General features: G+C 63.3%; 14 protein-coding genes. 4 read left to right on the top strand and 10 right to left on the bottom strand.

Annotation, left to right across the window (positions count from 1 at the left end):
- The coding region (locus KDH09_12865; protein ID MCB0220584.1) for a hypothetical protein at positions 1 to 196 on the bottom strand (196 nt) is incomplete at its 3' end.
- Positions 197 to 305: 109 nt separating this feature from the next.
- Here KDH09_12865 and KDH09_12860 point away from each other — a divergent pair.
- Entirely contained in the window at positions 306 to 1007 is a 702-nt protein-coding gene (locus KDH09_12860; GenBank protein MCB0220583.1) for a hypothetical protein, read from the top strand.
- Here KDH09_12860 and KDH09_12855 read toward each other — a convergent pair whose 3' ends face one another.
- From KDH09_12855 to KDH09_12820, 8 genes are all read right to left on the bottom strand, one after another.
- Positions 1008 to 2375 (bottom strand): wax ester/triacylglycerol synthase family O-acyltransferase, encoded by a 1368-nt coding sequence (locus KDH09_12855; GenBank protein MCB0220582.1) that lies wholly within the window; start codon positions 2373 to 2375, stop codon positions 1008 to 1010.
- 441 nt (positions 2376 to 2816) lie between these two features.
- Positions 2817 to 26855 carry a DUF11 domain-containing protein gene (locus KDH09_12850; protein MCB0220581.1) on the bottom strand — a complete coding sequence of 8013 codons (24039 nt, stop codon included), beginning with the start codon at positions 26853 to 26855 and terminating at the stop codon, positions 2817 to 2819.
- A 595-nt stretch (positions 26856 to 27450) separates the two neighbouring features.
- Complete coding sequence (locus KDH09_12845) at positions 27451 to 28188, bottom strand: M48 family metallopeptidase (protein ID MCB0220580.1); 738 nt, start codon at positions 28186 to 28188, stop codon at positions 27451 to 27453.
- A complete protein-coding gene (locus tag KDH09_12840) occupies positions 28188 to 32054 on the bottom strand; it encodes an HsdR family type I site-specific deoxyribonuclease (protein MCB0220579.1) in 3867 nt (1288 codons plus the stop codon). The genes KDH09_12845 and KDH09_12840 overlap by 1 nt, the downstream gene beginning before the upstream one ends.
- Positions 32051 to 32662: a transposase gene (locus tag KDH09_12835; protein ID MCB0220578.1), complete on the bottom strand. Its 612-nt coding sequence runs from the start codon at positions 32660 to 32662 to the stop codon at positions 32051 to 32053. Before KDH09_12835 ends, KDH09_12840 begins: the two co-directional genes overlap by 4 nt.
- The gene (locus tag KDH09_12830; GenBank protein MCB0220577.1) at positions 32659 to 33879 is read right to left on the bottom strand and encodes a restriction endonuclease subunit S; all 1221 of its coding nucleotides are present in this window, start codon (positions 33877 to 33879) and stop codon (positions 32659 to 32661) included. The genes KDH09_12835 and KDH09_12830 overlap by 4 nt, the downstream gene beginning before the upstream one ends.
- The gene (locus tag KDH09_12825; GenBank protein MCB0220576.1) at positions 33876 to 35381 is read right to left on the bottom strand and encodes an SAM-dependent DNA methyltransferase; all 1506 of its coding nucleotides are present in this window, start codon (positions 35379 to 35381) and stop codon (positions 33876 to 33878) included. The genes KDH09_12830 and KDH09_12825 overlap by 4 nt, the downstream gene beginning before the upstream one ends.
- Positions 35378 to 35905: a hypothetical protein gene (locus KDH09_12820; GenBank protein MCB0220575.1), complete on the bottom strand. Its 528-nt coding sequence runs from the start codon at positions 35903 to 35905 to the stop codon at positions 35378 to 35380. The genes KDH09_12825 and KDH09_12820 overlap by 4 nt, the downstream gene beginning before the upstream one ends.
- A gap of 162 nt (positions 35906 to 36067) precedes the next feature.
- Here KDH09_12820 and KDH09_12815 point away from each other — a divergent pair, with 162 nt between their 5' ends.
- Together KDH09_12815 and KDH09_12810 are read left to right on the top strand one after the other, a co-directional pair.
- Positions 36068 to 36442, top strand: a complete 375-nt coding sequence (locus KDH09_12815) for a hypothetical protein (protein MCB0220574.1) — start codon at positions 36068 to 36070, stop codon at positions 36440 to 36442.
- Positions 36443 to 36735: 293 nt separating this feature from the next.
- Entirely contained in the window at positions 36736 to 37464 is a 729-nt protein-coding gene (locus KDH09_12810) for a hypothetical protein (GenBank protein ID MCB0220573.1), read from the top strand.
- A 31-nt stretch (positions 37465 to 37495) separates the two neighbouring features.
- Here KDH09_12810 and KDH09_12805 read toward each other — a convergent pair whose 3' ends face one another.
- Positions 37496 to 38902: a hypothetical protein gene (locus KDH09_12805; protein MCB0220572.1), complete on the bottom strand. Its 1407-nt coding sequence runs from the start codon at positions 38900 to 38902 to the stop codon at positions 37496 to 37498.
- A 335-nt stretch (positions 38903 to 39237) separates the two neighbouring features.
- Here KDH09_12805 and KDH09_12800 point away from each other — a divergent pair.
- On the top strand, positions 39238 to 42818 hold a 3581-nt coding region (locus KDH09_12800; GenBank protein MCB0220571.1), incomplete at its 3' end, for a hypothetical protein.

Raw genomic sequence — 42818 nt, 5'->3', positions numbered from 1 at the left:
CCCGCAAGGCCGGCAACCCCATTCCCGTCAAGCGGCGTGCAAGCGAGAAGCCCGAGAGGATCGGGCCCGCATCGGACGACGCGAAGAAGCCAGCGAAAAAGAAGGTAAAGAAGTCTGCCAAGAAACCGGCGAAGCCGGCGCAGGCAGTGGCGAAGTAAGACGCATCACGAAAAGGGCGCGCGCCGTCGCCGATCATTGGGACATCCCTGCTTGAGGCGGTCCGCTCCGCCGGTCACGATCGGCGCATGCATCACGTATTCTCAGGCGTCCGCAAAGTTCTTACCCCGCTCCTGTTGTGCCTTTGCGTGCAGCTCCTCAGTTGCACAAGTGAGGGCGGTTCGCTCGCAACTGGATCTCTGGCCCGCAGCTATCTGAGCGATACCACCTTCACCAAACTCATCGTCGAGATTCAGGCCGTTGAGGGCAATCTGCCCCTGATGGCCAGCGTCGACAATCTCGAAGCCTTCCTCAATGCGCGTCTCAACAAGAGCGGCGGCATCACCGTGAGCGTCGACGACCCGATCCCCTCGCCGGGCAAGGCGACCCTCTCGGCATTTGAGGCCGCGCAACTCGCGCAGGAATACCGCACGGAAATGACTGCCGGAGATACGGTGGTAGCCCACATCCTCTTTGTGGATGCCGACTACGCCGCCAATGAAGGGGACTCCAAAGTCCTGGGGCTAGCTTACCAGGGCGACGCGGCGGTTCTCTTCAAGAAAACCATCGACGACAATGCCGGCGGCATCGGCCAACCCAGCCAGGAAGTGCTCGAGACCACCGTGCTGCTCCACGAATTCGGCCACCTGCTGGGTCTGGTGAACACCGGCACGCAGCCGGTCGACCCTGCCCATCACGACATCCCCCACGGCGCACACTGCAACGTGGAGGGCTGCCTGATGAACTACCAGGTGGAAACCACCGACATTCTGGCCAACCTGCTCGGCAGCGGCATTCCCGATCTCGATCCCAAGTGCATCGAGGACCTGCAGGCCAACGGCGGCAAGTAACTACATCCCCAGCGCCGCTTCGAGTTCCTCGAGCGCTTCGCCGGTGTAGACCGCGAGGCGCTGCATGCTCGGCAGGGTGTCGCGGCAGCCGGTGAAGCCGAAGTTCAAAGTGCCGTTGTAGCTCACGCAGGTGATGTTGAGCGCCTGGCCGTGGATGGGGATGCTCACCGGGTAGTTGGCCTCCAGCTTTGCGCCGCGGAAATAGAGCGGGTGATCGGGCCCCGGCACATTGGAAATGACCACATTGAAGGCCGGGCGGGTGCGCCCGCTCAGGCCCGTGACCTGCTGGAGCCCGAAGGGCAACATCGTCAGCGTCGTGTATTGCAGGATCGCGTCCTTGCTCATCCCCTGGAGCTGGGCCTTGGCGTGACAGCTCGAGTCGTGGATGGCCTGCAGGCGCTCTGCCGGATCGGCAATGTCCGTGGCAAGCGAAGCGAGAATCGCACCCACGGCATTGCCGCCGCCGGGGTCGTCCTTGGGCCGGACGTTGACGGGCATCATCACGATGAGCGGATCGCCCGGAAGCTCGCCCAGCTCCATCAGGAAGCGTCGCAAGCTGGCCGCGCTGAGCGCCATCACCACATCGTTGAGCGTGGTCTCGCTCTTCTTCGCAATAGCCTTCAGCCGATCGAGCCCGTACTGCTGCGTGGCGAATCGGCGGTTGCGGCCGATGCGGCCATTGAGAATGCACTTGGGTGCCTGGTAGGGCAGCACCAGGTCGGGGTCCTTGCCCTGCGCGACCTCCAATAGCTCGCTGCCCACCTGCCGGGCGGTCTCCCATTGCGCGCGAAGGACTTCGCGCCACCCGCCGCGCTGCTTGGCCTCGCCGGCAGGGCGCTCGGGCTCGGGAAGCATGAAGAAGACCGGCTTTTCCACGTCCTCGGGCGTCGTCGAGAGCGAACGCGCCAGGGTCTTGGAGCCGGTAAAGCCGTCCATGAGCGAGTGATGAATCTTGAAGAAGAGCGCGAAGCGATCGTTCTCGAGCCCCTCGATGAGGTGCACCTCCCAGGGCGGGCGGTGGAAGTCGATCGAATGGCCGTGCAGGCGCGAGACGAGAATGCCCAGCTCGCGCTCGTCGCCCGGTGAGGGGAGCGCCGAGCGGCGCACGTGGTAGTCGAGGTCGACCTCGTCCTGCTCCTCCCACACGTGGCGCGGGTTCATCAGGAAGTCGGGGGTCTTGAGTTTGAGATTCCACGGCGGCTGCACATCGCAGCAGTCGCGGATCTCATCGAGCACCTCCCGAAGATAATCGGGCGCCGCGTCCTCGGGCCTCGAAAAGATGAGCAACGAAGCCACGTGCATCATGGTTTCGCGGCTCTCCCCGTACAAAAACATTGCATCCGATGGTGTCAGAACCCGGCTTGCCATGCAGCAATCCCCTTTAAGTTCGCGCTGGTTCACCAACCAGTCTAGCGGATCGGGGCGCGATGCAAGGGAGCAAAATTTTCAGGGGTTTGAAAAGCTGGCTTGCCAGGCGAAGCGCCCGAGGCGCGAAGTCTGGAGCGGGAGACGGGGTTCGAACCCGCGACCCTCAGCTTGGGAAGACTATTCGCCGTTGCAGAACCAGATTTGCGCCATTCTCAGTAAAACCGCATCCAATGAAATCAATCACTTAGAACACCGATCCTGCGGCCCACTTTCTCTATTTTTTGAGCGACGACTCGAAAACCACCCGGCGTACACTCGCGCGGTCACGGGGCGGTCACAGAAAGGCACGCCTGGCGCTCAGCTTGAAGCCGCATACCAGCTACTGTGGTGCCACAATACCCGCGATCCAGCCTGTGACCAGAACTTCCTATCGGCCTCCGTTTATTGCTCCACTCCCTCCACCGGTTTTCCGTCGATGGCCAGGATGACGAACTCCACGCGGCGGTTCTGCTCGCGCCCGCTGGCGCTGTCGTTGTCGGCAATGGGCTGGGTCTCGCCGTAGCCCTTTGAGAGCAGGCGCGAGCTGTCGATTCCTGAGTTCACCAGATACTGGCGCACCGCGAAGGCGCGGTCCTCGGAGAGCTGGAGGTTGTAGGCGTCGCCGCCGCGGCTGTCGGTATGCCCCTCGATGCGCACCTTGGTGATGTAGGGGTTGGCCACCAGCTGCGAGACGATGTCGTCGAGAATCGGGTAGCTCTCCTTGCGAAGGGTGGCGCTGCCGGTCTCGAACTGGATCTTGTCCAGCGCAATCAGCTTCTTCGGGGCCGCCGCCAGGGGGCCGGGCTCGGGACAGCCGTCCTCGTCCTCGAAGCCGTCGAGATCCTCGGGCTGCATCGGGCACGAATCGGCGATATCGAGAATTCCGTCGTCGTCGTTGTCGGGATCGGGACAGCCGTTCTCATCCTGATAGCCGTCCATGTCTTCGGGCTCCATGGGGCAGCGGTCGACCACGTCGAGAATCGTGTCCTGATCATTGTCGGGATCGGGACAGCCATCGAGGTCTTCGAACTGGTCCATGTCCTCGGGATCCATCGGACAGGTGTCATTCACGTCAAGAATCGTGTCCTGATCGTTGTCGGGATCGGGGCATCCTTCCAGATCCTGAAAATTGTCGAAGTCTTCGGGATCAAGCGGGCATTCATCGTCGGGGTCGAAATACCCGTCCCCGTCGGTATCCACCGGGCCCCTCGCCTCTTCCACGGCAGGTTCGAAAGTAATGCCCCAGGTAATGCGCCAATCGGGAGCGCCTACGCCGTAATTGGGCACGCTGCTGAAGGCGAGCTGGGTCATCCAGTCGGGCTCGAAATCCCATCGCACCATGGCCATGAACTCCGTGGGATCATCACCCGAGGTATTGCCGCCCGAGAAGAAGTCCCCGAAGTCCACGTTGTCCTGAATCTGCTGATTTCCGAACAGCGTGACGCCGACGCGCCAGTCTTCGAGATGCTCGAAGCCGGTTGCGTTCTTGATCCAGTCGTAATCAAGGGGGGTTTCCATGCCGATGCCCCAGCGCCAGACATCGTTGCTCACGAAATTAAGTAAGGTGCGTTGCGGACGAATCTGCACGCCCAGGTTGATGGCAATGCTGGCCTTGTTGGCAAAGGTCCAGTCGGCAACCAGTCGCGGCTCGACGCGAAAGAACTGGTCGGATGCGAGGAAGTTCTTTTTCCCGATGGGGATGAAAAGCGGCATCAGAAATGCCATGCCGAAGCCCTCTCCATCATCAGGGGCGATCAGATTGACCTTGGGAACGATCCGAATATCGCCGAAGGCCGCCCCGTCGAGCTCGGTATTGGGCATCCCGATCAGGGTGAGCGGGTCGCCCGACTGGCGCCAAACCACGGGGATTGCAATGCCGATCTCCGCCCAGTCGAACACGCCGTAAGAAGCCAGCAGGTCGCTCTGCCACTTGTGGTGCATCGGCCGCTCGGTGATGGTGAACGGGTTGATGAAGGCCGCGAACTGCACCTGATCGTTCGCATAGTTCGAGACGATGCTCAGGGAGTAATTTCCCTCGGCAATCAGCTCGCTGCGCGAAATGTTGAGAATGTTGTGCTTCTGCGAGGGCAGCGGATCGAAGTGCTCGGCCTGGAATCCCAGGTCTGCCTGCGCGTGAGCATTGCCAGCCAGTGAAAGAGCGAACAACAGCGCAAGGCCCAGCAGCCCGGTTCCCCTACCCCGTTTTGAATCCACCGCAACCCCGCGCCGGCGCCGATCCCAGAAGAAGAGCATAAGCAGACTGAGCAGCGGCAGTAACGTCCACCCACCGGCCGGGGCCGAGGGATTGAGCGTGCAGTCACCGGTGCCCCCGCCGCCTGTCGCACCAATCAGGATCGCCTGCACGCTTATGCGCTGGGGCAGGCCGAGTGCTTCGCCGTCGTCGGCGACCAGCTCAAAACAATACTCCCCGTCCTCGGGCGGCGTGAAGGTGGGCGTGAAGGGGTTGTCATCGAGCACAACCGGCACGCCGCCACACTGGGACCAGCGAAGGCCAAGGCCGTTGACCACGCCCGTCACGCCGTCGGCATCAGCAGCCGAATCGCTGCTCAGCGTACCCGAGATCGTGACTGCAACATCCTTGCGCGTATAGGGCGGCCCGCTGGGCACTGCCGTGGGGATCAGATTACGAGTCTCCCCACCGGTGATTTCGACCTCCAGACACACCTCGTCGTGTGCCTGACTGCCACCAGGCGTGCGCACCGTCAGTTCGAAGCAGTAGTAGCCCGAGACGATGGGCGTCACGATCGGAAGCATTGCGCTGGCATCTTCGATGATCGCGGTGGGACCCTCGGTCTGTTGCCACAGGTATCCGAGATTTGCGTTCGTGAGCCCATCACTCCCGATGCTTTCCGCCCCATCGAGCATGAAGGGAACGATACCGCTGAGCGTCAGCTTGGTGTTCTCCTCGACCTCCGCCTTGGCAACCGCCAGGGCGGCATCGGTGCCGACCGGCAGCACATGGACCGGTAGGACCACGGGCACGCTGCTCGCCATGCCGTCGTTGACGGTCAGTTCGAATAGGTAAGTCCCCTCGACGAAGGGCATCATGGAGATTTCGGTCTCATTGAGCGTTGGGGAGAAGGAGTGGAAGCCCGGCGCATCGACTAGCCTCCAGTTCGCCGTGAGGGCATCACCATCAAGATCGGTGCTGTTAATCCCCGTAAGGGTGAAGACTTCACCCACATTGACCCGCCCATCGAGATTGTCGTCATCGACATCCACGAATTCCGGCACCGCCACCGGTGCGTAGTTCGCACCCGGATCGAAGGCCGTGATGGTCACGCAGTCTTCAATACTGGGCAGGTCATCGTCGAGCACATCGCGCACTTCCAGGCAGAAGGTAAACGCCCCCTGCGAGGGAATCACGAAGCTCGGCGAAATGGCCGCGGGGTTCGAAAGCGTGACCGGGGTGCCCAGTTCCTGGCGCCACGAGTATTCGAGTTCCGCTCCCTGCTGGCGCGAGTCGGGATCCAGGCTGGCGGTGCCGTTGAGCTGGTAAACGCTCGCAACGCCAGCGTACTGGTCCACACCAGCATCAGCCGCGGGCTCCACCACGGATCCAGCGAGATCCATCTCGTCGAAGTTGCGCACGTAGACGCGAAGGAGCCTGGGCTCGGAATCGGTGCCGTCAGAGCTGACAACAAGTTCGATCTCGTAGAGGCCCGGCACCGGTGCGCTGCTCACCAGCGGCGTGAACACCGGCGTCGGTGAAGACGGATCGTCGAGCACTTCGTTGATGTCCGCCCCGAAGGGTACTTCGTCTCCGAGCTGCCAGGTGAAGGAATCGATCGGCGTCAGATTATCGTCCGACGAGAGCAGACCCGAGAGCGGCAACGTCTCGCCGACATCCATCCCTGCCGATTCCATCGGCGGCGAGGCAACTCCCATGACGTTGCGCGAGATTCGCGCGATGGGCGGCACATCGGTGACAGTGATGGTCACTTCCTCGGAATCATATTCTCCCGTAACGATGGAAACCGTCAGACGGAAGACATAATTGCCGGGCTCAAGCGCTACAAAACTCGGGCGCGGCCCAGTCGATCCGGTGAGCGTAACCATGGGACCGCTCACCGGCTGCCAGTTGAAGTTGAGGGCCAGGTCGCCCAGCGCATGGCTGTTCGAACCGTCCAGGCGCAACAGGCCGGGCAGTTCCGTGCGGTCCTCGCCGGGATCGGCCACCAGATCGGCGTCCTCGACATGTACGTCCACATCGGCCGCGGGAGCACCGTCGAAGTTCGGATCCAGACTGCTCACCGTATGAGTAATCGTGGCGATCTCATCGCCCTCGATCATGGTATCGACCGCGCCCTGAATGTTGACCGTCTGCGGAATCGGTGCACCGACGCAGCCCAGAGAGGCAAAATTAAGGACCGCCGGGCTCACAAAAATGTCCGCATCCAGGGACAGGGCGATATTGACCGGCGAACTCGGGCAGTTGGTCAGCCGCACTTCATAGCTGTCCGCATACTCGGGTAGAGCACCTTCGAAGACGCGGGTTTCCCCGTCGGACTCTGTGATAAGCACACCCACCACTGTGATCGTGACGGTGCCGGTCGCCTGCGCCCCGTGGGGATCTGCGACCGTATAGTCGAAGGTATCGACGCCGGTGAAGCCGATGCTCGGTGTATAGGTGAGCGTCAATCCGCCCGGATCGATGCTCACGCTGCCACCTGCGGCGGCATCACCGGTCTCCACTGCGACAATATTCAGGGCCTCGGGCGGGACATTGCCGTCCAGGTCGTTGCCCAGCACGTCGATTTGCTGAGCGCGCTCCTGCTGCACCGTAGCCGCATCGTTCATGGTCGTGGGCGCAAAGTTTACTTCGGTAGTAACCGGGTTGGAGGCAATCGGTCCCACCCCATCACCGGTTACGCCGGCGGTGTTGGAAAGACTGGTCATGCCGCCCACGAGCGAGCCGTCCACGCGCACGGCAAAGACTGCACTGTCCATGGCCGAGGCTGCCAAGGCGCCCACGCTCAGCGTGCAGGCACTGCCGGCACTGGTATCGGGCACGCAGATCCAGCCCATCGTGCTGGAGGCCGTCTCAAAACTCGTATTGGCAGGAACGACTTCGGAGAGAGTGACGCTGGCCGCGTCCTGATCGCCGGTGTTCTGATAATTGAGCATGTAGCTGACCACCTCGCCCGGAAGCGGTGCGGCCGATCCATCGCTCTTGGAGAGCGAGAAATCAGGCGCGGCGTCCACCGGGGTCGTGATACCGGCCGCGTTGTCGGCAGGCATCTGGTCGGCGCCGTTTGCACCATCGTCGCCGAGGCTGACCGTGGTGGTCACCGACTCCAGCAGGGCCGGGACGGGGTTATCCACGTCCAGCACAATCGTGACAGACGCGGCGGGTGTGCCGGCCACGCTGAGAGCACCCAGTGCAAGGGTGCAACTCGCCTCGGCGTTGGCGTCGGGCATGCAGTTCCAGCCCATGGCGCTCAATCCAGCGTTGAACGTCGTTCCGGTGGGCACGGTGAAGTTCAACATGCCGCCGGTCGCGTCCTGGTCACCCGCGTTGTCCACAATGACGTCAATGGTGATCGCCCCACCGGCCGCCGCACTCATGGCGCCATCGTCAAGACTCAGTGAGAGATCGGGCGCGGCGTCGAGGGTGGTCTCCACCATCGCCATGTTGTCGGCGGGCGTCGGCTCGGCGCCGTTGCCGCCGTCGTCGGCCGCACTTGCCGTATTTGAGAGGCTATCCGCCCCTGCGGGCGCCACAGCGATCACGTCCACGGCGAAATCGGCGCTTCCCATCGCAGCCGAACCCAGAGCACCGATGTTCAATATACACGTATCGCCCGCCGCACCGGCGACCAGGCACATCCAGCCCCCTGTGCTCGCGCCGGCGTTGAAGGCGGTGTTGGCGGGCACGGTCTCGGTCAGCACGACGCCGGTGGCGTCCTGATCGCCGTTGTTGACGTAGTCGAGGGTGTAGACCACTGCGCCGCCGGGCATCACGGTTGCGACGTCCCCGCTCATGGACAGTGCCAGGTCGGGCTCGGCATCGATGGCGGTGTCGGTTTCGTTGAAGGAATTGTCGACCGGGTTCTCGTCGGGGCCATTGGCACCGTCATCGCCGATATCCAGCGTCAGGTCGATTATGTGCGCGCCGGCGGGCACCGGATCGAGCACGTCGAGGGCAATGGTGCGCGACTCAGCGGGATCACCCGCACCAACCGTTCCCACCGCGTAGGTGCAGGTGCTGCCGGCACTCGCATCGGGCAAGCACACCCAGCCGGGGCTCGCTCCGGTCTGGACACTTGTACCCGGTGGAACTGTGAAGGTGAGTTCCACGCCGGTGGCGTCCTGCGTGCCGACGTTGTCATAGGTGACGGAGTAGACGCGAGTATCACCGGGCTCGGCGCTGCCACCGGGGCCCGTGACTGTCACCCGCAGGTCGGGCGCAGCATCCAAGCTCACGCTGGCACTTGTATCGGTGTTGTCCGCAGCATTGGAGTCGGCACCATTGGCGCCGTCGTCGGCCACACTCACGCTCACTGTGAAATCATCGAGGCCCGAGACCAGCGGATCGGGCGCGCGCAACGCGAAGTCGCGCTGGTCGGTGGGATCGCTCACGTCAAAGGCTCCGAGGCTCAGCGTGCATGCGGGCCCGGTTGTCGCGCTGGGCGCACACGACCAGAGCGCGTCGCTTGCTCCGGCATCGAACTCAAGGCCCGCCGGAATCGTGGCGCTCAGCACCACGCCGGTCGCGTCCTGATTGCCGCCGTTGGCCGTGGCGATCTCGAAGAGCAGTGTACCACCGGCAGCCAGCGGACCGGCCGGGTTGTCAATGTCGATACCAAGGTCCGGCGCCGCGATGACCGGCGTCGCATCCTGCGCGGTGTTGTCTGCCGGGATGGTATCCGCGCCGTTGGCTGCGTCGTCGAAGACGCTTGCGCTCACAATGATCTCATCGACGCCCGCCGGCATGGGGTTGCTCCAGGTAAGCGCGAAGCTCGCCATACCCGAATCACCCGAAGCGACGGCTCCAATGGGCAGCGTGCACACACTCAACGGGTTCCCGTTGGGGAAGCAGTTCCAGGAGGGGTCACTCATCCCTGCGTTGAAGGTGGTGTTCAGCGGAATCGCGATGGTGGCACTCGCGCCGGTTGCACCCTGGGTACCGTTGTTCTGCCAGCTCACCGTGTAGGTCACCGTGTCGCCGGGCGCGGCGCTGGCGCCGCCATCGTCGAGACCGGCAACCAGGTCGGGCATGGCGCCGACCACAGTGTTCACCGTATCGGTGTTGTTCATGGCGTCGGAATCACTGCCGCCCATGCCGTCGTCGACAATGCTTGCAGTATTTACGATTTCATCGAGCCCCGCGGGCAAGGTCGCGTCGAGAACCACCGCGAAGCTCAGCGACGCGCTCGAGCCCGCATTCAGCGTCGCAATGGCAATGGTGCAGGTATCGCCGGCGCCGCCGCCACCCATGCATACCCAACCGGGCGTGCTCGCCCCGCCACTGAAGGTGCTGCTCGCCGGAACGGTCTCGGTGACGACCAGCCCCGTGGCATCCTGATCGCCGAGGTTCTCAAGATTGATGGTGTAGATCACACTGCCGCCGGCCACCGGAGAGGCTGTGCCGTCCGAGAGCATCAGCGAGAGATCGGGCGCGGCGTCGATACTGGTGCCACTGTCCGTATCGACATTGTCGGCAGGCGCGAGGTCGGGTCCGTTGTTGCCGTCATCGGCGATGAAACCGCCTACCGGAATGACCGGACCCACTCCGGCAACCACGATCGCAGGAACCGTGATGATGAAGGGAACCGCGGCGACCGGATCGCCCGCGCCCACGGCGCCAACGTTGTAGATGCACGTGGCACCGGCATTGAGATCGGGCGAACACGCCCACCCCGCCGGGCTCAGCGTCTGGTTGAAGACCATTCCTGCCGGGACGGTCATCGAAACGAACACGCCGGCGGCATCCTGGGTACCCACATTCTCATACTCAAGTGAGTAGATGATGTCCTCACCCGGTGACGCCGTCAGGCCCGGCCCCACCACATCAAAGCGCAGGTCCGGGGCGCCAGTAATGCTGGTCGTCGTCGAGGTATCGGTATTGTTGCCACCATCGACGTCCGCGCCATTCGCGCCGTCGTCGGCGATGCTCACGCTCAGGACGACGTTCTCGATTGCTGCTTCGACCGGATTGTCCACCCGTAGCACGAAGTCCGCGCTGCCGGAGGCCCCCAATGCGAGCGCGCCCAGGCTCAACGTGCAGGTGCTTCCCGCACTGCTACCGGGCACGCAAGCCCATGCTGCCACCGTGTCGGCATCGGAGAAACTCGTCCCGGCGGGGACCACCGCCGCAAGAGCCACGCCTGTCGCGGCCTGCGTTCCCATGCCGGCACTGTTGCCGTAGGAGATCGTGTAGGAGATCGCCCCGCCCGTCATTGCGGGCGCAAGGGTGACATTGCCGCCCGGATCGCTCACGTCCACATAGAGGTCGGGCGCAGCAAGCACCGGGGTCATCACGCTCGCGCTGTTGTCGGCGGGCGTGGGCTCGGGATCGGGCGAGACAGCATCAGTGCCGCTCACAGTGAGCGTGATATCGGCAACACCGGCTGCAATCGGATCGTCAAGATCGAGCACAATGGCGGCCATGCTCGAACCACCCGAGGCCAGCGCACCCACAATCAACTCGCACGCACTGCCTGCCGCCGCCGAGGGTATGCAGTTCCAGGAGGGATCGCTCATTGCGGCGTTGAAGGTCGTATTGGCCGGAACCATGAAAGACAGGCGCACGTCGCCGGCATCCTGATCGCCGTTGTTCGCGTAGCCGGCTATGTAGCTCACGCTCGCGCCGGGACCGGGCATTGCGCCACCATCGCTCAGGCTGAGCGCCACATCGGAGGCCGCGTCGATACTGGTGCCATCGTCGTTGTCACCATTGTTGCCACCACCGGTATCGGGCCCGTTGGCGCCATCGTCCATGACCGAGCCGCCCAGGTCGATGAGCTCGATTCCCGTGCCGATTGCGCCGAGCACGTCCACCGTGAAGGCCACGCCGACTGCCGGATCGCCGGCGCCCACGCCTCCGACCAGGAAGGTGCAGGTGCTGCCCGCGCTGCCGTCGGGGGCGCAGATCCAGCCGGGATTGCCGGTCGGATTGAACTGTGTACCCGCCGGAACGGTCATTTCGAGCGTGACACCCGTGGCATCCTGATTGCCCAGATTCTGATAGGTCACCGTGTAGACACGCGTGTCACCGGGCTGGGCGCTGCCGCCCGGACCGCTCACAGTGATCGCCATGTCGGGCGCGGCATCGACCACCGGCAAGACCGAGGAATCGGTATTGTCGGCCGCATTGGCGTCGGCGCCGTTGGCCACATCATCTGCAATGGAAAGGCTTGCACTCAAGTTGTCGATACCCGCTGCGATAGGATCGTCAATGTCGACGACGAGCGTCGTGCTCCCCGCCGGATCGGCGGCATCCACCGCGCCCACACTGAGCGAGCAGGAAAGTCCCGTGCAGTTCCAGCCCGGACTGCTCGCCCCGGCATTGAAACCCGCGCCCGCACCAAGGATCACATCAATCACCACGTTCACCGCGTCCTGATCGCCCACGTTGTCGTAGGCAATCACGTAGCTGACACTGTCGCCGGGCACGACGGGGCTTGCCGGGTCTGTTACCGAAACGCTCAGGTCGGGGAACGCACCCAGCGGCGTAGTGTCGCTCTGGCCGTTGTTGCCCAGATCGGGATCTACTCCGTTGGTACCGTCGTCGGCCACCGAACCCGAAGCACTGATCTGGGTCACACCACTGGGAACTGGGTCGTCAATATCCACGGCGAAGTTCACGCTGGTCATGGCGCCCGAGACGAGCGCTCCCACGTTGATGGTGCAGTTGCTGCTGGCCGAGTTGTCGGGCACACAGACCCAGCCCATGGTGCTGGCAGCAGGATTGAATACCGTGTTGTCGGGCACGGAACTCGCGACGATGATGCCGGTGGCTTCCTGGTTGCCCTGGTTCTCCACGGTAGCCGTGTAGGTCACCGTATCACCGGGCATGGCCCCCGCCCCGCCGTCACTGAAGGTGAGGGCCAGGTTGGGCTCGGCGTTGAGGTTTGTCGTATCGCTCGCGGCGTTGTCACCGGGCGTTGCGTCGGCGCCATTCATACCGTCATCGGCAATGCTCGCATTCTGAGTGATAAGAGTAACACCGGAGCCCACGCTCAGGGCGATATCTACCACGAAGGTGGCGCTGCCCGCGCCGCCGGCGGGAACGCCGCCCACACTGAAGGTGCAGGTGCTGCCCGCGCTGGAATCCGGCAGGCAGACCCAGCCCGCGGTGCTCGCCCCCAGGTTGAAGGTCGCGTCGGGAGGAACCGTGGCAGTCAGTGCGACACCGGTGGAGCCCTTGTCGCCGGTATTGGCGTAGCTGAGCAGGTAGCTCACCTGCCCGCCGGGCACGACGCTCGCGCCGCCGTCAAAGACGCTCAAGGTCAGATCGGGCTGAGCGTCGATGCTGCTTCCGGCATCGCTCGTCATGTCATTGCCACCGTCGAGATCGGCACCGTTGGCGCCGTCGTCGCCGACGGAGCCACCGAGCGTGATGGTCGCGGGCACGCCCGCCGCCACGGGGCTATCCACAATGACGACAAAGTTCACGCTGCCGGCAGGATCGCCGGCGCCCACATTGCCGACGCTGTAGGTGCAGGTGCTGCCCGCAAGAATGCTCGGCGTGCAGCTCCAACCCGCCGCGCTGGCGGAAGGATTGAAGCTCGTACCCTGCGGGATTGTCATGGTGAGCACCACACCGGTCGCGTCCTGCGTACCGATATTCTGGTAACCCACCATGTAGGCGACATTCTGTCCCGGCATGGCACTCAGGTTCGGGCCCGTTACGGTGATCAGCAGATCGGGAGCAGCATCAATGCTGACCGCGCCCGAAGTGCTCGTGTTGTCGGCGGGCGCCACGTCGGCGCCGTTCATGCCGTCATCGCCAATCGCACCGGAAATCGAGACGCTCGTAAATACGGCGGCCGCCGGGTTTTCCACCTGAAGAACGAAGTCCGCGCTACCACTGCCGTTGAGGGCCAGGGTCCCCACGCTGTGGGTGCAGGTGCTGCCCGCGCCGTTGCCGGGCAGGCAGGTCCACGTCGCGCTCGTATCGCCGGAACTGAAGAGCGTACCCGCCGGGACCGTGGTCGTCAGCGTCACTCCGGTCGCGCCCTGGCTACCGAGCGTATCGTCGTTGGCGTAGTTAAAGGCGTAGGCAATCGTGGGATTCGGGCCCGCCGCCACGAGGGCAACGCTGCCACCGGGCCCCACAATACTGAGCTGCAGATCGGGCGCTGCATCGATCGCGGTGTTCACTGCTGCGGTGTTGTCGGCCGGATTCTCGTCGGCTTCCATCGCTGCGGTGTCGGCGATGCTCGCGCTGAAGGCAACAACTTCAATGGCGCTGCCAAGGGGTGAGTCCACATCCAGCACTGCGGTGGTGCCGCCCATGGCGCCGCCGGCAAGGGCACCGATGTTCAAGCTGCATGTGTCGCCGGCTGCCCCTGCCACCAGGCAGGTCCAGCCCGCGCTCATGCCGAGGTTGAAGCTTGATCCCGTCGGCACCGTCACTGAGATCTGCGCGCCGGCAGCCGACTGGCCACCTGCGTTGCCATAATCCAATGCGTAGCTTACCGAGTCACCGGGCATGGGCGTGGCGCCGCCGTCATCGGCACTGATCGTGAGGTCCGGCGCCGCCGCAAGCGCGACATCGCCGCCACCGTCTGAAGCGCTCTCGGTATTGTCGAGCGGGTTCTCGTCAGCGCCGTTGGCGCCGTCATCCCCCAGGGTCACGCTGATGTCCGCGCCCTCAACGCCCGAATCGATTGGATCGAGCGCCATGAGGGTCAGGCCCACGCCCATCGCCGCGCCGCCCGAAGGCACGCTGCCGATGGCATAGGTGCAAGCACTGCCTGCACTGCCATCGGGAGCGCATACCCAACCGGGACTACCCAACGCATTGAGCTGCGTGCTCGGCGGAATCGTAAAGCTGAGCTCGACGCCCGTCGCAGCCTGGCTGCCGGTGTTCTGGTAGGTAATCGTGAAGCCGATCGGGTCGCCCGCGCCGACGCTGCCCCCGGGGCCTGCGACATCGATCACCAGGTCAGGCGCCGCCGTAACCGTCGGGGCATTTGAGGTGTCGGAGTTGTCGGTCCCGTTGGCATCACTGCCGTTTGCGCCGTCGTCGGCGATGCTCACGCTGAAGGAAAGCGAACCCAGCCCCGCCGCCGCCGGATCGTTGACGTCCACGGCAAAGTCCACATCCACGGGCGCCACGCCCGCGGCGAGCGCGCCGACGCTCAAGGTGCAGCTCACTCCCGCGCACATCCAGAGCGGGTTGCTCGCACCGGCATTGAAGGTCGTACCGCTGGGCACGGTGGCACTCAGCACAACCCCGGTAGCGTCCTGACCGCCGGCATTCTCATAGCTCACCACCCAAGTCACCGTGTCTGCGGGAATAACCGGGCCGGCGGGCGTATTGAGACTCACCGAAAGATCGGGCACCGCGTCAAGCGGCGTGTCGAGCGTCACCGAGTTGTCCACGTTGTCGGCATCGCCGCCGTTGGTACCATCATCACCGATGGTGGTCGTGCCGGTGATCTGCGTTGTGCCTGAAGGAATTTCGGTGGCGACGCTGAAGACAGCACTCGTGGCCCCCATGGCGCCACTGGCCACTGCGCCCACGGCAAAGGTACAGGTGCTGCCCGCGCTGGTATCGGGCGCGCAAACCCAGCCCATCGGGCTCGCACCGGCATTGAAGCTCGTGTTCACGGGAACTGTGATTTCCAGATAAACGCCGGTGGCACTCTGCGTGCCGTTGTTTTCGTAATCGATCGAATAGGTCAGCAGATCGCCGGGCATGAGGGTGCCGCCGCCGTCGCTTACCATGATCGAGAGATCGGGTTCGGCGTCGATGGGAGTTGTGTCCATCGCAGCGTTGTCGCCGGGCGTGGGATCGGCACCGTTGGCCCCGTCGTCAGCAATGCTGGCACTGAAGCTCACATCGTCGGCGCCGGCAGCAATCATGGCTGCCGCGTCCAGGACAAATAGGGCACTTCCGGCGGCGCCGCCGCCCCCGAGGTTGCCGATGCTCAGCGTGCACATACTGCCCGCGCCGCTATCGGGCGCGCACATCCAGCCTGCCGTGCTTGCCGCCGCGTTGAAGCTCGTGTTGGCAGGAACGGTGGCGGTCAGTGTTACGCCTGTGGCGTCCTGGTCGCCAGCATTGGCGTAGCCCAGGGTGTAGGTCACCTGGCCACCCGGGTTGACGCTCACGCCGCCGTCGCTGGCTGCGAGAGTGAGATCGGGCGCGGCGCTCAGCGTCGTCCCACTGTCGGTGTCCATGTTGTCGCCACCGGTAAGGTCCGCTCCGTTGGCGCCGTCGTCACCGATCATGCCGCTCATGCCGATGCTCGGACCCGCGCCCGCGGGTGCGGGGTTGAGCAGGGTGACCACGAAGTTCTTGCTGCCGGCCGGATCACCGGCTCCGACGCTACCAAGGTCAAAGGTGCAGGTACTGCCCGCGCTGTTGTCGGGCGCGCATACCCAGCCCGCGCTGCTGGCGCCCGGGTTGAAGCTCGACCCTGTGGGGACGGTCATCGTGAGCGTCACGCCCCCAGCGTCCTGGGTGCCCACGTTCTCATAGCCCACCATGTAAGCGACATTGTTGCCCGGCGTGGCCGAGAGGCCCGGGCCGGTGACGTCGATTACGAGATCGGGCGCACCATCGAGGGTCGTGCTGGTCGAGGTGCTCGTATTGTCGGCGGCGTTGGCATCGGAGCCGTTCATCCCGTCGTCGGAGATGTCGGCGGTGATCGCCACGCCTGTCAGTCCCGCTGCCAGCGGGTTGTCCACGGCGAGAACGAAGTCGGCGCTGCCGCTGCCCGCGATGGCCAGTGCCCCCACCGAGAGCGTGCAGGTGCTGCCCGCGCTCGTGTCGGGGAGGCAGGCCCAGGCCGCCGTGGTAGCCGGGTCGTCAAAGCTGGTGCCCGCCGGCACAGTGATGGCGATCTCTACGCCGCTGGCCGCCTGCATGCCCAGCGTATTGTCGTTGGCGTAGTTGATCGTATAGCTGAGGTTCGGGTTCGGCCCTGCCGGGACGAGCACCAGCGTCCCGCCTGGCCCCGTCGCGCTCACATACAGATCGGGCGAGGCATCGATGGGCGTCGTCTCAGTCGCGGTGTTATCTGGAGCATTGGCATCGGCTTCCATCGAAGCGGTATCGGAGATGGTCGCACTGAAGGCGATCTCCTCTATCGCCCCACCGATGGGCGAGTCCACGTCGAGCACCAGCGTGCTCATGCCGCTGCCGCCGTTTCCGGCGAGCGCCCCGATATTCAGCGTGCAGGTATCGCCCGCCGCACCAGCCACCATGCAGCTCCAGCCCGCACTCATGCCCAGGTTGAAGCTCGTTCCGGCGGGAACGATGAGCGCAATCTGCGCGCCGGCCACGGACTGGTCGCCCGCATTGGCATAGCTGAGCGTGTAGCTGATCTGGTCGCCAGGGTTCACGCTCACCCCGCCATCATCGGCGCCGAGGGTGAGGTCCGGCGTGGCACTCACGCCCGAATCACCCGCGGTATCGGAAGCGCTACCACCGTTATCACCCGGGTCCTCGTCGGGACCGTTGCCGCCGTCGTCTCCGACGCTCGCGCCGGGATCGAGGGTCTCCACCCCGGGCGTCATTGGATCGAGCAGCTTGACCGTGATGCCCACGCCCACGGGCGGGTTGCCCGCGGGAACGCCGCCTACGTTGTAGGTGCAGGTGCTGCCCGCACTGCCATCGGGCAGGCAGGTCCAACCTGGGCTTCCCGCGCTCTGGAACATGGTACCCGGCGGGACTGTAAAGGTAAGGAACACGCCAGTGGCGCCCTGGCTGCCGGTGTTCTCATAGATGATCGTGTAGGAAGCCGAGTCTCCGGGGGAGACATTGCCTCCCGGACCTTCGACCGTGACGTTCAGGTTCGGTGCCGCGGTGATCGCGGGCTGCGCCGAGGCGTCGGTGTTGTCGGCAGGCGTCAGATCGGCACCGTTGGCACCGTCGTCGGCGACGCTCACGCTCAGCGAGAGGCCATCCACGCCCGCGGCAATCGGATCATCGACGCTCACCACAAAGTTCACCATCACGGCCGGATCTGCCGCCGCGACGGTTCCGGCGACGGTGAAGGTGCAGGTCGCGCCTGCGATGCCGCCGGCGGTGCAGGCCCAGCCGGCCGGGCTGAGCGCGCCGTTGAAAGTGCTGCCCGTGGGGACGGTGGTGACCAGCGTGACGCCGGCCGCATCCTGCGTGCCAATGTTGTCGTAGGTGATCGCCCAGGCCACATCGTCGCCGGGCACCACGGGACCAGCCGGGTCGGCAACGCTCACGCTCAAGTCGGGCGCCGCGCTCACGGTGGTGGTATCCGAAGCGCTGTTGTCAGCCGGGGTGAGATCAGCACCGTTGGCACCATCATCGCTGATCTGCGCGTTGGTGGTGATCTCGGTAGTACCCCCGGGCACGCTAACAACGACGTCCAGCACCACGTCGATCATGACCGAGGCGCCCGCCGCTACGGCGCCGATAGCGCTCGTGCAGATCGAACCTGGACTCGCATCAGGCACGCAGACCCAGGCGCCGGTGCTGGCACCGGAATTGAAACTCGTATTCGTGGGAACGGTCACGGCAATGCTCACGCCGGCTGCGTTCTGCGTGCCGTTGTTCTCATAGGTCGTCGTATAGGTAATCGGGTTGCCGGGCACGACACTGGCTCCGCCGTCGTCGAGGCTCAGCGAGAGATCGGGGGCCGCATCCACGGGGGTCACGTGGCTCGCGCTGTTGTCACCGGGCGTGAGGTCCGCTCCGCCGCTGCCGTCGTCGGCCACGCTGGCACTGTTGGTGATAGAAGCCACTCCTGCAGTCAGCGTCGCGGGGATGTCGAAGGCGATGGTGCGCGTGCGGCTGCCACCGGCAGCGACTGCTCCCACCGAGAGCGTGCAGGCGGGCGCACAAGCCCAGCCCGCACTGCTGGCGCCGGCGTTAAAGCTCACGCCGACCGGTACCGGGTTGGTCAGCACGACGCCGATGGCATCCTGGGTGCCCACGTTTTCGACAACCAGGGTGTAGACCACCGTATCCCCGGGATCGGCCGCGCTGATCGAATCATCAACGCTCAGGGTAAGATCTGGACCGGCATTGATGGTCGTTCCCATGGCCGTGTCGGAATTGTTCAGCGGATCGGAATCGGCACCGTTGGCACCGTCGTCGCTGACGCTGACCGTAGTGCTCAGTGTCCCAGGCGTGCCCGAGGGAACGGGATTTACCACGGTGAGGGTAAAGGCGACATTGCCCGCCGGGTCGCTCGGATCGACCGTGCCCGATACCGCGAAGGTGCAGGCGCTGCCTGCACTGGAGGTGGGCGTGCAGGCCCAGCCCGCGGCGCTGGCACTGAAGTTGAAGAAGGTTCCCGCCGGGACAGTGAGCGAGAGCGTCACGCCGGTTGCTCCCTGGTCACCCAGGTTGTCGTAGGTTGCCGTGTAGGGGACGTTGTCACCGGGGTTGGCGGTGAGGCCCGGCCCCATCAGGCTCATCGCAAGATCCGGGGCGGCATCGATGGAAACCGCCGCGGCCGAGTCCATGTTGTTGAGCAGGTCGGGATCGGCGCCGTTGGTACCATCGTCGGCGATGGCCACGTCAAGGACCACCTGCTCCAGAGCCGTGGCCACCGAAGCGTTCACCGCGAGCACGAAATCCGCGCTGCCCATGGCACCGGCAGCCAATCCGCCCACCGACAGCGTACAAGTGCTGCCTGCGCTGTCATCGGGCGCGCAAGCCCAGGCCGCAGTCGTGGCCGGATCGTCGAAGCTCGTCCCGGCCGGCACGATGAGGGTGATCTCCACCCCGGTCGCCCCTTGGCTGGCACCCGGACCGTTGTTGTCGTAGCTCACGCTGTAGAGAATCTGCCCGCCGGGGCTGACCGGACCAGCGGGATCATCGACATCGATGGTGAGATCGGGAACCGCGCTCACCGGGGTGTTCTCGCTTGCCGAATTGTCGCCGGGTACATCGTCGGCGCCGCTGGCACCATCGTCGGCAATGGCGATGCTCGTCATCACCTCGGTAACCCCGGCCGGGACCGGATCGTCCACAGTGAGCACGAAGCTCGACATGGCCGCGCCCGAGGCCGCCGGGACGCCGCCGATCATGTTGGAGCAAGTGTCACCGGCTGCACCCGCCACAAGACAGGTCCAGCCCGCACTCATGCCAAGGTTGAAGGTCGTGCCGGTGGGCACCACGAGGCTCAGCGTGACGCCCGTGGCGGCTACGTTGCCCACGTTCTCATAGGTCGCCGTGTAAGTGACGTCGTCGCCGGGATTAGCCGTAACCGCACCATCGTCGAGCAAGACCGTCAGATCGACCGCGCCCACTTCAATCGTGTGCATGTCGCTGGGGTTCTGGCGCCGCGTCGCGCCTGCCACGTAGGTGGGCGCGCTGTCGGCCTGCAGGCTCGCGGTGTTGGTGATCATGGTGCCCAGGGCAACGCCGGCATTCACACCCGCCTGGTAGGTGAAGGTCAGTGTTTCTCCGAGCTGCAGGTCACCCAGATTCACGGTCACCGAGTCGTCGCCGCCGGTGTTTCCTTCGGCAACGCTCATTCCCAGTGCGCTGGTCTCGGTGACGCTCCCAACGACGAGAGCCAGATCGGGGTCGAGCAGGTCGTCGATCCGCAGCGCATAGGCGGGCGCGCTCGAACCGTTGCCCGAGGGGTTTTCCACTGTGACGGTGTAGGTGACCGCCGCGCCGCCCGCCTGCGCAGTCCCCGGCGGCAGGCTGCCGGTCTTGGTGATAACCAGCACCGGCTCGACAATGTCCACATCCAGCATCTGCGACTGGGAGCCGCCCGAGTAGGTAAGCGTCGCGGTGTTGGTGAGCGTATCGCCGCCGGCGTTCACCGGCAGATCGGCCACGCGGCCGGTAATGCTGAAGGTAATCTGGTCCAGGCCGTTGAGGGCCTGGTCGGCGGTATTGAGGACGTTCCCCAGCGTCCAGGTCACACGATCATCGATCCCATCGCCGTTGGTGTCGGAGGGTGCGCCCGCCTGTCCCACGGTAGGCAGCCCGGCGCCCGAGAGCTGGGCCCCCACGCCCAGCACGCTCGATGCAGTCACTTCGAGCGCGCCCGTCCCCTTGGGCAGGTCGAAGCTGAAACTCGAATTCTTGGTGGTTCCTTCGATGAAGGTCACCGTCACGCTGAAGGTCACACTCTCACCGATGTTCAGGTCGGCCAGGACGGGATTGCCCTGCCCGGTTCCGGTATTGCCATCGGTGGTGCTGAGGATGGAGACGCTCCCCACCGCGTTGTCGTCGATGTCCGTACTCTCGGTCGCCGGGCGAACCGAGCGCCGGGTGATACCGGCACTGAAGGGCGAGACGCTGTTCCAGTGGACCGTCGCCTCGGTATCGGCAGTGTCCGTCGGCTGCACGCTGTTCTGGAGAACGGCGTCATAGTCCACCGTGAGCGGGCCGCCCGCAAGCGCCAGTGAGGGGAAGACCACCGTGACGGTATCGTCGCCGGGGTTGTCACCGCTGATGACCGTGCCGCCCGGAGCAACGATCGTGCCGGGCGTCAGGATCAGATCCGGCCCCGCGAGCACGTGCGTGTAGATGACATCCTGTGCCGGTCCGGTCGAAGCGCCGTTGTGCGTGATCGTGCCCGTGTAGCTGATTGTATCGCCCGCGTCGGCGCTGCCGGGAGTTCCCGCCAGCGTCAGATCAAGAACGGGCTCCACGATCTCAGTCTGCACGTCGGCACTGCCGCTGGCGGCAATTCCGTACGTGAATTCAGCCGTATGTGTGGCCAGATCCGCCGCTGCATTGCTCGCGCGGTCGATGGGACGTGCGACGATCTCGGCGCGGATGCGATCGTCGTCGGTCTGCATACCGTCGGGATTGTTGAGCACATTGCCCAACGTCCAGGTGACTTGATCGTTGGCGAGGTCGGCGTTCGAATCGCTGGCCACGCCGGAGTCACCTACCATGAGTCCGCTACCGATGGTGAGCTGGCCGCCGATATGGGTGATCTCGCTGCTGACGACCTCGTAGACACCAACGGTCTTGTCCAGGAGCTCACTGAGTGCAGCGTTCGAGGTGGTGCCCTCGGGCAGGGTGATCTCGATCTCCATGGTCACCTGCTCGCCGATGAGCAGGTCGGTCACGGCAGGATTATATTGCGCCGAGGTAGAAGCGACTTCCGAGGTCGCCGTGATGACGTGACCCACCACGATGGGCAGGATGGTCAGGGTGTTGCCCTCGCTTGCGTTGTAGGCGCGCTGATCAGCAGCGCCACTGGGCGGGTCCGCCGGATAGCTGTCGAAGTCGATGGTCGCAGTGGTGGAGATCATATCCATCGGTGCGACCGCCGTGGAGATACTTGCGGTGTAAGTGAATTCAAGTGTTTCACCCAGCAGCAGCGCCGGCAGGGTTACCTGCACGGTCGTATCACCACCGGTGTTCCCGCTCACGACGGCAAAGCCGCCCAAGGCACTCACCTGCGTAACCGATCCCACGTTAAGGCTCAGGTCCGGGTCGAGTAGATCCTCGATCACCAGGTCGAAAGCCGGCGCGTCGGAGTTGAAGGGCGCACCGCCGTCATTGCTAACGGTCACAGTAAACTGCACCAGATTGCCCGCGTCACCGGTTGGGCTGTCGGAAGCCATCTGGATATCGAGCACCGGCTCTGCCACGTCGAGAGTCACATTGGCCGTCTTGTCAGCCCCATTGTCATGCTGCAGGCGCGCGACGTTGACGGGCGAGTCGCCGTCGACATTGGTATCGGGCGCGTCGTCGACCAGTACCGCCACCACTTCGAAGACGATCTGATCGTCCCCATCGACGTTGTTTGCGTAGCCAGGACCGGGCCCATTATCACCCGCGTTCACGATGTCATTGAGGATCCACTCGGCACTGGTGGCGGTCACATTTGTTGCCGTCGAGGCGACGACCGGGAGGCTCGCACCCGAGAGGTTGGCGCCCACGGAGACGACCTGGGTGCTCACCACCTCCAGTCGCTCGCCGACGGTGTCGAGCTCTTCACGCACGACAATGCCCTGATTGGTTCCTTCGGCAAAGGTCACGGTCATATAATGCGTGACCGACTCGCCGATGGCCAGATCTTCCACGCCGCCCACATGCCGGGCACTGCCGGTCTGGGCGACGTCGGTCGCGAAGATACTGTGCGCGATCGTGGGTTCATCGATGTTGATGCTTGCGCCATCGCCGTCGCTGTGGCTGCGGGTTTCCACGCCGGGCACTGCGCCCTGGCTGTCCCAGCCCAGCGTACCCGAGACCGGGACCGTCAGCCCCGCGACAGAGGGGTCCTCGAGCTGCACCTGGTAGGTGAGAGTCAGCGTGCCCGCACCGAGCGCCTGCGTCGGGTAAGTCACGACCACGGTCGTGTCGCCACCGCCGTTACCGGCAACAACCACGCCACCGGGGGCGCTTACAGTAGTGGGAATAAGACTAACACCGGCGCTGGCCAGCAGGTCCGTATAGACGAGCGAGAACGCGTCAGCCTGGGAGGTGGGCGAGTTCTGGTCGATCTCGGCTGTTACGGTGATGACGTCCTTCGAATCCACCGCGGCCCCCGGAACCGACAGGTTCAGCGTCAGGTCCGGTTCGACGACGTCGAGGTCCACGTCGGCGCTCATGGCAAGGCCGGCACCGTAATTGAGTGTCGCAGTGTTATCGAGCAGGTCGCCGTTGGCATTCGCCGGATTGTCGATGACCTGCGCAACAATCTGGAAGGTCATCATGTCGGCGGCGGATATTCCAGCACTGGCGCCGGAATTGGTCACATCCCCCAGATTCCAGGTAACGCGATCGAAGAATGTATCGAGATCGTTGTCACTGGCCGTGCCCGCAAGCCCGACCATGATGCCCGGCGCGGTGAAACTCAGGTCGGCGCCGATCGCCGTGATCTGGCTGCTCAGCACCTTGAGAATACCATCTGCGTTTTCGAGCTGCTCCACCACCGAAACGCCGCTTGCGGTTGCCTCCGCGAAGGTGACATTGACCTCGAAGGTCACCTGCTCGCCAATGGTCAGGTCGATGTTGGGCGTCGCTCCGTTGACCGACCCGGTGCTGGGTTCGTTCGTCGCGGCAATAGTGTGAGTAATGCTCGGCGAGTTCACCGTGAAGTTGCGGTTGCGGGTGATGTTGTATTGCGCTTCCTCGGGATCACCTGTCGTGGGAAGCGAATCGGCGTCCAACTCGCCGGTAGTCGTGATGGTCGTCTGAGTCATCGCCATGGAATTGACGGTAACCGTATACTGGATCCTCAAATTCTCACCGAGCAGCATCACCGGGGCGGAAACCTGCACGCTGGTATCGCCGCCGGTGTTGCCGATGTCCACAGTGGCTCCAATCAGCGGTGCCAACTCCGTCACCGAACCCACGTTGAGCGTGTAGGCCGAATCGAGCAGGTCGGTGAGCACCAGGTCGTAGGCGGGCGCCCGCGAGCTACCCGCGTGTGAGGCCGTCAGCGTAAAGGTCACGCCGGTACCGGCATCGCCGGAACTCGGAGAGATCGCATACGTCAGATTCAGGACGGGCTTCACGATGTCGATCGGCGCCCCGTCGGACGCCGTCCCACCCGTGTAGGTGAGATCCGCCATCGGAGTCCTCGTAACCCCGTTGCCGATGCTCGTCGCAGCCGGAAGCTGGAGCGTGAGATCGATGACGATCTGGTCGTCGCCGTTACTCAGCCCGTCCGGCGTATTGCTCACAATGCCGAAGTCAAGACTCGTGCCCGAGGGCGGCATCATCATTGGAGTCAGGTTCGCGCCTGCCATCCAGCTACTGGAGACAAAGTTGAGTCCCGCGGGGATCACGTTGTCGACCACGATGTCGGAGCGGCCTTCCGGCACGGTCACCACAATCTGGAAGGTAACGTTCTCACCCAGGGTCACGTCCGTATTGGAAGCATTTACCTGGCTGGAACCCGTTTCAGGCACGTCGGTGCTGAGCACGCTCATGGAAATATCGGGCGCGGCCATGGTGATGGTGGCGTCATCGGTCACGGGGTCAAAGAGCGTCGCGCCAGGACTGTGGGCGAAGAACACGGTGACATCGTCGGTGATGACGTCGTCGGGTTCCGTGGTGCTTGAAAGATCGCAGGTATAGGTGACGAGGATCTCGTCCTTGCCCAGCGCCGCCCCCATTTCTTCAATCGGGTTGACGAGCGTGATGCCCCCGGCAAACAGGTTGCCCGTGTAATCGGCGGGGTTTGATAGCGGCGTGCCGATCCCGTCGGCAACCGAGATCAGCGCGCAGCCGGTCAGGCCCACTGCCGGCGTGTCGACGATCTGAACATCATAGGCATTCGCGCCGGCGATGTTCTGCACAGTGGTGACGAAGGTGATTGTGTCGCCACCGTCGCTCTGGCTGATATCGCCGTCCACCGGCGTCATGGCCGGTGCGGGCGTGATGGTGGAATCGGCGACGGCGTTGGAGCTGGCCGAAATACCCTTGGTCACCATGAGTTCGGCGCCGCGCACCTCAAGCATGGTATTGGCGGCCGAGCTGATTGCCGTTCCGGGAGAGTTCGCCGTGCTGCCCTGCGCCAGGTTGGTCAGGAAGGGCTGGGGCGCAAAGGGTTCGCTCGTCACGGTGGTGAGGATGTCTACCGCGATGGTCTGCGTCGTGGTCGGCATGCCGCTGCTCACGGCCGGGAACTCCAGCCGGATCTTGTTGGTGGCACTGTCGATGGTGACGCTTGTGGGATCCATTCCCACATTGTCGCTGGGTGCGAACTCTACATCGGGCATCGCAGCGATGGTTGGCGCGCCCGTCAGGTCCAGATCGTCGACATCGAAGATGGGCAAGGGTAGATAGTCTTCGAGCACGAAGGCCTGGCTGTCGCCGGATTCGATCGAGACCTCGAGACGAAAACGCACCACGTCGCCGGGCACATAGAAGAGCGAGCCGGTGGCGTCCTGCTTGGTCACGTTGATTTTTTTGACCGTCACCCCCGCTGAGGAAGCATCGCTACACAGGCTGCCGCCTGCGGTCAGGTCGAAGTCATTGACCACACCCATGGAGAGCGGATCACTCTGCAGGACGTTTGCGACCGGATTCTGATACTGCTGACGCACCGTGCCGGTATAGCTGATGGTTCCCGTCGTTCCGGGCGCAAGGTTTCCCGTCACGGCCGTCACGTCGTACTGGATGCTGGTAATACCCAGAGCCGTCATGGTCGTCGGGGCGATCGCGATGGGTCCGCCACCGACCGTCGCCGCAACATGTGAAGTAAAATCCATCCCGTCGGGAAGCGCGTCGTTGATGATGAGCCGGTTTGCCGTCGCGTAGTCGCTCACCTGGAAGTTGAGCGTGTAGGTCACCACGTCATCGGGCACGACCGTGCCGGGCCCGGCGCCCTTCTGGATGGGCAGGTGCTTGGCGCTCACGCCGCTGGAATCTGCAGCCGCAAGCGGATTCATCATGGCGTCCTCGGCGCTCATGCTGATTGCATTACTCAGTCCCTGCGTGCCGCAGCCGGTCTCGGCAAGCGTATCGATGATGTAGGCCTGATAGCTGATCGTCAGTTCGCTGCCGGCAAGCGTGCCGGCAATGCTGGTGCAGGTGACGTTCAGTGTTCCTCCAGGCACCACCATCGAGGGGGCACTGACGGCCATGCATCCGGCACCCCCGACAATGCTCAGTCCGCCCGCGTACTGCAGGTCGGCGTCGAGCACATCATCAATATCGATGTTTGAAATCGTTTGGGCGTTCGCCACGTCGACGCTGGTCGTATAAGTGATGGAAAAATCGGGTCCCGGCGCGCGCTCGCCCTCGGGGGCGTTGTTGCTCGCGCTCATAGTGAAGAGCGTGGGCGTGACCTGCGTCGTCATCGCCATGCCCTCGATGGGCCCGTTGGCCCCGGTAGGCGTGTCGCCGAGTTCGAAAACCGGCTGCAGCGTCACGTCCAGGGGCGCGCCGACCGGTGCCATCGCGTCGAGAGCCAGGCAAATGTCCACGTCGATGTCGGGTCCTCCGTCCACCACGCTGCCAAGGGGAATGGTCAGCAGCGTGAGCGTCCCGCCGTCGGGGCCGGTGACCGCGCTCATGGACTTGGGATCAGTGAGCTGGTTGCCCGGCGAGGCCGGGAAAATCCCCACTGCCGTGGTGCTGAGCGGCGTGCTCAAGTAAGTCGAAGAACTGTAGGTAATTTCCGGTGGAAGCACCGCACGCAGATACGGGTTAAACCCGGGGCTGCCGGTGTTCGTCAGGGTAGTGGTGAAGCACAGCTGCTCGCCGGGGAAGGCGCTGCTGGGCGGCCCCCCACTGATCGATGGCGTCTGCGCTGTCGCGTTGGCGGCAGTGATGAGAAGAACAACTACAAATGATGCAAATCCGGCAACAAGACGTGAGCGCATGGCCCATCCCCCGCCCCGCCTTCACCGGTTTGGGAGTCAAAGAGAAGACGCCGGTCAGTTCGCTCGCCCCTGACCTGCGCCACCTGCCCGCCACAACCCACGTACACTGTGGCAGAACGCGGGGTTAGTAGCACTCAACCTGCTGCCATTCAATCTCCATTCGAAACTAAGTGTGGGCAGCCCGAACGCGAGGCAAGGTTGCGAGAGCCATCAGCAGCGTGAGCCAAGTCACACCCATCAGTGAAGACCAGATCCTTGTAGACTTCGAGAACGCCTTCGGTGCCATTGCGACTCCGAAAATGCCGAGATCGGCAATTACGACTACATAGAACGTCAGGTTTCGGTTCTAGTCTGCATGCCCGAAAAACGGATGTGTGCGGATATGGGGCGTTGGGGTATGAATCAACAAGTCCAATGACAGGCCTGTGTTGACTCATCTGTGACCGGAGTAGCTCAATACTGATTCTTAGGTGCCCCCGGAAGTGCCCACTATCCAGTTGCTGGGATGTTGCCCACTTCCGCGCAGACTCGTCCCCCCCCTCTCTCATGCCCTCCTGGAAGGAGACGTCCCTTTCGCCCAAGGTGACCTGGCGGGTCAGAGTATGAATCTCGGCCCCTCCAGGGCGAGTCGTTCCTTGCGGGTCTCGAAATCCGGAAGGAGCTGGCGCAGGGCGCGCCAGAAACGTACCGAGTGGTCGTGGTAGACAAGGTGGCAGAGTTCGTGAGCCACAACGTAATCCACGAGGGACAGGGGCGCCATCGCGATGCGCCAGTTAAAACGGAGGCACCCTCTCGAATCACAGCTCGCCCAGCGCCTGCGCTGGTCCCGGATCAGAACCTCGGGCGGTTCCAGTCCAAGCTTTGGGGCCAGAAGGTGCACGCGGCTTCGGAGTTTGTCCAAGGCGTGCGCGCGATACCAATCCACCAAGGCGCCGCGGATTTCTTCCGCTTGCCTGCGCTTGGGAATTCCCTTTCCAACCTCGACCAAAAAGCGACCGCCGACGAGCTTCACAGAAGTTTCCGAACGCCGACTGCGAATAACCTTGAGGCGATAATTTCGTCCCAAGTAAGAAAAGGACTCCCCGCTGACAAATTCCCTAGCCGCCTGGGCCACTGGAACGCCGGCGCTACGATCCATTCTGGAAACAATCCACCGGGCTTTGCGGCGAACGATCCGGTCCACTTCGACCACGGGAAGACCGTGAGGTGCTCGAACGAGAACCCCTTGTACCGGATCGATCGCAATGCCAACCGTCTTCTGCCGTTTTCCTCGGCGAAGCCGATAGTAAATCCGGGTATTGCCAAACTCGATAGCTCTGGATGCGGTGGCCATCAGCGTGCAAGGCGGACCCGCGCCAGGTCCATCATCTTCGTCGTAAGGTTTTCGAGCGGCATCCCGTCATACCCGGCGGCACGCAGGTGACGTTTGATCCGGCGGCGCATTTCGCGCTGCACGTCCTCCTTCTGCGTCCAATCGATCACGGCCAACAGTTCGAGGGAACCGAGGATTTCCTTCACCAGCTTCACCTGACCGTCCGGCCCAGACACTGCTCCATAGGCAGCCGGTTCTTCGGCGATCTCATCGCCGCCATCGCTCTCATCCCGTTCAGTGGTTTTCAGAAGATCGAGGAACGCCGCCGCGTCGGGAGAAAGCCCGGCTTTCCCTTCTCCTTTTTCACGCCCGCGCATTTTTTCGCGTATCGTCTCCAGGCGGCGCAATTCCTCAGCTGCCTTGAGGCGCCCTTCCCGCCGCTCGCGGATCAGCTCCTCCAGCCGGTCGGAAAGCCTCTGGTAGAAAATCGGATCCCGCTCAATTTGGACGTTGATTTCATGGCGGATCGCGTGCTCCATCCTGCTGGCCTTGGCGTCGGGCGAGCGGAGCTTGGCAACTTCCTCGTCAAAGCGCTTGGAGAAAATATCAACTGGTTCCAAGATCTGACTAATCCCCTCCGCCCGAAGGTACTCCTCGATGAGTTTTTTCACTTTGGCACCGCAACCGGTGAGATCCATGCGCGGATCGATGAACCGCGCCCTGGCAGCGGCCCGCAGCTTCGCAAGCCAATGGAGATCGGCCTTGTAGGCGAGTCCTTCGGGATCGGGCAGAACCATGTCGAGGCTCTGGACGAATTTGCGGAACTCCGCTTCGAATTCCGCACGGCGATCCTCCGGTTCGAGGGCGCGGATGCAGGATTCGAGATCGTCTTTTGGAACCTTCTCGAAGTAGCGCATCACGCGACGATGGCGTTGTTGCAGCCGCGGGAGTTCGTCGCGAATGTCCGTCAGCGTTCCCTGAATGTCCTTGGGATCGAAAATCGCCAGCGCATCCTGGAGTTCCTGGGAAATGCCCCAGTAATCGACCACAAGGCCGTAATCTTTCTCAACTCCGTCTTTGCCCTCGGCGCGGCGGTTCACGCGGGCGATGGCCTGCAACAGGCCGTGCTCTCGCAGCGGCGCGTCCAGGTACATCACCTGTTCCACCGGCGCATCGAAGCCTGTGAGCAGCATGTCGCAGACCACGAGGATCGAGAGGGGATCGTCACGGTTCTTGAACCGCTCGATGAGCACCTTCTGCTCGGTCTTTGTCTTCTTGTGGCGCGTCAGACGCTCGGGGTCGTTGTGGGACGACGACATGATGATCGCAGCCTGAGGCGCGCCGAGTTTCTCCAGCGCCTCCAGATACGTCACCGCCGCGTCGCGCGAGCAGGCCACCACCTGGGCCTTGAAACCGTTGGGATGAATGTGCTTCTCGAAGTGCTCGATCAGATCGAGACAGATGCGCTCGATGCGCTTGGGCGCGCCGGCAATAGCTTCCAAAGTCGCGAAGCGGCTCTTGATCGCCGCGCGCTCGTCTTCGTTCCGATCCTGAAAGATCCGCTCGAAAACCGCGTCCAGTGTCTCCCCTTCCACACGGAGTTCCGGCAGGCGGCTCTCGTAGTAGATCGGCACGGTGGCTCCATCCGCCACGGCCTGCTGGATCGGATAGGTATGGATGTAGGGCCCGAAGACCCGCGCCGTGGAGCGGTCGTTCTTGTCGATGGGCGTGCCGGTGAAGCCGAGAAAACAGGCGTTCGGAAGCGCCTTGCGCATGTTGGCGGCAAGCGACTTGTACTGGGTGCGGTGCGCCTCGTCCACCAGAACGAAAATGTTCGGTTCCTCCGAGAGCGATTCCCCTCGCCCACCTGAAACATCCTGAAATTTTTGAATCGTCGTCATCACAGTGAGACCCGATCCGCCGCGCAGAAGCTCCTGGAGATTCTTCACGCTCTTGGCTCTTTCGGGATTGGGAAAGCCGCACCGGTCGAAGGTCTCGTGAATCTGCGCATCAAGATCGGTCCGGTCCGTCACGATAACGAGCGTAGGATTCTGCAGCGCCTCGATGCGGCGCAGCTTCACCGCGAGCCAGAGCATCGTGAGCGACTTGCCCGAGCCTTGGGTATGCCAGACGATCCCGCCTCGCTTTTCCGGCTCTGGCGCGCCATGAATTCGCTCCAGTGCCTTGTTCACAGCGATGAATTGCTGGTAGCGCGCGAGCTTGCGGATGACTCGTCCGCCTTCGGGCTCGAAAACGGTGAAATTGGCGACGAGGTCCAGCAGCGCAGCGGGAGTAAAGGCGCTCGCCAGCAGGATGTCCTGGGGCGTGGCCTTGCGGCCGAGATCGTCTTCAATCTGATCGCGCGGGAGCGGCCAGGGCTCGCGCCACTCGCCAAAGTGGCGCCCGGGCGTGAGCACCGTGCCGAGCCGCGCGCCCGTTGGCCCCGCCACGGCCGCCAGTACCTGCACCGCCTCGAACGCGCGCGGCACACCCTGTCCGTACCAGGCATCGCCCGCCTCCTGGTAGCGGTCGAGCTGCGTGCTCGCCTGCTCAAACCATTTTTCGCCCAAACCGGCAGCCTTGCACTCGATCACGGCGAGCGGCAGGCCGTTCACAAAGCACACGAGGTCGAAGCGCACCAACTTGCGGGTGCCGATCACCTCGAACTGGCGCGTCACCACGAAGTCGTTGCTTTCGGGCTGCGCAAAGTCGATGAAGCGCACGTCCCGGCCGATGCGCCCTCGCCCGTCGCCGGTGTCCTGCTCCACCGAGAGCGTGTGGACGAGGTGGCGGTGGATCTTCTCATTCGCCTCGATGAGCCCCGTCGCCTGAACATGCGTCACGGCGCGTGCGGCCTTGCGCACGTTTTCCTCTGAAAGCCAGGGATTCAGGCGCCGCAGGGCGCGTTCGAGTCGCGCGTTCAGGATGAGGTCGCGCTCCCCCTCGCGCTCGCCGTCGAGTTCGGCGGCCGGCACGAAGGTCCAGCCCAGATTTTCGAGCAACTCCAGCGCCGGGAGTTCCGATTCCTTCTCTTCGGGCCAGAGCTTCTTCCCAAACCCATAGTCGCCGCGCCGGTATCCCCGCCCCGTCGCCGCAATCTCCCCCGTAGGGGCGGGTTTCAAACCCGCCCCTACGATCTCCGCCGGTTCCTCGCCCAATGCCGCAAGGGTTTCCTCCAGCGATTCGCGCACCGCGTTCGCGATGAATTCCTCGAAACGGGCGGTGCCCCTGGTATGCCCTTCTTCCAGCGCATCGTAGTAGAGCCCCCGGCGTTCGACTTTCAGATAGGCGGGCGGGCAACCCCCGCGCATGAGCAGCAGATTCATGAGGAGCCGCGCTGTGCGGCCGTTGCCGTCGGCGAAGGGGTGGATCGCCACGAGTTTGAAATGCGCCCGGGCCGCCACCAGCACCGGGTGGTCGTCCCAGGCACCGACGGCAGAAACGAATTCCTCCATCAGCGCCGGCACTTTCGCCGGATTGGGAAAGACGTGCTGCGATCCCGCCACGCGAACGCCGGTGCGGCGATAGCGCCCGGCGTCGTCGGCCTGGATGCCGGTGAGGATAAGCCGGTGCAGGTCCAGAATCTCCGCCTCGCTCACGGGCGTCTTCGATTCGGAAAAGCGGTAGAGAAGCCGCATGGCCTCGCGATGGTTCGTGACTTCGAGGATCTCCCGCAGGGGCTTGCCGCTGATCGTGATCCCGTCCAGCAGGACCGCCTTCGTCTCCCCCAGGGTGAGCGTGTTCCCCTCGATTGCGTTGGAATTGTAGGTATGCACCACCTCCCAGTGCGCGCGCAGCTGCGCGAGATCCCGCTCCGAAAGCGGAACCCGCGCCCGCCAGCGGGCGAGCAGCGCGTCGATGCGGGTGAGGGTGGTGGGGAGGGTCATGGCGCATCCTCGTCGGGAAAACGCTCCACCCGGCCGGCATTTGCCGGATTCTCCCGGTCGCCTCCCCACCCGATCGGATTGTTTGCGATGTATTCACGAATCCGAGCCAGATCGTCATCATCACGAACGATGTGTTCGTAGTAATTTCGTTGCCAGACCGGAACGCCCGGCGTGCCCCGCAGCGCGTTGATCCGACGGGCCGAGAACGTCTTGAACGCCCGCACGATTTCGGGCAACCCGTGATGTGTCCCCGTAGGGGCGGGTTTTAAACCCGCCCGGTCCATTTCCACCACGGCATTTTCGGTAGGGGCGGGTTTTAAACCCGCCCCTACGTCGGGATCCGACAAAACAATGATCCCGTGAACATGGTTGGGCATGACAACGAACGCATCCAGGTCCACATGCGGGTAATGCTCCGGCAGACCGTGCCACGCGGCTTCCACCGCGCGTCCGGAATCGCTCAGCCGAACCGTGCCCTCCGCCACCTCACCAAAGAGGCACTCACGCCCGCGCGCGCAGATCGTCAAGAAATACGCGCCGGCCCGCGTGTAATCGTACCCGCGCAACCGGATCGACCGCCGCTGCCGCCTCTGCGCGGACACGCTCATGCCGCACCTCCCAGGGCCCCGGCCAGAAGGGCATCGCGCATCCGGCTTTTCGTTGCGTCTAGACTCTCCCGCGTGCATTCGAGCGCTGGGGTTTGGTTTACACATGCTTCCAAGGTAGAAGCGATTTCTTGTTGTTCGCCTTTGGTGGGAATTGGGACAGGGAAATCTCGAATTAAGACGAGGCTGAGATTCTTCTGGCTTCCATCGTTACTCAATGCCCGGAACCTCAAGTAATTAGCCGCCAAGTAGTGATACAGGTAATCAGCATCAAGGTCCTCGGGTGCTTCAATAACCGCGCATGCTTGATTTGTAGCAGCGGGTTTCCCTAAGCGTGCCACCTTGCCACGCGTTTTGCCTTGTCCATACAACGCCATAAGAATAGCGCCTCGGGGAACAATCTTTGCCGCAGAGTTATCGAGCCCTGTCTGCGTAATCTTCTCTTCAGTGTCTTCAATGATATTGAAATCTATCTCTCCGGTCTTTACCCACAAAATTTTGCCGCCCCAATAAGAAGGATTACCACGGGCGGGCGTTCCGCCAGAAGATAAACCCGCCACATCCCCCAACCTCTTCACCTCCCACTCCGCCGGAATCTTCCCCAGCGGCGAGTCCTTGAACCGCGTGTGCCGGCCCGGAATGCCGCGGGTCAGGAGTTCGTGAGCCAGCGATTTCTTGAACGCGCGGGTGCATTCCAGGACTTCCTCATTGGCGCGGATGGCATCGTCCATCACGCGCAGGGCGTCGGCGATGCGCTTTTGATCAGACATTGGAGGGAGCGGAATGCGATAATCGAGTACGTCGCGGGAACGAATCGCCGCATAGTTGGTCGATCCAACGGCAAATACCTGCCGGTGCAACATCCCCTTGCGGATGCACGCGTCCAGATACCCCAGGTCGCACTTGGCTTGATCGACAGTAAATAGGTAGTAATGACTGCTGACGATGGCTCCTTCAGTCTCAGGTGGCGCAATCCCGAAGCCACCCATCTTGGCATCGATCTCGGCGACTACCAGATCACCCGCGCGCACGACACGTTGTTTTTTTGTCCGCAACTTGTGCCCATGCACCTCATCCCTCAACGCAATCCCCTGATTACGAAGGCGAAGTGTGATCCGTTTATAGACACGTTCATCCCAAACCGTGATGAACTCAGGGCGCTCTTGAACGACCTCACCAAGCCGCACGCGGCGCCAGCCTTTTGAAAGTTTGCGGCTCATCCCTCGAACCCCAGCTCCTTGAGCATCTTGTTCATTTTCTTCTCGGCCTCGTCGCGGCGCTTCTCGGCCTCGCGCAGGGCTTTGAGCGCCTCGCGAACGTCGGGGATTTCTTCTTCCTCGGTCAGGTCCACGTAGCGGGAAATATTGAGGTTGAACGCGTTCTGCGCGATCTCTTCGAGCGGCACGGCGCGGGCGAATTTTTCTTCGTCCTTGAACGCGCGAAAGGCCGCGACGATGCGCGCGATGTCCTGCTCGCGCAGCTTGTTCTGGTTGGGCGCGCTCTCGAATCCCTCGGTCGCGTGGATGAAGAGCACCTTGCCCTTGCGGCCCCTGGGCTTGGCACCTTTGGCGCGCAGGATGAGAATCGCGGCCGGGATGCCCGTGCCATAAAAGAGATTCGGCGGCAGGCCGATGACCGCTTCGAGCAAGTCCTCCTTGAGGATCTCCTCGCGGATTTTCCCCTCGCTCGCCCCGCGGAAGAGGACGCCGTGGGGCATGACGACGCCCATCATGCCTTTGGAGTTCAAACTCGCCACCATGTGCTGCAGAAACGCCATGTCCCCCTTGCTGGCGGGCGGAATGCCGAAACGGAAGCGCCCGTACCTGTCGGCCTCGGCGGCAGTGCGCCCCCATTCCTTGAGACTGAACGGGGGATTGGCAATCACCCGGTCGAAGAGCATGAGTTCGCCCTGTTCGAGGAGTTTGGGCTGGGCGATGGTGTCGCCCTTCTCGATGCGCGCGTCGCGGATGCCGTGGAAGATGAGGTTCATCTTGGCAATGGACCAGGTCCCCAGATTCTTTTCCTGCCCGTAGAGCGAGAGGTTGCGCACATTGCCGCCCGCGCCCTTCACGTGCCGGGCGCACTCAATAAGCATGCCGCCCGAGCCGCAGGTCGGGTCGCAGATGCGCATCCCCTCTTTGGGGTCGAGAAGCTCCACTAGGAGCTTCACGACGCCGTGGGGCGTGTAGAACTCGCCGCCCTTCTTGCCGGCGTCATCGGCAAATTTCTCGATAAGGTATTCGTAGACGTCACCCAGCACGTCCGATTTCGGCAGCGCGTCATTGCGCAGGCTGACTTCCGAGAAATGCAGGATGAGCCGCGCGAGCAGGGTGTCGCGCTGCTTGGCATCACCGAGTCTGTGCTCGTCGTTGAAGTCGATGCCGGCCAGCACGCCTTCGAGCGTGGGGTTGGCTTCTTCAAGGGCCTCGCAGGCCTTGTTCAGGGCGTCGCCGATCTGAGCGGATTTCTTGCGAAGCTCCTCCCAGCGCGCGCGCCTGGGCACAAAGATCGGGTGCTCGTCGGGCTCGTCGTAGGCAAGTTTCTCATCGCCGGTTTCTTTCAGAATGCGCTCGGCCTCTTCGTCGAAGACGTCGGAGGCACGCTTCAAAAACATCATGGCGAAGATAAAGCCCTTGTAGTCGGACGAGTCGATGGAGCCGCGCAGGATGTCAGCGGCCTTCCAGATGTGGCTGAAGAGCTGGGTCGTGGTCATAACTTTCATGAACGGTTTCCCCCGATGTCGGATGACTCCGCGCCGCGCAGAGCATCGGCAACGATCTTTTGCGAAATTCTTGTGCGGAGGCGCGAGGCCAGCAGCGCCTGCTCGCTCTGTTCCCGGCTTGCCCGAAGCAGCTCGGCCAGGCGTTCCTGCTCCGCCATGGGCAGAACGGGCACGGGCACTTCCGTGATAGATTTAAGAGAAATGTTGAGCAGACGCGACCCCGTGGCCCGCGATTCGAGGAGCCAGCGGGTTTCCTCCCCCGAGAGCCAGGCATGGAGGAGTTCGGGCAGGACTTCCCCCCTAGCCCGGATGCCGATGAGGTTCCCCGTCAGGATCGCTCCCGCCCAGCGCGCCGGCACGAGGGCGGTGCGAAAGCCCGCCCCCTTGGTGGCGATGGCCACGTCGCCCGCCCGAAGGTGAAAGCGCCGGTGGCGCCCCAGATCGGGCACCGAAACCCGGCCAAGCCGCCATTCGGGATCCTCGGCCCCCTGGAGGTCCCCCACCTGGACGACCGGCGCAGCCATCCCGGCAAGGGCCCGCTTCCGGTGCAGCGGGAGGCCGGAAAAAAGCTCCGCTAGCTCCCCAAGGGGGCGCCAGGAGGGCTTTTCGGGCTTTTTCAGGGCTTCCAGCAAGTTTTTTTGCCTTCCCGAGAGAGTCCGGGCTCCCGTGTGTTATAATAAGCATAGATGATGATTCGTAAATTACAAGTGCAGTATCAAAATATTATTTTAGGAGAATTGCAGATGAACAAATTACTAAACCTAAGTCCCCCTCTAAACCCCCTTGAGGGCAAGCTGACTGGAGGAAGCCCAGGCGCCGATGTCTACATCGATGTGGACGGGCCCGAATACGACCGCATTTCCGAAGAAATCCAGTCCGGCGCGACCAAAGTCCAATTTGAGGCCACCATCCAGGGCCCCGGGAATCCAGCGCTCGTCTCGCCGAGTTACGCATCCTGCGAACTCGGCGATGTCCCAAGCCTTACCGATGTCGCCGTCACGCCCAGCGGTCTTTTGCCGGTAGGAACTACCGTCACCATTCAAGGGACGCTCTCCCTGTGATTGTCCCTCCTCCGGGTTCGTTTTGTTGAGGTTCCCGGAGAGGTGTGACAGCAGGTGACATATCCAGCTGCCAAAATCTCGGGAGTCCATCGGTGCGCGGTCGATCGGCACCGGTTATTTCGAGGGATTACATGCCAGGCTGGCACCGACAACTGCTTCGCAAACGCCTGATCGCCGAGGGCTGGCGAATTGACGCAGAGTCTTGGGATCCGCCCCACGTCGACGGCAGGTGGGAGATCGCTCACCGGGATTTCGAGCTGACTTACCGCATTGGCTTTTCCAGGCGCCCGCACATGTATCCCTACGGCGCCAATGCCAGGGAGCAATGCTGGCTTGAACATGGACACCGCAAGCCCTTTGGATTGAGCTTCCGGGAAGATGTCGGCTCACTTCCAGGTCGGCTTTGCTGGCTCCAGGATCTCGAAGTGTTCGTCCAGAGCCTGTCGCTGGCATCGGATTGGAATGGACTGAACCAGTGCCCCGTTTGTTTCTGTTTCACGCTCGCGGCACTTGGCCGGTATGACGTCTGCCCTGTCTGCACGTGGGAGGATGATCCCGAGCAAGTCCTTTCCCCGGTATTGAGCGGTGCCAACGCTTGCTGCCTTTTGCTCGCCCGTCACAGCTTTGAACGCCATCGGCGATGCGACCCCCGCGAGAGCTGCCCCGTTCGAGCCCCCCGGCCCAGCGAAACTCCCTCCTCCGCATGGCCGTTCCGGCTGAACCATCTCGTGGCCCGGGCGCGCGACCTGAAGTCGCCAGACTTCAATGCCGACCCTCAAATCGGCGAGACCTATGTGGGTCTTTCCTACGGCAACGGGCGCGCGGAGATTCTTGAAATCGAAAGGCTTCCCAGCGGCGCATGGAGCCGAGTTCGTATCCGCTCTGGGTGGGGCGTCGACTCGGGATTTTCGATAGAGCAACGGGCCCAACTGGCGATGGAACTCGAAGGGAAGTTCACGGAAACGTGGTTCACTCGTTCATGGTGGGAGCAGATGAACCCCATCCGCGAGGATCTGGCATAGCACCCCGGTCACCTCCTTCCAGATTTTCATATCAAGAATCCAAGCCATCGGGTAAAGCCCCCAGGGTTCTCTCCCGCAACGCCCCGATCAGCTTTTCCAGATACTCCGCATACGCCGGTTCGCGCAGTTTTTGTGCGAGCTCCGGTTTGCCCATGATGGCCAGTCCGTCAGCGAGTTGCCGGGCGTCAATGCCCTCGGCAGTGAGTTGCTGCAGCGTTTCGGGTGGATAGGTGGAGGCCAGTTCCCTGGCGAGTCGCTCTGGCGGGATCTGATACGTGATGCAGTGATCGAGGGCATCGCAGAGGATCTCGATCTCCTGGGCGGGGTCCGCTGCTGAGGACGCGCTCTCGGCGTTCTGAACCGGAGCAGTCTGAGCCGCCTGCGCGGGCGCCTGCTGTGCCCCGGCCATCTGGGTGACTTGCTCGGCGAGCCTCTCCTCCCCCACCTGCACGAGATTGGTCAGCAGCCGATTCGCCGCCGCGCTGACACTCTTGCCCAGCTGATCCATGATCGGATTTCCCTGCGGCGCGGCGGGCTGTTCCTGCAACGGAGCGAGAAGGTCGGGGATTGCATCGTCATACGTATCTTCTGAGTCTTCATATGGAGCAAACTGCGGCGTGCTGAGCCCCCGCGCCACTTCCATGATCTCCTTGAGCACACGCACGTTCTCGGTGAGCGTGGGCTGCGCCGATGCGGGCGCGTGAGTCATCCCCTGCGCCATGACCTGCATGAACGTGTTGGTCTGCTGCGCCATCATCGAGATGAGAGCTGTCACCGTTGGATCGGCGCCCTGGGGCTTGGTGGGCTGTCCGGGGAATTTCGATTCGAGGAAGCGCATGAGCGGTTCCATCACGGCCTTGAGCTGATCCCCCTGACCCGAGAGCGTCTGCGGCATCGCGGTCGCGGTCCTGATTTCGTCGCGCATTTCCTTGCGAAGCTGTTCGAGGAGCTGCACAAGATCAACCTGCGGCATATCCTCGCTATCGGGCGGCGGAATTGCGTCGTCGCGGACGTGCTCATAGCCCTCCAAATGGCAATCCCCCTTGCGCAGGAATCTTCCGGCATAACGGAGCTGCCAGCGGTAGAAGCCGTCGCCATAGGCCTCCCCTACGACTTCGGGCACGTCGAGACCATTGTCAATCATCCACTCCTCGATCTGGATCGCCCGCAGGGACTTCCAGCCGATCCCGCGGACATTTCGCTGCACGCAGAGCTTGAGGCGCCCCGCAGTTGCGCCGCCCAGCGATGCGATGATTTCCGAGAGCGTCTGCGCCTCCTCGGCGAGGAGGCTCTTGCGGGAGGGCTTCTCCGTTACGGGTGCGGGTTCCGCCCTCGCCGGTTCGGCTTGGGCCCTGCGTGGCTCTGTATACGCAGGCTCGGGCCCAGGAGTGTAAACTCGGCTTTCCCCATCGGGGTAGATTTCATTCTGGTCGGACATGGCGGATTTCCTTTCGAGCGATGTGCTCGGCCGTAAGCTCGCCATGCGTGTTCGCAAAGGAAAGCTGTGCGCAACTCCTGGATACCGGGAGCTGGAATGATGACGACAGCCTCGAATCGCCACGTGGTAACGAGGATTCAACCGGTGCATCACCACGCGGCAATCTCGTGGCAGCCAAGGGGCCCCGCCCCTATCTCGCCGAGACTGGTACCTCGTGTCTCCCACACGCCAACCGACGCATTATCGGTCACTTGGCCCCCGTCATTGCCCTCCAGCGCCCCTTCCCGTACTATTCGCGGGTCACACCTGCAGCGATTTTTCAGGGGGAGGGTTCCATGCAGATTTCCATCCGTGTCCGTACCTGCGCGCTTGCCGCCGTGTTTGCCTGTCTTCTGGCAACCGGGGCTTTGAGCTGCAAGGGAGAAATCAGGAAAGACGAAAAGAAAGTCGCGGCGAGGTCCGCCCCCACGCAGGTTCCCGATACCGGCCCGAAGGAAGTCTCGACCAGGCCCGCCGTTACCGCGGCACAGGTGCGCCCGTTCTTCCGGCTCATCGGCGAAGAGGGCGTCGTTCCCCACCAGATCGAAATTTCCTTCTCCCAAATCGTGTTCGAGCCCGAGCAGGTGAATCAGGCGGTCTCCGACAAGACCGTTCTTTCCCTCTCGCCCGAGGTCAGCGGAAGGCTGATGCGAACCGGTCCAGCGAGCCTGCTCTTCGAGCCCGAGAAGCCGCTGCCGCCCGCCACCAGGTTCACTGCATCTTTGGAGAAACTCGAAACCAAGGACGGCGTGCTCGAACCGCCCAGTGCCAACGCATGGGACTTCGCGTTCGAGGCACCCGCCTTCCGCCTCGTGCGCGTCTCGCCCCACAAGGTGAACAAGGTCCAGCGCACCCTTCAGGCGGAGCTCGATCTCGTCTTTTCCGCGCCGGTGGATCTGGGAAGCCTGCGGCAATCGAGTCGTTGGCTCATCGACGGTGCGGGCGTAACCGATGTCAGCTACCAGGCGGCGGACCGGCCGAACGTGGCGCGTGTGAAGCTCCGTCCCTCGACGGCGAAGACCCAGGCGCAGGTGCAGTTCGTCATGCAGGATGGCGTCCAGTTGGCAGGCGACCGCTCGGTTAGAGCGCCCGCCACCGAGGAGCGGCTTCTGGTCAAACTCGGCGAAGCACTCACCATCTTCGAAGCCAATCGCAAGGAAGGCGCATCGGGCCACTTCATCGAAGTCGTCTGCGACGACCGCGCGGCCGGCGGCAAGAACTACTACCGCTGGGACAGTATGCGCCGCGACTACATCTACATTTCTGATCGTTGCGTTCTGCGGCCCGAAGACGTGGAGACGGCGGTTCACTTCGACCCGCCGGTACAGGTCAGTGTCTCCGCCACCCGGCGGGGATTCCGGCTGCTGGGCGACTTCGCGCGCGGGAGCTACCGCATGCGCATCGACGCGGGCGCGCGCTCCGAAGACGGCGGCGTGCTGGGTGAGACCTACGAGACGCTGTTTACCGTACCCGAGCGCAGCCCCAGCGTCGCGTTCGGTTCGAAGGGTCGCTACCTGCCCGCCGACAGCTGGGGCAATCTTCCGCTTCGCCATCTCAACGTCGATGAATTGGTGCTCTCCGTGCGCCACGTGGGCGCACAGAATGTCGTCTACTGGCTCAGCGGCGAGAGCGAGCAGACCGATGACCGGACCTCCGATCTCGTGTTGCAGAAGACGCTCCGCGTCTCCGGTCAGCTCGACGAACAGAAAACGAGCTGGATCGATCTGGAGGCGCTGGTTCCAAGTCCCGAGCGCGGTGTTTATGAACTTACCGTCACGGCGAAAGGCAAGCGCGACACCGCCCGGATTGCACTGACGAATCTGAATCTCATCGTCAAGCGAAGCAGCGCCCCCTCGCCCGACGGATGGGGCAAGCACCTCAACGTCTGGGCCATCGACGCCCACACCGCCGCGCCTGCCTCGGGCGCGCGGATCAAGTGGATCACCAAGAGCGGCAGGGCCGTCGCCGAATGCACGAGCGGAGGAGGCGGCGGGTGCGTGCTGGAGGCCGGGCCGGCGGGAGAAGACAAGAGCCCGCCGTTCGCCATCGTGGCCACAAAGGGGAATGACTTCACCTTTCTGAAATTCAGCGAGCTGGAGGTCGATCTCGAAGGCTCGCAGGTGCAGGGCGAGCCATACGAGCGCGCGGCCGCCTATTCCGCGGCTCTCTACAGCGATCGCGGCGTCTACCGTCCGGGCGAGACGGCGCACCTGGTCGGCATCGTGCGCGACAAATCCTACGTCGCCCCGACGGCGGAAATGCCCGTGGAACTCATCCTCACCGATCCGCGAGGCAGAGTCCTGGCACGCCGGGCGCTCAAGACCAACGACGCGGGCATTGTCGCTTACGATCAACAGTTCGCCGACTTCGCAGACACCGGCGCCTACAAGCTCAGCCTGGAGATCGCCAAGACGCAGATCGCGCAGTATGGCTTCAATGTCGAGGAATTTGTTCCCGAACGTATGCGGGTCAAGGTGAAGCCCGGCGAGGGCCCCTATCTCATCAACCAGACCGTGCCCGTCGCAATCGACGCCGAGTACCTCTTCGGTGGCGACGCCGAGGGCAGTCGCTACGAGGTGAGCTGCCAGCTCAAGCCGACGGGTTTCCGGCCGCCGAAAAACACCGAGTTCACCTACGGCGTCTGGAATCCCGAGAAATCGAAACAACGCACGCTGCTGGTCGGCAACCTGACCGGCGTGCTGGGCAAGAAGGGACACGCCGATGCGATCTGCCCCAGCCCCCTGGAAGCGGGCGCTTTCCGCGGACCCGGTGAGATGGTGGCGCGGGCTTCGGTGTTCGAGGCCGGAAGCGGGAGAAGCACCACGGGCACGGCCCGGGTGAGCGTCCATCCCGAGCGCTACTACGTGGGCCTCGCCTCGGGCGCCAAGGCCGTGGGTCCTGGGGCTCCGGTTCAGATTGAAGGGCTGGTCGTGGACTGGAACGGCGAGATCGTTTCCGACATAGAGGAGATTGAGTTTCAGCTCTACCACGTGGAGCAGGAGCTCAACTGGTACCGCGACGATAGTGACGGCTGGTGGAAATACGAACGAATCCAGCGGCTTGTTTCCGAGGGGAAGCAAAAGGTCACGGTGAGCGGCGGGCGATTCAAGGAAACCCTCACCCCTAACTCCCGCGCGGTCGGCTACATCGTGCGCGCCCGGAGCGGCAGGGCCGAGACCGATCTGTATCTTGAAGGTGACTTCGAGGACGACTTCTGGTGGTGGTTCGATGAAGGCCAGGGCATGAGCCGCCGCGACGAAACGCCAAGGCCCCTGCGCCCCAAATCTTTGCCACTGAAGGTACCCGCGCAGATCAAGGTCGGCGAGAAAGCCCAGGCGAACGCGGAGGTTCCCTACCGCGGCCGGATTCTGTTCACCCTGGAAACCGACCACGTCATCGAGTCGCAATGGATGGACGCTGCCACCGGCACGGTGAGCTGGGAGTTCGAGGTCGAGGACTTTGCGCCCAACGTCTACGTCAGCGCCTTCCTGGTAAAGGATCCGCACATTGACTCGAAGGAAGCCTTCCTGCCCGGGCGCGCGTTCGGCGTGCAATCGATCAAGATCGAGCCGGAGGGCTTTGTCGGGACCGTCAGCATTGCCGCGCCCGAGGAAATTCTCCCCAACAGTAAACTCGACGTCAGCGTGGACGTGGGAAGGCTTTCGGAACCCACCTACGTCACCATTGCGGCGGTCGACGAAGGCGTGCTGCAACTGACCAACTTCAAGACGCCCGACCCGCTCTCGCAGATCTTTGCAAACCGGGGCCTGGGGATCGAGACCTTCGAGACCGTCGGCTGGATGCTCTCCCTGCCGCCGGCCGGTCCCTCGCGGGCAAGCGGCGGCGATGCCGAGTCGGCCAAGGCTCCGGGCCGCGT

It is taken from the genome of Chrysiogenia bacterium, from assembly GCA_020434085.1.
Classification (GTDB): Bacteria; JAGRBM01; JAGRBM01; order JAGRBM01; family JAGRBM01; genus JAGRBM01.
Note: the sequence above shows the minus strand (reverse complement) of the source record. Positions and strands in the feature narration are given on the sequence as shown.

What these genes read in the sequence shown, in the direction of transcription:
- KDH09_12855 (MCB0220582.1), bottom strand. Translation starts at nt 2,375, where the DNA reads ATGGCAAGCCGGGTTCTGACACCATCGGATGCAATGTTTTTGTACGGG.
- KDH09_12850 (MCB0220581.1), bottom strand. Translation starts at nt 26,855, where the DNA reads ATGCGCTCACGTCTTGTTGCCGGATTTGCATCATTTGTAGTTGTTCTT.
- KDH09_12845 (MCB0220580.1), bottom strand. Translation starts at nt 28,188, where the DNA reads ATGGCCACCGCATCCAGAGCTATCGAGTTTGGCAATACCCGGATTTAC.
- KDH09_12840 (MCB0220579.1), bottom strand. Translation starts at nt 32,054, where the DNA reads ATGACCCTCCCCACCACCCTCACCCGCATCGACGCGCTGCTCGCCCGC.
- KDH09_12835 (MCB0220578.1), bottom strand. Translation starts at nt 32,662, where the DNA reads ATGAGCGTGTCCGCGCAGAGGCGGCAGCGGCGGTCGATCCGGTTGCGC.
- KDH09_12830 (MCB0220577.1), bottom strand. Translation starts at nt 33,879, where the DNA reads ATGAGCCGCAAACTTTCAAAAGGCTGGCGCCGCGTGCGGCTTGGTGAG.
- KDH09_12825 (MCB0220576.1), bottom strand. Translation starts at nt 35,381, where the DNA reads ATGAAAGTTATGACCACGACCCAGCTCTTCAGCCACATCTGGAAGGCC.
- KDH09_12820 (MCB0220575.1), bottom strand. Translation starts at nt 35,905, where the DNA reads ATGGCTGCGCCGGTCGTCCAGGTGGGGGACCTCCAGGGGGCCGAGGAT.
- KDH09_12815 (MCB0220574.1), top strand. Translation starts at nt 36,068, where the DNA reads ATGATGATTCGTAAATTACAAGTGCAGTATCAAAATATTATTTTAGGA.
- KDH09_12810 (MCB0220573.1), top strand. Translation starts at nt 36,736, where the DNA reads ATGTATCCCTACGGCGCCAATGCCAGGGAGCAATGCTGGCTTGAACAT.
- KDH09_12805 (MCB0220572.1), bottom strand. Translation starts at nt 38,902, where the DNA reads ATGTCCGACCAGAATGAAATCTACCCCGATGGGGAAAGCCGAGTTTAC.